Annotated in this window: 60 protein-coding genes and 2 pseudogenes (1 of these 62 cut by a window edge); 23 read left to right on the forward strand and 39 right to left on the reverse strand. The window is 38.8% G+C overall.

Annotation, left to right across the window (positions count from 1 at the left end; translation table 11 throughout):
* Nucleotides 1-158: 158 nt before the first annotated feature.
* From ACG9ZL_RS01950 to ACG9ZL_RS01960, 3 genes are all read right to left on the reverse strand, one after another.
* Complete coding sequence (locus ACG9ZL_RS01950) at nt 159-1,244, reverse strand: DUF6670 family protein (RefSeq protein ID WP_419358891.1); 1,086 nt, start codon at nt 1,242-1,244, stop codon at nt 159-161.
* A gap of 34 nt (nt 1,245-1,278) precedes the next feature.
* A complete protein-coding gene (gene pssA, locus ACG9ZL_RS01955; protein WP_004717950.1) occupies nt 1,279-2,106 on the reverse strand; it encodes a CDP-diacylglycerol--serine O-phosphatidyltransferase in 828 nt (275 codons plus the stop codon).
* A 164-nt stretch (nt 2,107-2,270) separates the two neighbouring features.
* On the reverse strand, nt 2,271-3,128 hold the full coding sequence (locus ACG9ZL_RS01960) for a 23S rRNA (adenine(2030)-N(6))-methyltransferase RlmJ (RefSeq protein ID WP_004717951.1): 858 nt from the start codon (nt 3,126-3,128) through the stop codon (nt 2,271-2,273).
* A gap of 116 nt (nt 3,129-3,244) precedes the next feature.
* Between ACG9ZL_RS01960 and ACG9ZL_RS01965 the strand changes: the two genes are divergently transcribed.
* Nucleotides 3,245-3,847, forward strand: a complete 603-nt coding sequence (locus tag ACG9ZL_RS01965) for a 2OG-Fe(II) oxygenase (RefSeq protein WP_336952146.1) — start codon at nt 3,245-3,247, stop codon at nt 3,845-3,847.
* A 104-nt stretch (nt 3,848-3,951) separates the two neighbouring features.
* Nucleotides 3,952-4,479, forward strand: a complete 528-nt coding sequence (locus tag ACG9ZL_RS01970; protein ID WP_336952147.1) for a hypothetical protein — start codon at nt 3,952-3,954, stop codon at nt 4,477-4,479.
* A gap of 130 nt (nt 4,480-4,609) precedes the next feature.
* Here ACG9ZL_RS01970 and ACG9ZL_RS01975 read toward each other — a convergent pair whose 3' ends face one another.
* The 4 genes from ACG9ZL_RS01975 to ACG9ZL_RS01990 form a co-directional block, all read right to left on the reverse strand.
* On the reverse strand, nt 4,610-4,864 hold the full coding sequence (locus ACG9ZL_RS01975; RefSeq protein WP_336952148.1) for a DUF2789 family protein: 255 nt from the start codon (nt 4,862-4,864) through the stop codon (nt 4,610-4,612).
* A 232-nt stretch (nt 4,865-5,096) separates the two neighbouring features.
* Complete coding sequence (locus ACG9ZL_RS01980; protein ID WP_004717959.1) at nt 5,097-6,083, reverse strand: malate dehydrogenase; 987 nt, start codon at nt 6,081-6,083, stop codon at nt 5,097-5,099.
* Between the two features lie 170 nt (nt 6,084-6,253).
* On the reverse strand, nt 6,254-6,913 hold the full coding sequence (locus tag ACG9ZL_RS01985) for a ribonuclease T2 family protein (RefSeq protein ID WP_419358893.1): 660 nt from the start codon (nt 6,911-6,913) through the stop codon (nt 6,254-6,256).
* A gap of 38 nt (nt 6,914-6,951) precedes the next feature.
* Nucleotides 6,952-8,925, reverse strand: coding sequence for a lytic transglycosylase domain-containing protein (locus tag ACG9ZL_RS01990; RefSeq protein WP_419358894.1), 1,974 nt, complete (start codon nt 8,923-8,925; stop codon nt 6,952-6,954).
* Between the two features lie 289 nt (nt 8,926-9,214).
* Here ACG9ZL_RS01990 and miaB point away from each other — a divergent pair, with 289 nt between their 5' ends.
* From miaB to ybeY, 3 genes are read left to right on the forward strand one after another with little or no spacing between them, the layout of a single operon-like run.
* Complete coding sequence (gene miaB / locus ACG9ZL_RS01995; protein ID WP_004717965.1) at nt 9,215-10,669, forward strand: tRNA (N6-isopentenyl adenosine(37)-C2)-methylthiotransferase MiaB; 1,455 nt, start codon at nt 9,215-9,217, stop codon at nt 10,667-10,669.
* Between the two features lie 37 nt (nt 10,670-10,706).
* A complete protein-coding gene (locus ACG9ZL_RS02000) occupies nt 10,707-11,816 on the forward strand; it encodes a PhoH family protein (protein WP_419358896.1) in 1,110 nt (369 codons plus the stop codon).
* Nucleotides 11,817-11,825: 9 nt separating this feature from the next.
* Nucleotides 11,826-12,311, forward strand: a complete 486-nt coding sequence (ybeY, locus tag ACG9ZL_RS02005) for an rRNA maturation RNase YbeY (protein WP_004818840.1) — start codon at nt 11,826-11,828, stop codon at nt 12,309-12,311.
* A 121-nt stretch (nt 12,312-12,432) separates the two neighbouring features.
* Here the strand turns inward: ybeY and ACG9ZL_RS02010 are convergent, their stop codons facing one another.
* A complete protein-coding gene (locus ACG9ZL_RS02010; RefSeq protein WP_336952149.1) occupies nt 12,433-13,284 on the reverse strand; it encodes a PHP domain-containing protein in 852 nt (283 codons plus the stop codon).
* A 44-nt stretch (nt 13,285-13,328) separates the two neighbouring features.
* On the opposite strand from ACG9ZL_RS02010, the gene ACG9ZL_RS02015 reads away from it, so the two are divergent.
* The 4 genes from ACG9ZL_RS02015 (at nt 13,329) to mnmC (ending at nt 16,826) form a co-directional block, all read left to right on the forward strand.
* Nucleotides 13,329-13,943, forward strand: coding sequence for an inner membrane-spanning protein YciB (locus ACG9ZL_RS02015; protein ID WP_004717972.1), 615 nt, complete (start codon nt 13,329-13,331; stop codon nt 13,941-13,943).
* 26 nt (nt 13,944-13,969) lie between these two features.
* The gene (locus ACG9ZL_RS02020) at nt 13,970-14,272 is read left to right on the forward strand and encodes a YciI family protein (protein WP_004717974.1); all 303 of its coding nucleotides are present in this window, start codon (nt 13,970-13,972) and stop codon (nt 14,270-14,272) included.
* A 4-nt stretch (nt 14,273-14,276) separates the two neighbouring features.
* On the forward strand, nt 14,277-14,798 hold the full coding sequence (locus ACG9ZL_RS02025; RefSeq protein ID WP_336952150.1) for an SH3 domain-containing protein: 522 nt from the start codon (nt 14,277-14,279) through the stop codon (nt 14,796-14,798).
* 99 nt (nt 14,799-14,897) lie between these two features.
* A complete protein-coding gene (gene mnmC, locus ACG9ZL_RS02030) occupies nt 14,898-16,826 on the forward strand; it encodes a bifunctional tRNA (5-methylaminomethyl-2-thiouridine)(34)-methyltransferase MnmC2/FAD-dependent 5-carboxymethylaminomethyl-2-thiouridine(34) oxidoreductase MnmC1 (protein WP_419358899.1) in 1,929 nt (642 codons plus the stop codon).
* Between the two features lie 49 nt (nt 16,827-16,875).
* Here the strand turns inward: mnmC and ACG9ZL_RS02035 are convergent, their stop codons facing one another.
* A complete protein-coding gene (locus ACG9ZL_RS02035) occupies nt 16,876-17,190 on the reverse strand; it encodes a rhodanese-like domain-containing protein (protein WP_336952153.1) in 315 nt (104 codons plus the stop codon).
* Between the two features lie 91 nt (nt 17,191-17,281).
* Here ACG9ZL_RS02035 and ACG9ZL_RS02040 point away from each other — a divergent pair, with 91 nt between their 5' ends.
* The 3 genes from ACG9ZL_RS02040 to ACG9ZL_RS02050 all read left to right on the forward strand — a co-directional run bounded on the left by ACG9ZL_RS02040 (nt 17,282) and on the right by ACG9ZL_RS02050 (nt 18,995).
* The gene (locus ACG9ZL_RS02040) at nt 17,282-17,770 is read left to right on the forward strand and encodes a YajQ family cyclic di-GMP-binding protein (RefSeq protein WP_336952154.1); all 489 of its coding nucleotides are present in this window, start codon (nt 17,282-17,284) and stop codon (nt 17,768-17,770) included.
* Between the two features lie 28 nt (nt 17,771-17,798).
* Nucleotides 17,799-18,302, forward strand: a complete 504-nt coding sequence (locus ACG9ZL_RS02045; RefSeq protein ID WP_004717985.1) for a DUF4442 domain-containing protein — start codon at nt 17,799-17,801, stop codon at nt 18,300-18,302.
* 171 nt (nt 18,303-18,473) lie between these two features.
* A complete protein-coding gene (locus tag ACG9ZL_RS02050; protein ID WP_419358901.1) occupies nt 18,474-18,995 on the forward strand; it encodes a nuclear transport factor 2 family protein in 522 nt (173 codons plus the stop codon).
* A gap of 81 nt (nt 18,996-19,076) precedes the next feature.
* On the opposite strand, the gene ACG9ZL_RS02055 is transcribed toward ACG9ZL_RS02050, so the two are convergent.
* From ACG9ZL_RS02055 to ACG9ZL_RS02065, 3 genes and pseudogenes are all read right to left on the reverse strand, one after another.
* Nucleotides 19,077-19,445 (reverse strand): acyl-CoA thioesterase, encoded by a 369-nt coding sequence (locus ACG9ZL_RS02055; protein ID WP_419327076.1) that lies wholly within the window; start codon nt 19,443-19,445, stop codon nt 19,077-19,079.
* 74 nt (nt 19,446-19,519) lie between these two features.
* Nucleotides 19,520-19,951 (reverse strand): thioredoxin TrxC, encoded by a 432-nt coding sequence (trxC, locus tag ACG9ZL_RS02060; protein ID WP_419358903.1) that lies wholly within the window; start codon nt 19,949-19,951, stop codon nt 19,520-19,522.
* A pseudogene (locus ACG9ZL_RS02065) lies at nt 19,952-20,847 on the reverse strand (alpha/beta hydrolase).
* Between the two features lie 126 nt (nt 20,848-20,973).
* On the opposite strand from ACG9ZL_RS02065, the gene ACG9ZL_RS02070 reads away from it, so the two are divergent.
* A complete protein-coding gene (locus tag ACG9ZL_RS02070; RefSeq protein WP_151956787.1) occupies nt 20,974-21,312 on the forward strand; it encodes a protein tyrosine phosphatase family protein in 339 nt (112 codons plus the stop codon).
* Between the two features lie 252 nt (nt 21,313-21,564).
* Nucleotides 21,565-22,086, forward strand: coding sequence for a peptide-methionine (S)-S-oxide reductase MsrA (msrA, locus tag ACG9ZL_RS02075; RefSeq protein ID WP_419358905.1), 522 nt, complete (start codon nt 21,565-21,567; stop codon nt 22,084-22,086).
* A 431-nt stretch (nt 22,087-22,517) separates the two neighbouring features.
* Here msrA and ACG9ZL_RS02080 read toward each other — a convergent pair whose 3' ends face one another.
* From ACG9ZL_RS02080 to ACG9ZL_RS02100, 5 genes are all read right to left on the reverse strand, one after another.
* A complete protein-coding gene (locus ACG9ZL_RS02080; protein ID WP_004717995.1) occupies nt 22,518-22,922 on the reverse strand; it encodes an ExbD/TolR family protein in 405 nt (134 codons plus the stop codon).
* Nucleotides 22,922-23,545: a MotA/TolQ/ExbB proton channel family protein gene (locus tag ACG9ZL_RS02085; protein WP_004818829.1), complete on the reverse strand. Its 624-nt coding sequence runs from the start codon at nt 23,543-23,545 to the stop codon at nt 22,922-22,924. Before ACG9ZL_RS02085 ends, ACG9ZL_RS02080 begins: the two co-directional genes overlap by 1 nt.
* A gap of 27 nt (nt 23,546-23,572) precedes the next feature.
* A complete protein-coding gene (locus ACG9ZL_RS02090; protein WP_336952160.1) occupies nt 23,573-24,400 on the reverse strand; it encodes an energy transducer TonB family protein in 828 nt (275 codons plus the stop codon).
* A gap of 219 nt (nt 24,401-24,619) precedes the next feature.
* A complete protein-coding gene (gene purU, locus ACG9ZL_RS02095) occupies nt 24,620-25,486 on the reverse strand; it encodes a formyltetrahydrofolate deformylase (RefSeq protein ID WP_336952161.1) in 867 nt (288 codons plus the stop codon).
* A gap of 84 nt (nt 25,487-25,570) precedes the next feature.
* Nucleotides 25,571-26,263: a TetR/AcrR family transcriptional regulator gene (locus ACG9ZL_RS02100; RefSeq protein WP_034611676.1), complete on the reverse strand. Its 693-nt coding sequence runs from the start codon at nt 26,261-26,263 to the stop codon at nt 25,571-25,573.
* Nucleotides 26,264-26,374: 111 nt separating this feature from the next.
* Between ACG9ZL_RS02100 and ACG9ZL_RS02105 the strand changes: the two genes are divergently transcribed.
* The 4 genes from ACG9ZL_RS02105 (at nt 26,375) to ACG9ZL_RS02120 (ending at nt 30,295) form a co-directional block, all read left to right on the forward strand.
* Nucleotides 26,375-27,823 carry a coniferyl aldehyde dehydrogenase gene (locus ACG9ZL_RS02105; protein WP_336952162.1) on the forward strand — a complete coding sequence of 483 codons (1,449 nt, stop codon included), beginning with the start codon at nt 26,375-26,377 and terminating at the stop codon, nt 27,821-27,823.
* A 165-nt stretch (nt 27,824-27,988) separates the two neighbouring features.
* Nucleotides 27,989-28,225, forward strand: coding sequence for a 50S ribosomal protein L28 (gene rpmB / locus ACG9ZL_RS02110; protein ID WP_000048256.1), 237 nt, complete (start codon nt 27,989-27,991; stop codon nt 28,223-28,225).
* A 12-nt stretch (nt 28,226-28,237) separates the two neighbouring features.
* A complete protein-coding gene (gene rpmG, locus ACG9ZL_RS02115) occupies nt 28,238-28,393 on the forward strand; it encodes a 50S ribosomal protein L33 (protein ID WP_003654787.1) in 156 nt (51 codons plus the stop codon).
* Nucleotides 28,394-28,576: 183 nt separating this feature from the next.
* Nucleotides 28,577-30,295 (forward strand): cation:proton antiporter, encoded by a 1,719-nt coding sequence (locus ACG9ZL_RS02120; RefSeq protein WP_336952164.1) that lies wholly within the window; start codon nt 28,577-28,579, stop codon nt 30,293-30,295.
* Between the two features lie 235 nt (nt 30,296-30,530).
* Here ACG9ZL_RS02120 and ACG9ZL_RS02125 read toward each other — a convergent pair whose 3' ends face one another.
* From ACG9ZL_RS02125 to ACG9ZL_RS02145, 5 genes are all read right to left on the reverse strand, one after another.
* Nucleotides 30,531-30,809, reverse strand: coding sequence for a hypothetical protein (locus ACG9ZL_RS02125; RefSeq protein ID WP_336952165.1), 279 nt, complete (start codon nt 30,807-30,809; stop codon nt 30,531-30,533).
* A gap of 108 nt (nt 30,810-30,917) precedes the next feature.
* Entirely contained in the window at nt 30,918-31,421 is a 504-nt protein-coding gene (locus ACG9ZL_RS02130; RefSeq protein WP_004718012.1) for a DUF6586 family protein, read from the reverse strand.
* Between the two features lie 221 nt (nt 31,422-31,642).
* Complete coding sequence (locus tag ACG9ZL_RS02135; RefSeq protein WP_336952167.1) at nt 31,643-31,894, reverse strand: RNA recognition motif domain-containing protein; 252 nt, start codon at nt 31,892-31,894, stop codon at nt 31,643-31,645.
* A gap of 86 nt (nt 31,895-31,980) precedes the next feature.
* Nucleotides 31,981-33,972, reverse strand: coding sequence for an ATP-dependent helicase (locus ACG9ZL_RS02140; protein ID WP_419358906.1), 1,992 nt, complete (start codon nt 33,970-33,972; stop codon nt 31,981-31,983).
* A 187-nt stretch (nt 33,973-34,159) separates the two neighbouring features.
* Nucleotides 34,160-35,296 (reverse strand): glycerate kinase family protein, encoded by a 1,137-nt coding sequence (locus ACG9ZL_RS02145; RefSeq protein ID WP_336952168.1) that lies wholly within the window; start codon nt 35,294-35,296, stop codon nt 34,160-34,162.
* Between the two features lie 99 nt (nt 35,297-35,395).
* Here ACG9ZL_RS02145 and ACG9ZL_RS02150 point away from each other — a divergent pair, with 99 nt between their 5' ends.
* Complete coding sequence (locus ACG9ZL_RS02150; protein ID WP_419359053.1) at nt 35,396-35,845, forward strand: carboxymuconolactone decarboxylase family protein; 450 nt, start codon at nt 35,396-35,398, stop codon at nt 35,843-35,845.
* A 188-nt stretch (nt 35,846-36,033) separates the two neighbouring features.
* Here the strand turns inward: ACG9ZL_RS02150 and ACG9ZL_RS02155 are convergent, their stop codons facing one another.
* The 6 genes from ACG9ZL_RS02155 to ACG9ZL_RS02180 form a co-directional block, all read right to left on the reverse strand.
* The gene (locus ACG9ZL_RS02155; protein WP_336952580.1) at nt 36,034-36,597 is read right to left on the reverse strand and encodes an HdeD family acid-resistance protein; all 564 of its coding nucleotides are present in this window, start codon (nt 36,595-36,597) and stop codon (nt 36,034-36,036) included.
* 136 nt (nt 36,598-36,733) lie between these two features.
* Complete coding sequence (locus tag ACG9ZL_RS02160; protein WP_419358908.1) at nt 36,734-37,492, reverse strand: hypothetical protein; 759 nt, start codon at nt 37,490-37,492, stop codon at nt 36,734-36,736.
* A 27-nt stretch (nt 37,493-37,519) separates the two neighbouring features.
* Nucleotides 37,520-38,497, reverse strand: a complete 978-nt coding sequence (locus ACG9ZL_RS02165; protein WP_419358910.1) for an NYN domain-containing protein — start codon at nt 38,495-38,497, stop codon at nt 37,520-37,522.
* A 109-nt stretch (nt 38,498-38,606) separates the two neighbouring features.
* Nucleotides 38,607-41,249, reverse strand: coding sequence for a type I DNA topoisomerase (gene topA / locus ACG9ZL_RS02170; protein WP_419327063.1), 2,643 nt, complete (start codon nt 41,247-41,249; stop codon nt 38,607-38,609).
* Nucleotides 41,250-41,275: 26 nt separating this feature from the next.
* On the reverse strand, nt 41,276-41,725 hold the full coding sequence (locus tag ACG9ZL_RS02175) for an ammonium transporter (RefSeq protein ID WP_336952172.1): 450 nt from the start codon (nt 41,723-41,725) through the stop codon (nt 41,276-41,278).
* A 106-nt stretch (nt 41,726-41,831) separates the two neighbouring features.
* Complete coding sequence (locus ACG9ZL_RS02180) at nt 41,832-42,167, reverse strand: winged helix-turn-helix transcriptional regulator (protein WP_336952173.1); 336 nt, start codon at nt 42,165-42,167, stop codon at nt 41,832-41,834.
* A gap of 150 nt (nt 42,168-42,317) precedes the next feature.
* Between ACG9ZL_RS02180 and ACG9ZL_RS02185 the strand changes: the two genes are divergently transcribed.
* The gene (locus ACG9ZL_RS02185) at nt 42,318-43,064 is read left to right on the forward strand and encodes an SDR family oxidoreductase (RefSeq protein ID WP_336952175.1); all 747 of its coding nucleotides are present in this window, start codon (nt 42,318-42,320) and stop codon (nt 43,062-43,064) included.
* Between the two features lie 103 nt (nt 43,065-43,167).
* Here the strand turns inward: ACG9ZL_RS02185 and ACG9ZL_RS02190 are convergent, their stop codons facing one another.
* From ACG9ZL_RS02190 to ACG9ZL_RS02225, 8 genes and pseudogenes are all read right to left on the reverse strand, one after another.
* Nucleotides 43,168-44,205 (reverse strand): hypothetical protein, encoded by a 1,038-nt coding sequence (locus ACG9ZL_RS02190; protein ID WP_419327074.1) that lies wholly within the window; start codon nt 44,203-44,205, stop codon nt 43,168-43,170.
* 140 nt (nt 44,206-44,345) lie between these two features.
* Complete coding sequence (locus ACG9ZL_RS02195) at nt 44,346-46,085, reverse strand: acetyl/propionyl/methylcrotonyl-CoA carboxylase subunit alpha (RefSeq protein WP_419358912.1); 1,740 nt, start codon at nt 46,083-46,085, stop codon at nt 44,346-44,348.
* A gap of 1 nt (nt 46,086) precedes the next feature.
* Entirely contained in the window at nt 46,087-47,667 is a 1,581-nt protein-coding gene (locus ACG9ZL_RS02200; protein ID WP_336952177.1) for a 5-oxoprolinase subunit B/C family protein, read from the reverse strand.
* A gap of 19 nt (nt 47,668-47,686) precedes the next feature.
* Nucleotides 47,687-48,493 carry a putative hydro-lyase gene (locus tag ACG9ZL_RS02205; RefSeq protein ID WP_419358914.1) on the reverse strand — a complete coding sequence of 269 codons (807 nt, stop codon included), beginning with the start codon at nt 48,491-48,493 and terminating at the stop codon, nt 47,687-47,689.
* A gap of 19 nt (nt 48,494-48,512) precedes the next feature.
* Nucleotides 48,513-49,271, reverse strand: a complete 759-nt coding sequence (locus ACG9ZL_RS02210; RefSeq protein ID WP_336952179.1) for a LamB/YcsF family protein — start codon at nt 49,269-49,271, stop codon at nt 48,513-48,515.
* Between the two features lie 35 nt (nt 49,272-49,306).
* Nucleotides 49,307-50,558: pseudogene (locus ACG9ZL_RS02215) on the reverse strand (NRAMP family divalent metal transporter).
* 331 nt (nt 50,559-50,889) lie between these two features.
* Entirely contained in the window at nt 50,890-51,798 is a 909-nt protein-coding gene (gene mumR / locus ACG9ZL_RS02220; protein WP_336952181.1) for a LysR family transcriptional regulator MumR, read from the reverse strand.
* 123 nt (nt 51,799-51,921) lie between these two features.
* Nucleotides 51,922-52,167 (reverse strand): SlyX family protein, encoded by a 246-nt coding sequence (locus ACG9ZL_RS02225; RefSeq protein ID WP_004718047.1) that lies wholly within the window; start codon nt 52,165-52,167, stop codon nt 51,922-51,924.
* Nucleotides 52,168-52,202: 35 nt separating this feature from the next.
* On the opposite strand from ACG9ZL_RS02225, the gene ACG9ZL_RS02230 reads away from it, so the two are divergent.
* On the forward strand, nt 52,203-54,113 hold the full coding sequence (locus ACG9ZL_RS02230) for an ATP-binding cassette domain-containing protein (RefSeq protein ID WP_419358916.1): 1,911 nt from the start codon (nt 52,203-52,205) through the stop codon (nt 54,111-54,113).
* 123 nt (nt 54,114-54,236) lie between these two features.
* Here the strand turns inward: ACG9ZL_RS02230 and ACG9ZL_RS02235 are convergent, their stop codons facing one another.
* Nucleotides 54,237-54,686, reverse strand: a complete 450-nt coding sequence (locus tag ACG9ZL_RS02235; protein ID WP_336952184.1) for a GNAT family N-acetyltransferase — start codon at nt 54,684-54,686, stop codon at nt 54,237-54,239.
* A gap of 365 nt (nt 54,687-55,051) precedes the next feature.
* Between ACG9ZL_RS02235 and ACG9ZL_RS02240 the strand changes: the two genes are divergently transcribed.
* A complete protein-coding gene (locus ACG9ZL_RS02240; protein WP_224964682.1) occupies nt 55,052-55,267 on the forward strand; it encodes a hypothetical protein in 216 nt (71 codons plus the stop codon).
* A gap of 127 nt (nt 55,268-55,394) precedes the next feature.
* On the opposite strand, the gene ACG9ZL_RS02245 is transcribed toward ACG9ZL_RS02240, so the two are convergent.
* A complete protein-coding gene (locus ACG9ZL_RS02245) occupies nt 55,395-56,372 on the reverse strand; it encodes an acyltransferase family protein (protein WP_419358918.1) in 978 nt (325 codons plus the stop codon).
* A 37-nt stretch (nt 56,373-56,409) separates the two neighbouring features.
* Nucleotides 56,410-56,961 carry an O-acetyl-ADP-ribose deacetylase gene (locus ACG9ZL_RS02250; protein WP_419358920.1) on the reverse strand — a complete coding sequence of 184 codons (552 nt, stop codon included), beginning with the start codon at nt 56,959-56,961 and terminating at the stop codon, nt 56,410-56,412.
* Nucleotides 56,962-57,078: 117 nt separating this feature from the next.
* Between ACG9ZL_RS02250 and ACG9ZL_RS02255 the strand changes: the two genes are divergently transcribed.
* Nucleotides 57,079-57,346 carry the start of an LpxL/LpxP family acyltransferase gene (locus ACG9ZL_RS02255; RefSeq protein ID WP_336952188.1) on the forward strand. Its footprint extends 668 nt past the window's final position, so 268 of the gene's 936 nt are visible here — the first part of the coding sequence; it begins with the start codon at nt 57,079-57,081; its stop codon lies off the right edge, out of view.

Genomic DNA, 57,346 nt, shown 5'->3' on the forward strand with positions numbered 1-57,346 from the left:
TGCCTGATTTATCAGAAGTTTTATTTAACATCACCGCCGATGGATGTGCATTCTACAGCATTCCATTCCCAACACAACCCCTTTTTTTAATTATTTTTCATTTTTTCTATCACTTGCTTATTTATTATTCTAAATTGATCTTTTTTTTGTTTTTTGAGCTATTTTTTAAGCATTATCAGCACTGGATTGCTCGATTTGTTTGATAACTTATTGTCTTTGTCTATTTCCTGCCATTTTAAAGGACGACAATCTATATATTCACAGTAACCACTCTCACCTTGATAATATTCTTCATTGAGATGTAGTTGATAAAAAAAACTTCCAACATAACCCGCGGCTAAACCAAATTTATAATCCCCACGACTTTGTGCTTGAATATCAATTTTGGTATTTTCATCTTGATATTGCCATTCGAACTCGCGTGGTAAATACATCTCCTGATGATTTACTGTTGTGACTTTAGGGAACACACGGTGAATATTGAAACAGACCTGTCGATCAAGCATTTTTGTTTCATTGTTTTGAATATCTCGAATATAGATACGTGAATGTAAAATATTATTCATCTGATCACGACTATGCATAAAAATAATCTGTAATTCATCATTCACTTGAATCAATTGATATGTATATAGTGCATAAGGTAGATAAGGGAAATTTACTGTTTTCATATATTCAAAAACAGCATTTTGTTCAATTTCATAATTTTGATCTTTGTATTGAATTGTCCCTTTACAGTGCGCAACCAAAGACCAGTGCTGCGCAAATCCAAATTTCAAATGAATAAAATGAGAAATTAAAGGCAATGTCGTAATACTTAAATTCACACTCAATTCGTCATCTAGTCTTTGAAAAGTAAAATGAGGAACTTTTCCAAACACTTTTTCTTTTTGACCAAACGCATAGGTTACATTGCAATTTTCATCGGTGTGAAATTGGCATTCATGCTGAATTGAGTATGAGCTTAGCTGCCCCACCATATGAGGGCTAGAGCTGACCAGCAGGGTTGCTGTATCTAAAGCAGTTGTCGAGATTTCATTGTTATTGCAAAAAACAGGACTATTGGGCTGTCCAATCAAACTAAAAAAATTGAGGTAATGCAATGGTGCAGGTAGATCGGCAAGCACTAATTTTTGATGAATAATTTTATACCTGTCTTGAGGGGGATGACAGCAAAGTTCTATAGGCGTTTGAGCTTGATTCAGCTGTTTAGACTGATCTAAGAAATCTTGAAACAACCGCATATCAAGCCCCCTTACCCTTTTATCTTTTTACACTTTATTCAACAGTATTCTTTCTCGCTAAGAATGTTGTCACAAAACCAGAAATCGCATAGATAATCGAAATGACTAAAATTCCTACAGGAATATTATAAGTGATTGCTGCAAGGATAAAAACTGCTATAGGCAATACAAAGAATGGAACACGTTTGCGGTCTACAGTTTTAAAAGAATAATATTTGATATTTGAAATCATCAACAAACCTACTGCAATGATAACAAATGCATTGGTCGCTTGAATCGCAACATCTTTTAAATCAAAAATATAGGTAAAATCTTGTCCAACCCATACCCATGCAATAATAATAATCGCTGCTAATGGGCTTGCGACACCAATGAAATAACGCTTATCGACCACACCAATTTGTACATTAAAGCGTGCTAAACGAAATGCAGCACATGCGGTATAAACAAAACAAGCAGCCAAGCCAATCCGCCCTAGATCATGCAAACTCCAGCTATACATTAAAATCGCAGGGGCAACACCAAATGCCAACAAATCTGAAAGTGAATCGAATTGTTCACCAAAAGCACTTTGTGCACCAATTGCACGAGCAACACGACCATCCAAACCATCAAATAGTGCTGCAAGGAATATTGCATAAACAGCTTGAGTGAAGTCACCATTCATACTAGCAATAATCGAATAAAAGCCAGATAACAACGCAGAAGTTGTAATCAGGTTTGGCCACAAATAGATTCCGCGACGTTTGACCTTCTGCCCTTCATGGGTATGCTCTTCTTCTTCCACTTCAAAAGTAATGCCATCAAATCCATGGTCTTGATTAGAAGAGTTTGGGCTTTCTGGTTTATTTATATTTGTCATTTTTTGAATCCTATCTATGGCTCTGATAGAGCTGTTGATATCTCACTTAAATATTTTATCACATTCATTTTTAAGTGAAATTGATGTGAATTACTCAATTTATTTCGTCTTAATTTGTAATTCACACCATCGTTCATGTTTCTGTTGATATCCAATCGAATGGATCATTCACCCACTAACCAGCGAACAGCAGCATGTCCACCATTTTCACTCATACGTAAATGTGGGAACAACCATTGCAATGCCTCATCAGCATCGTTAGAGAATTTCCAAGGTGGGTTAATCACCAACAAACCACAACCATTCAACCCAACTGGTGTGTCATCTGGCCAAACACAAACTTCACAGACCAACTGACGGCGAATCCCTGTTTTCATCATTTTCTTTTCAAAACGATCAATCATGGCACGGTCTTTAATTGGATACCAAATTGCAAATACACCTGTTGGCCATTTTTTATGTGCAGTGGCAATCAACTCGACCAGTTGCGGAAAGTCCTTACGTTCTAATTCATAAGGTGGATCGATCATCACCAAACCACGTTTTTCTTTGGGTGGAATAACCCCCAAAAGGCCTTCATAAGCATCACGCTCATGTAAACCCGCGCGTTTATCACGAATATTAAAATACAATTGTTGAAACACATCACGCTGCATTTCAAAAATAGTCGCTTTATCAATATCACGCATGCCTTCAAGCGCAAACCAAGGTGAACCTGGATAAGCACCTTTACCTGAACCTGCACGCATATCTTCAACAATTTTAAGATATTGTTTTACACCTTCAGGCGCATTACGTTTAATCGACTCATCAAGCTTAACCAGACGATGAATACCGGTTAAGAATTCTCCTGATTTTTGTGCTTCAGAAGTAGATAAATCATATTTACCTGCACCACCATGTGTATCTATATAGCGATATGGTTTGTCTTTAGTATTTAGACGTGTCAAAAGTTGCAGCAATAACACATGTTTCATGACATCGGCAAAGTTGCCTGCATGGAAATGGTGACGGTAATTCATGTTTCGATTAATTCCTGAGTTCAATAATCATTTTAACACGAAAAAATATTTCTTCACTGTCCATCGTTTGTTCTAATATAACAACATATCTTTATTGCACTATTTTTTGGTAATTTATGGAAGCCCTGCTACTCCCAAAGTCATGGAATGTTGATCAAATTCTTGATGATTTAGATCAACATGGATTTACCATCATTGATAATGCTTACTCCGCTGAATACGGACTTGAACTGGTTGCAGAATGTACTTCAAATTTAAATCGCTTTCGTGAAGCAGCAATTCAAAATGGTGTGATCAGCAATATTCGAAGCGACCATATCTTGTGGATCAATGAAGAGCTTACGATCGCACAACAACATATTGATGCACTTAAACAACTCTCGCAAATTTTAAACTACTCATTTTATTTAGGCATTCAGGATGTAGAAGCACATTTTGCCTGCTATAACGCAGGGGAATTCTATGCACTTCATCGTGATAATCCACAAGGTAAAAATGGCCGTATGATTTCTACGGTGTATTATTTACACCAAGAATGGCAGGATGACTGGGGTGGAAAGTTACACTTACAGGATAAAAATAATGTGTGGCATATTATAGAACCCCAGCCTAATCGTATTGCTATGTTCCAAAGTGATTTATTACATGAAGTGCTAGAAGCCAAACATCAGCGATTATCAATTACCGCATGGCTAAGAAGTGACAATACAGTGTTGTAATATACTCAGTTTTCAAATTTGCAATGCTGTATCTCTATGCGCCAAGCTTTAAATTATTGAAATAGGCCTCATAATACTCTTCATAAATTCAGAGGATTCAGCACATGTTTGATAATACAAAACAAATCATCTCGCGTATTGGGGAAACAGATCAATTGTATTTGTCAGGCAATACACCTGAACTTGCACTTGAACGTGGGGACTTACGCTTACAGCTGGTCACTAAAAGTCATTCAAAGCAGGAACAAATCCATTTTTTGCAAGAAGCAATTGTGTTGCTTGAAACTGCACGATTTGAATATGAAGAAATGCCAATGTCAGTGTACATTCAGCTTTCTTTGCATTTGGCCAAAGCCTATATGATTTACTTTGAATTGACTAAAGAATCACGTTATGCATTGATTACTCAGCAGATATTAAAACCACTGGCGCAACATCATCATGCTGATATTTACTTTATGTTGGCTTATGCATCTGTGAGTAAAAATGAATTTGCATTGACTCGTCACTGGCTGAGTAAATATATCAAGACTACTGATTTTGATTTAACATTACTGCAACAACATACTGCATTTCGACCTGTTCGCAATGAGACATGGTTTAGTCAAATGATTCAGTCTAAATTGCATTGATCAGCAGTATTATGCCCATTCAAAATGACACTATTTTTTATTGATTTTGATCAATACTAATTTGATCGATGCGAAATAGAAAAGATGGCCATTTGGCCATCTTTTTGTTGCTCTGGGGAAAACTAAATCATTAAGCTGTTAACTTATACGCATCTAGATGCAATTGTTGGTTTAACTCATCAATCCAAATCGCCCAATCATCATCTTGTACCAAATGACTAATTAACAAGTCACGCTGAGATCTATTCCAAAATGGCGCTTCATGTAATGAAAGATTTGCTGGCAATTGATGAGTGCGTACATATAGCTCAATTGCTGCTGGACTATTTGCCAAACCAAGTTGAGAAAATAGTAATTCTAAGGATGGTGTGTTCGTCCTGATCATATTGCCTCCTTATATAAATTTATTTGTCATGTTTTATTCAATTAACTTATAAGAAAATAATTTTAAAAGATAGTCTAGATTTTATTTTTCTTGTTTCAATTTGTGATTAAAAAACAAACAAAAGTTGGCTTAAGTTAAATTATCGATTCTCAGAATGTTTGACTTGAATCTAAAAAAAGCACCCTAAATAGAGTGCTTTTTCAAATTTAATCTTTAAAAGATTAAGTTTTAATTATTTAAGCATATCAGCAATAGCTGCGCGTTCTTCTTCAAGCTCTTGAAGTGTTTTGTCCATACGTTCACGGCTGAATGCATCAATTTCTAAGCCTTCAACACGTGTGTATTCGCCATTTTCACAAATCACAGGAACACCGTACATCACACCTTCAGGAATTCCATAAGATCCATCAGAAGGAATACCCATTGTTACCCACTCGCCATTGGTGCCAAGCGCCCAATCACGCATATGGTCGATCGCAGCATTTGCAGCTGAAGCAGCTGAAGAAAGACCACGCGCTTCAATGATTGCAGCACCACGTTTACCAACAGTTGGAAGGAATACATTTGCGTTCCAATCAGCATCGTTGATTTTGTCTTTTAAGCTTACGCCATTTGCAGTTGCAAAACGGTAGTCCGCATACATTGTTGGAGAGTGGTTACCCCAAACTGTAAGATTTTTGATATCCGCTACAGCAACACCTGCTTTTTGAGCAATTTGAGTCAACGCACGGTTATGGTCAAGACGCAACATTGCTGTGAAGTTCTTCGCTGGAAGATCAGGAGCAGATTTCATTGCGATATAAGCATTTGTATTTGCAGGGTTACCTACAACAAGTACTTTAACGTCACGGCTCGCAACTTCGTTAAGTGCTTGACCTTGACCAATGAAGATTTCACCGTTCACTTTTAACAAGTCAGCACGCTCCATACCAGGACCGCGTGGACGTGAACCAACCAATAACGCGTAGTCAGCATCTTTAAATGCAACTTTTGGATCATCAGTACCGATCATGCCAGCCAATAATGGGAAAGCACAGTCATCTAATTCCATCATTACGCCTTTAAGCGCAGCTTGAGCTTTCTCAAATGGAACTTCTAACAATTGCAAAATAACGGGTTGGTCTTTACCAAGCATTTCACCGCTAGCGATACGGAATAATAAGCTGTAACCGATTTGACCAGCTGCGCCAGTAACGGCAACGCGAACAGGTTGCTTCATGTAATTATCTCCAATGAGGATCGTTAATGTGATTAAACGGTTAAATCCGTTTTAATCGAATTATCATAAACGGCAAAGATTGTACTCCAATCCTTTAACAGTTGCATGTAAAAGAGAATGCTTTTCAACAAAAGTATGATAGGAAATATAAATAAAATACCTCAGAAGAATTAATAAGTCCCTTTGATTGAGAATGTATTTGGGCAGTTTGAAACAATGTGATTTGAACATTGTTTATACTGACCATTGACCCGATAACACACTTGAACCTCGGTTAATACAGGGTTTGATGATGAACTTTGACAAGTAAAACGGATACTATCGTTATTCATTCCCGGGTTTAATCTAACGAATTGAGTTTTTAACGCATTATGTTGTACATTCTTATTTTCAGAGCTGGTTAAATCTGTAGGAATCTTCAAACGATCTGCTAAATTAATCACTGTTCTAAAATATTGACTCGCGTTCATTGGAACACAGCCACCCACACTACGCCACAATTGAATACGCGCATTTTCCTCAGGCATTACCCGTGCAACGACCTTGGCTTGTAGAGGCGTTAAACTTGCAGATGTATTGGTGGTGCAATTTCGCTCTGTCGTTTCAGGCAATAAACCTGTGATTGTTAATGAATAACCTTCGAGACATTTGCGTTGTTTTTGTTTAGAGGAATCTAATGCACATACAGCAGGTGTCATCTGGACTTGCATGACATAGCCTTGTAATTGCGGTGCAGCATGTAACTGCATATTGAGCCCAAAAAATCCCACAAAGCATAAGGTCCATGCTAAGCAAAATTCTTTCAATTTACGCAAAATTTTGAAAATCATTGATTTACCAACAAAGTTTCATCCAAGTCTAAATAGTTTTATTGTGAAACACGGGTTGGAATAACAGGCATACGACTTTCAATCGCTTGAGGCCCTTGTCCCAACAATATTCCATAATGTGCTGCATTGGTCATCACATTTTTTACATAGTCACGTGTTTCATTCAGAGGAATAGATTCCGTATATTGATCAGCTGAAAGATTTTGATAATCTGGCTGCCAACGTTTCGCACGATTTGGCCCAGCATTATATCCTGCTGTTGCCAAGACAGGGTTACTGCTTAATTGACCATGAATCATGGACAGATAGAAAGTACCATAGCGAATATTGGTATTGGCATCACTGAGTGCGGCAGGATTATAAGTTTCACCCATTTGTTTTGCCACCAACTTTGCAGTGCCTGGCATGATTTGCATCAAACCACCTGCACCAACATGTGAGCGAGCAGCAGTCACAAAACGACTTTCTTGGCGCATTAAACCATAGGCCCAAGCTGGATCAATACCCGCATTACGGCTATGACTTACCACCAACGACTGATGAGGTGTGGCATAACGATAAACATAGTTATGTTTTTTCTCAGTACGTTCTGCTGCGTAAATTGCACGATCATACCAACCCATATCAGTTGCACGTTTTGCGGCAGCAAGCAGCAGCCCATCATCATGTTTTAAGTATGCCTGACGTACCGCCCAGTTCCATTCCCTATTGGTATATGTTGCAGGCGCATTAATATTTCGCAAAGTAAATGCACGACGGAAATGAATATCACTATTTAAGCGTTGCTGATCATCAGTTGAAGGCTGTTCTCTGGCAGGGCTATCATTATATTTTTGCCCCAAATGATCTTTGGCAAGCAAATTATGATAATCATCACCCGACATTGCCAATCGTTGATAGATATCTTTGGCGGTTCTTTTAGATTGTGCATCATTGCGTTGTTCTGAAGCACGTGCCAACCAATATTGCCAACGGTCTTCTTGCTTTTGTGTCACACTCATACTGTCTATTGCACGAATTACACTTTCCCAAGCCCCAAATCGAATGGCTTGTCGTGCGTAAACTTCTGCTTCTTCTGCACTGAATGGCACACCATAGCTTGCATCAAAATTTTGCAGTACTTCACGATTAAAATTATTTTTCATAACGGTCGTTCCGCCGATATAACCGACAGTACGATAAATATATTTTTGTACATCCGCTGGTACACCCTGAACCAACTTAGGTACTGACTGCAAAGCGCTGGTTAAATCCGTATCTGCTGCACGACCCAGTGCATAAACCAAATAAGCATAATCTTCTACATTGTTTTTTGGTGCAGACCATAAATAATTTAATGGATTGGCTTGGATTTGGTTCAATTGGGTTAATGATAAATTAACCCCAATCGTTTGTGCGGTAGCGATAGCTAGACCAGACTGCCCTGCTCTCAGTTGTGCATATAATCGTTGTTGACGATCTTGAGCAGTCATGAGTGGGCTGCTAAGCATCATGCGGCCTAAACCATTGCATGATTCAGGTTGAGAATTGGTTGCCAACCAAACATCTTTAAATTCAGCATAGACCAAAACGTCACCAGTTTTCGCACGAACTTGAGCAACGGCACAACGTTCTGCTTGATCTGGATTAGAGACATATTGCAATACAGGCTGCGCACTGGCGTAATCTGCTTGTTTAACCTTTTCTTCGACATAATCCGCAGCTAACTTTTCCGCCATCGCCGATTGAGGATAACGTTGCGCAAAGCTAATGATATTTGCAGAAGGTTGAAAAGCGAGATTTGAATTCAGTGACCAATACTCAGGATAATAGCCCAAAGCATCATTTTGCATTGAATAACGGTATTGTTCTAAAGCGCTTGGATTATTTGCATTACGTAAAGCATCATTAAACTGCTCTTCAGCAGCATGAGCCACTTGCAGGCTTGTACATGCAACTGTTCCTAAAAGGTAAAGTTTTAATTTATTTTGCTTAAGTTGCTGCTTTAACACCGTTTTTCTCTCAACCTGCATGATGTGCCTTTAACATACTGATGCACTTATTTGTGCCTAGTTTAATTATTCTAATCCATTTCTACTGTTGTGTTATGTAACCTTATGATTCATCATTAATATTGTTCTCTATTTTTTCTTCATAATTTTCATTTTCAATGCCCTACAATTCAATAAATGGCAATAGACGCTAAATATTTTCCTGAGTTCACTCTAAATACTATAAAATGGCGCGCCTTTTATGAGTCTGTTAAAATAGCAGGCTTAGTACACATTCAAAACTCCCTTTATTCATAGGAAAGACGCCTCCATGACGGTTCAAACCTTCATTCCCAATGGTGCCAAAGCTGCCTCAGAAAACACTGTAACCCAGCCACAGCACACCCCAGCCGACGGTGCAGTAAAAAAACTGTATATCGAAACGCAAGGGTGTCAGATGAATGAGTATGACAGTCATCGTATGGCAGATCTTTTAGGCGACTCACACGGTTATATTTTAACCAAAGATCCAAGTGACGCAGATATCCTGTTAATGAATACCTGCTCAATTCGAGAAAAAGCCCAAGAAAAAGTATTTTCTGAGTTGGGTCGCTGGCGCAAATTAAAAGAAAAAAATCCTGATCTCGTTATCGGTGTTGGTGGATGTGTTGCTTCTCAAGAAGGCGACAACATTCAAAAACGTGCACCGTATGTCGATATGGTTTTTGGCCCTCAAACATTGCACCGTTTACCACAAATGCTGGATCAGCATGTTGAGCAAATTGAAAAGCCGAAGAAAGATAAAATTAAACTTGTAGATATTTCATTCCCTGATATTGAAAAATTCGACTTTTTACCTGAACCTCGTGTTGAAGGTTACAAAGCGTTTGTTTCAATCATGGAAGGTTGCTCGAAATACTGTTCTTTCTGTGTGGTTCCTTATACTCGTGGTGAAGAAGTTTCTCGTCCTTTGGATGATGTCTTGGCAGAAATCGCCGGTTTAGCTGAAAAAGGCGTTCGCGAAATCAGCCTTTTAGGACAAAATGTAAACGGCTATCGTGGTGAAACTTTTGAAGGTGAAATTTGTACCTTTGCAGATTTATTACGTTTGGTTGCAGAGATTCCAGGAATCGGTCGTTTACGTTATACAACATCACATCCGCTCGAATTTAATGAAGATTTGATTCAATGCTACCGTGACCTACCACAAATGGTTTCACATCTGCATTTACCAGTACAAAGTGGCTCAAATGATGTGTTACAAGCGATGAAGCGTAACCACACCATTGATGTCTATATCGAAAAAATTGCCAAACTGCGTAAAGCTCGTCCAGATATGCATTTATCTTCAGATTTTATTATCGGCTTCCCCGGTGAAACTGATGCACATTTTGAAGAAACCTATCAGTTTATCCAAGATTTAGACTTTGATCATTCTTATAGTTTTGTTTATTCAAAACGTCCTGGCACACCAGCGTCTGAATTACCTGATGACACCTCTGATGCAGTCAAGAAAGAACGTTTAGCCAAAGTTCAACACTGGATTAAGCAATCAAGTATTCGTAAAACCGATGCGATGTTAGGCACCATTCAACGTGTGCTGGTTGAAAATGTTTCTAATAAAGATCCAAATTTATTGGTCGGTACAGCTGACAATACACGTTTAGTAACATTTGTAGGTGACGCCTCTTGGGTCGGACGCTTTGCAGAGATTGAGGTTACAGAGATTAAGACCCTAAATTTAGTTTATGGAGAACTCTTGAATCTTGAGCCTGACGTGGCGTAATGTAAGGGTATAGACTTTACTTTAAAAAGGATATCTCTTGACTGCAGCGATTCGACGTACAGTAGCTTTTCCAGGTATTTCAGTTGAACGTTTAAAAAGCATGTTAGGTGCTTATAACGGTCATCTGAAACAAATCGAACAACGTTTAAATGTCAACATTTCTCATCGCAACGATAACTTCTATATCGATGGTGATTTAGAAGCCGTTGAGAGAGCTGAAGGTTTATTGCAGCGTTTGCATGCAGAAGCTGAACTCTCTCAGCAAATCAGTGCTGATACGATTCATTTGATGATTCAAGGCAGCCAAACTGACCGTGAGTTACAAGACGACCTTTCAGACAATGAGCATACCGGTTTAGATGATGTCTGGTTGCAAACGCGTAAAGGTCGAATTAACCCTCGTGGTGCCAATCAAAAACGTTATGTACAACGTATTCTACAAAGCGATATTTCTTTTGGAATCGGCCCTGCAGGTACAGGTAAAACCTATCTTGCAGTCGCTGCTGCGGTAGATATGCTTGAACGTAATGAAATTCAACGTATCCTTTTGGTTCGCCCTGCTGTTGAAGCTGGGGAAAAACTCGGTTTCTTGCCGGGCGATTTAAGCCAAAAGATCGACCCATATCTACGCCCGCTTTATGATGCATTGTATGAAATGCTGGGCTTCGAAAAAGTTGCAAAACTGATTGAGCGCCAAGTGATTGAAGTTGCACCACTTGCTTATATGCGTGGTCGTACATTAAATCACTCCTTTGTAATTCTCGATGAAGCACAAAACACCACCCCTGAACAGATGAAGATGTTTTTGACCCGTTTAGGTTTTGGTTCTCGTGCAGTGATCACTGGGGATATTACACAAGTCGATTTACCACGCGGGCAACAATCGGGTCTTGCTCACGCATTGCGTATCATCGAAAAGATCAAAGAAATTCACATCACTCGCTTCCATTCCCGAGATGTCGTTCGTCACCAGCTGGTACAAAAAATTGTAGAGGCTTATGAAGGATGGGACAGTGAACAATACCGTTTAAGTGCTGAAGCTCGTGCAGAACGTAAAGCACGTCAAGAAGCCTTAATTTCTGAAAATGATTCTGCCGCAGATGCTCAACATGAAGAGCATTCTGCTGCAAATCAAGAAAATGTTTAAGGACTGTTTTTGAAACTTAGCTTATCGTTACAACAAGCGTTTGAAGCACCAGAATTGGTGCTCAAACGTGTCTATGTAAAAAAAGTCATTGAAACAACACTACGTCATATTGATGTAGACCAAGATTGTGAAATCGGAATTGCTTGTGTTGATGAAGATGAAAGTCACAAATTAAATTTTGAATATCGTGAAAAAGACAAACCCACCAATGTATTGTCTTTTCCAAGTGAGATTCCTGAAGAAGTTCTACCCATGCTTGATGCATTACCCATCGGTGATTTAGTCATTTGCATCCCCGTGGTTTTACAAGAGTCGATTGAACAACAAAAGACACCTATTGAGCATTTCACTCATATGCTGGTTCATGGCACCTTACATTTAATGGGTTATGACCATGAAACTTCTGATGATGATGCTGAAGAAATGGAAGCACTCGAAATTGAAATCTTGAAAAAACTAGGCTTTGAAAACCCTTATACTGTTAAAGAAAGCTGATTTTATAATCAACCCCAAATCCCTCTGCTCTAGAGGGATTTTTTGTTTCATTCAAATGAGATGTCTTTCAAAAACAGATCTCATTCAAAATCTAAGTATTTGAATACATCATCAAGGTGTATTATCTGAAACTCTCCCAAATCCCAACTTGCCCTTCTTTGACACGTGGAATATTGCCTAATTTAATCCAAGGCATATTGTCACCATGGAAATCACTCCCCACAGACACTTTTAAACCGTGTTCAGCAATCATTCGATCAACCATTTGTCGTGTTGAAGCAGGTTCCATTGCTGGTGGAAGCTCAACAGCATCACCACCATATTGTGCAAAGATTTCAATTAAATAACGGGTATTTGTTGCTGATAAATCATAACGTGTTGGGTGTGCCAATACTGCAAAACCTTGACTTTCATGAATCACCTGAATGGTTTCTGCCAAACCTAAACCATCAAATTTTACATAGGCTTTTTTACCTTCCTTAATGTATTTATCAAATGCCTGCTGTGCGCGCTGAACAAAACCCTTTTCTACAAGGGTTTTGGCAATATGCGTCCGAGTAATCCGATCAGGTTCACCATCCACCTTTGCCACAACTTCTGCATAAATATCCTGATGAATCAAAGGAATTAACAAATCACAGATTTGCTTGGCTCGCTCAGCACGAATTTTCTTCTGTTGCATTAAAAGCTGTTGTAATGGTTCAGGATTTTGCATATTGAGTGCAACAATATGCACACCATAACTTTTTTTAGTCTCAGGTCTAGACCATTGACTAGAGATTTCCACACCTGAAATGATTTGAATTGGTTGATTTTTTGCAAATTGTTCAGCTTGTATTAAGCCATCCATGCTATCGTGGTCCGTCAATGCAAGTGTATGTATACTTTTCTCGATGGCAGCTTGAACCAATAACTCTGGAGTCAGAGTTCCATCAGAAATATTACTGTGAGTATGTAAATCTATGCCTTGCATCTTTTATACTATCCCATCAACCTGAACAGACTAGATACTTTAACATGAAAGCACTTTTAGACTTTGTGCCACTCATAATTTTCTTTTATTTATACAAAACGGTTGATCCTAAAAACACCGATCATCCATTATTACAATTGATCGGTTCAGCAGGTGGTGTAAACAACAACAACATCCTTGTTGCAACTACAGGTCTGATTATTTCAATGCTTGTGGTCTATGGTGCGCTATTTATTTTCCAAAAATTCCGTCTGGATAAACAACAATGGTTTGTTTTGTTCATGACCGTCATTTTTGGTGGAATCACCTTGATGTTGAGTGATGATTTTTATATTCGTCTCAAAGCTGCAATTTTGAATTTAGCCTTTGCTGGCGCTTTCTTGCTCTCTCCTTATTTTGGTAAAGAAAAGAAGCCACTCATTCAAAGGTTATTTGGTCCAGTCTTAAACCTGACTGAAAAAGGTTGGAAAAATCTAAACTTTGCATGGGCTGCGATGTTCATTGTCATGTCTTGTTTACATATTTTCTTCGCATTTTTATTTGCAGGTGGAAAATATTGGGGCGAATTTACAGCATTTGGTGACATGATTGTCATGTTTTCCTTTATTATTATCCAGTTTGTTATATTACGAAAACACTTTAAATCTACCGACGAATAAAGTGTTTTAGAAAATCGAGAAATATCATGCCATTATTTGTAATTACTTGTACCGATCAAGCAGGTACAGTAGAAAAACGTCTTGCTGTGCGTCCACAACATTTAGCTCGACTCGAAAAGTTAGATGCTGAAGGCCGTGTCATCGTGGCCGGCGCGATGCCGATTGATCGTGAAAATCCACAAGCAGGTTTTTATGGCAGTACTTTAATTCTCGATTTTGACAGCCGTGAAGCTTTGGATGAATGGTTAAAAGACGAACCTTTCTTAAAAGAAGGAATTTATAGTCATATTGATGTTAAACCATTCAATAAAGCATTGCCTAAGGGATAACATAATGCGCGTTGTCGTCCAAAGCTTACTTAGTCTGACTTTAAGTTCTTTTGTACTTTTATCCCCCCTTGTCTCGGCTGAGCCTACTCAATCTTCAGCGACTCAAGCAACGACGGCAGCGCCTACTCAGGTGGCCCAACCTGTTGCACCGCCAAAACCGAGTATTATTCCTGCTGTAGCAGGTGCAAATTCCAGCATCCAAACGCAGGCTCAAGCGCAAGAAAATAAACCTTTAACGGCTGAACAAATTAGCAAAGAAAAAGCATCTCAAGATGCCAAAGCTAAAGCTTTGGTTAAAGACCAAGCAACACGTTTACAGCAACTTGAAAAGGCCAATTTAGAAGCCCTTTCACAGAACCAAGAATTACAACTCAAAAATGACAATCTGGGTGTACAAGTTCAAGTTCTACAAAGTGAACAAAGTGCGCAAATGTTCTTATATGGTGCTGCGACCATTGCTGTTGGTGTTTTACTTGGCTTTTTAATCGCAAGCTATATCTATACCAAACGTCGTCGTCAGTGGTAAGCCCACTGCTTTGACTTTGTGCTTAGAAAGTTTCACGCTTTAACCTGATACTGCGAAATGTCAGGTTTTTTCATTTTAATTATTAAAAGGTAATCTGCTTTGTCAAATGCCATTCAAACTGCCGATTTAGACTGGCAATGTATTGATGGAATTGAAGTTCCAATTTCCAAACAATTTGGTGATGTCTATTTTTCTAAAGACAACGGGTTACTTGAAACCCGACACGTATTTTTGAATGGTAATGATCTTTCAACACGACTTGCAGATTTAGATGATTTTGAATATTTCTGTGTTGGTGAAACTGGCTTTGGTACAGGATTAAATATTTTGGCATTGTGGCAACTTTGGCACAATGTTCGTCCAAAGAATCACAGCCACTTACATGTAATCAGTGTAGAAAAGTTCCCCTTGTCTAAACAGGATTTAACCCGTGCGTTAAAGGTGTGGACTGAACTTCAACAATTTTCTGATCAGTTGATTCAACACTATCCATTGCCCATCGCAGGTTGTCACCGTTTAAGCTTTCCAGAAGCACGTTTTTCAATTGATCTGTGGTTAGGTGATGCACATGATGTATTTCCAGCAATGGTTAAATCTCAACAAGTGAACGCATGGTTTTTAGATGGATTTGCCCCCTCTTGTAATCCAGACATGTGGGAAGACAAAGTTTTAAACAATATTGTCAGACTGTCAGATTTTGGAACAACTTTTGCCTCATTTAGCGTAGCAGGTGTGCTTAAACGGGGTCTAAAGCAGCATGGAATCACTATTTCACGTCCGCGTGGTTTTGGTCATAAACGTGAAATGCTACAAGCCATTTGGAGTGCGCCTGAACAAGCAGTCGAAGAAAATCAATCGCAGTCAATAGAACTTGTAGCACAAAACATTCAAAAAAAAATATGGAAAACTCAAAACAATTTACATCAACGCCACATTGCCATCATTGGCGCTGGAATTGCAGGTTTAAGCTGCGCATGGGGATTTGCCCAAAGAGGACATCAAGTTACAATTTACGACCAATCAGCGCCTTTAGCAGGTGCTTCTGGTAACCCTCTGGCCTTATTAAATCCGAAACTCTGCCCTATCGAGCAAAGTTCGGAACATTTAATGACCTTGGCTTGGCAACATGCTTTGCAGCATTATCCAAAATTTCAGGCTTTTCGTCCTATTGCCGTTCAACAATTAGCACAAAAAAATACTGAGCATTTATTGGATTTAGCAGCGCAGTATCCCCAAGGTTTACTTAAAAACCAAACATCCGATGATTTAGAGCTAAAAACCACACTAGAGAGTTTACAGCTCACTCAAGCAGGTTCAATTTATCCTCAGCAACTCAAAGACCAAATTCTTGAACATCCACTGATTCAATTTAAACATGCTCACATTCATAGTATTGCTCAATCGAATCACCATCAATTAACACTACAAGATAGCCAACACACAGATCTTGGTGATTTTAATCATGTGATTGTATGTTGTGCCAAAGAAAGCCATGCTTTTTTTGAGCAGTTCCCGATACTCAACCCGATCCGTGGACAAGTCAGTTGGCTCAACAATGTTAAACACCGATTAGATCCGCAATATGCCTACAGTTATGGAGGCTATTGTATGCAGCTTGATGAGCAGCATTTGATTTTAGGTGCTTCTTTTTATCCCAATCGTGATGACACTGAAGTTTTGCTTGAAGACCATGTGCATAACTATGAACTTATCCACAGTGTGTTTCCACAATACGCAGAATCGCTCTGCAAAGTAGATGAATGGCAAGGTCGTGCTTCAGTACGTGCTCAAAGTCTGGACTATTTTCCATTACTGGGAAAAGTTGAAGCTGAGAAAGAGGTTTATACATTTTCTGGGCTGGGCTCTAAAGGTTTTTTATTTGCGCCCTTGTGTAGTGAAATCTTGGTAGCTTTGGTCCTTCATCAAGCTTGCCCGATTTCTCAAAATTTATTGCAAAAATTAAATCCAAACCGCTTTCAAAAGAAAGTAAAAGAGAAAAAACCTTATTTTAAACCGATACAACCATGATTCTTTTTTATTGATTATTTGTAATAAAAAAGCGCCTTTCGGCGCTTTTTTACGAACCCTGTTCTAATGGGAGGCCTGCATCACGTGCTGCACGTGTTCCCCCCATAAGCACAACGTAATCACGAGAACCATCTAAACTCTCTAATTTTTCAGCAGCTCGAGGCGCTTTACTTCCACCACCACATAAAATGTAAATGGACTGATCCGAATTCACTTGAGTTAAGCTCTCAGCACTTAAACCATCTATAGGCTGATTTACAGCACCTTTAACATGGCCTTCGGCAAAGGCTTTTGCATCACGAACATCCCAGATAACGGCATTTTCTGGGAACTCAAATGTTGTAATTTCTAATTTACGGATCATTGTGCACTCCTTTGATGTAAACAACACTTGGCAAATGAAGAAAACATCCCTAGCATCTCAGATATTCTTTCCATTTGTAAAGGTCTAAACTATGCCATCTTTCGATATTGTTTCAGAATTAGAGATTTTTGAAGTAAATCACGCTGTTCAAAACACCCAAAAAGAAATTGCAACACGCTTTGACTTCCGTGGTCAGGACGTTTCAATCGAAATTAATGAAAAAGCCAAAGAAATTAAAATTTCAACTGAAAGTGATTTCCAGTGCGAACAAGTCTATAGCATGCTCGAAAATCATTTCTTTAAACGTAAAGTTGATATTCAAGCCCTTGATCCACAAAAAATGACGGCTTCAGGTAAAAACATTGTTCAAGTGATCAAGCTTAAAGACGGACTTGACTCAGATACTGCAAAAAAAATTAATAAAGCCATTAAAGAAAGTGGTGTCAAAGTGCAATCTTCTATCCAAGGTGACAAGATACGTGTAACTGATAAAAAGCGCGATACATTACAGCAAGTTATGGCATTTTTAAAAGAACAACAATTCGGTGTACCTTTACAATTTAATAACTTCAAAGACTAAGCTCTTTAGCAGCACTATAGGTTAAGACATGACTCAGACCAACCGTTTATCTAAACTTGTGAAAGCGACCTCTAAATTCCCTAAAGGCATTCGTAGTACGCTCTGGAGTAAGGCGTTTGGTCGAGTTGTGCCTATGGTGGGTACAGCCAATATTAAATACCTAGAGGTCAGCCATTCAAAAGTTGTGGTTGAAATTAAAAATCACCGTGCTATGCAAAACCATATTGGACAATTACACGCTGTTGCAATGGCGCTGATTGCTGAAACAGCAACAGGCTTTGTCACAGGTATGAATGTTCCTGATAGTTCAATTGTATTGATCAAAAGCATGCATATTGAATATAAACGACCGTCTAAAGGTGATATGACAGCAACAGCGACATTGAGCAAAGAACAAATTTTAGAAATGCAAAGCTCTGAAAAAGGTGAAACGCTAGTTCCAGTCACCATTATGGATGAGTCTGGAAAAGAGCCTGTCGAATGCCAAATGGTGTGGGCTTGGGTGTCAAAAGAACGCCTGAAAAAGAAATAAGTAAAAATCTGCAAATGTAAATAAAACTTACTGTTTAGTTAGTATAAAATTTACCAAAGTACAAATAATGAGTGACCATTATTCACTATATTCATGCTTACTTCCTCATCAAGATGGTGTTATTTCCACCACCATCTTGAACTATTGAGACTTGAACTATAGAGGATAATCATGCGATCAGCTACGCCAAGAAAATTTATTGTACTCAGCCTAACTCTAAGCCCTATTATATTTCTCACTGCATGTGCCCAAAATCCAAGTCACGTTGCTACTACTACAATGAACAACACATTAGCAGCAAATTCAAGAACCCAACAAGCGCAACAAAATAAAGCTATTGTGACTGATTTTTATGAGGGTGTATTTCAAAAGCATCAAGTCAAAACATATGCAGATCGTTATATTGGTGATCGGTATATTCAACACAATCCACGTGTTCCAGATGGCAAAGCACCTTTTGTAAATCACTTTACTCAGTATTTCCAAAACAATCCAGAAGCAAGAAGTCTAATCAAACGTGCAGTAGCTGAAGGAAATTTAGTGTTTTTACACGTTCATTCAGCTCAAAATCCACATGATCGTGGTGTTGCAATTGTCGATATCTTTAGAGTCGAAAATGGAAAAATTCTTGAACACTGGGATGTACAACAAGCTGTTCCCGAATCAAGCGCTAATAGTAATACCATGTTCTAATAAGATATTTGCATAAACCATTCAAAACACATATTCCATAAAAAAATCCCAAACAATGTTGGGATTTTTTATATCGAGTATTTATGCACTTTGCGAAGCTAAATACTTCTGTTTTACATCTTCAGATATTTGACGTTTATTTCCCGCAACATCTACAGCGACAAAGGTAAATACACCAGCAGTCACTCGTTTGGCAGCACGAGAGCTGTCATGACTATCCCAAACTTCAATCTGCATTTGAATCGATGTATTACCGACCTTTAACAGCTTGGTATAACAGCTGATCACATCCCCCACTTTTACGGGAACAAGAAAAGTCATCTGATTAATCGAAATCGTTGCACAACGCCCTTTACTAAAGCGTTCTGCATGAATTGCGCCAGCCAAATCCATTTGTGAAACAATCCAACCACCAAAAACGTCACCACTCCAGTTTGTATCTGCTGGCATTGCGATGGTTTGTAAAGACAGTGTACCTTCAGGTTTTACATGAGAATCTGACACAATAACTCCGAGCCCCTAAATTACTTATGGGCATTCAATTGTTGATCTAACCATTCTTGTAATTGGCTAGCACGTAATGCACCACTTATTCTAGCAACTTCCGTGGTTTTATTCATTAAAACCAAAGTTGGAATGCTGCGAATATTAAATGCACTACTTAAGCGTGGATTCGCTTCGGTATCAATTTTAGCAAAAACCACATGAGGGTTATTTTTTGCAACCTCAGCAAAATGTGGTGCCATCATTTTACAAGGACCACACCACTCGGCCCATAAGTCAATCATAATTGGCAAATCACTATGACTAACAAAATTACTGAAATTTTGTTCATTTAACTCAATAGGAGCAAGTGCAATCAAATTTTGATGACATTGACCACAAGTGGGTTGAGCATTTAATTTATCTTCGGGAACTCGGTTTTTTGCGCCACATGATGGACATACAATAATCATCTAGCTCACTCCAATATGTTGATGTAAAAACTCTAATTGGGTCAAAATTGATTTTTCCAACCATTTCCCATGATAAATATCAAAATGCGCCATATCCCATTCATGATATTGCACAAAAGGTGCAATATTTGTTGCAGTTTCTCGGCTAGATTCAATAGGGATAAAACTATCTTTTTTAGCCGCAATAAATAGCACAGGAATATTAATACTTCTAACGGTCTGAATGGGTCTAAAGCGAATTAAATTAAAAAATACACGTGCTGGAACTTCACCACTCCAAAAGTAGTCTGGATTTACAATTGACATATAGCCGTTATAACTATCTTTAGTCGGAATAAAGCATAAATCAAAGGGGTGCACCACAGGTAAAGTTCGTGGAAGTATCCCAACTTTTGCCCCCATATAATCTTGACTGGATATTTTTAATGCCTTGGGTAACTGTTGAATTGGAAATAATTTTGCAGTTTCTGCCCCATCCACATAAGGCACTTGCACCATAATGGCTTGGACACTTTTTAGCTCACTTGCAAGACTAAGTACATAGCCGCCACTCAAAGAAGTCCCCCAAAGCACTATTTTTTTTGGATTAATTTTCTTTTGTGTTGCGACATAACTCACCACGGTTTTCCAATCATCCAACTGTTTTGCAATGAAATGAGTTCACGAGGAAAGCCTGTACTTCCTCCCCAAAAACGATAATCAAACAGCACAACCGCGTAGCCTGCCTGTGCAATTTTTTGCGCATAGCTCACCAACTTAAATTGTCTTAAACATGCAAATCCATGAGCCATAATAATAACAGCAGGTTTTTTTAGATTTTTAGGTCGATAAAAATCTGCCGCTATGACTTCTTGTCCAATGGGGATATATAGTGGTTCAACTGTATATGCGTACATACACACTCCATTGCGTTATCTTTTATAGATATTTCTTTTATAAATCTTTTATCGTTCAAACTCAGTTCTGAGCTTAATGCTATTATATATAGCATATTGGATTTTAAATCATATAGGAGTGACGAAATGAGTGAAAATGTTGGTTTTGCTGGTCAAATTGGTCCAGAACATATTGCTCAAGTGGCAGAAAAAGGCTTTAAGTCTGTAATGAATAATCGTCCTGATTTGGAAGGCGGAACTGAACAGCCCACAAGTGCTCAAATTGAAGAAGCTGCACGTGCAGCAGGTTTGGACTATGTATTTCTACCTGTCGTTGCTGGTCAAATCACAGAAGTTGATGTCAGAAGCTTTGCTAACCGCTTTAACGAGCTTCCAAAACCAGTACTTATGTTTTGTCGTACAGGGAATCGTTCAAATAATCTCTATCAAATTGCAAAACAAATGGATTTATTAGACGACGAATAAATTATCATGAGTAAAAGGCATTCTATTGAATGTCTTTTGATTCGACTTAAATATAAAAGTTTAAGTTGTTAACAGCAATTTAAGTAGATTGCTCTTTTAAAATTTTGCAACAATTTAAACAGATCTCTTTAGTGAATCAAACAGGTATTGTACCTATGCTTAAATGGTTATATGACAAACTAAGCAAGTTCACGATATGATCTTTAGTATCGTTTCATCTTTTCTATAATTTAAAAATAAAGGGATCTTCACATGCAACAGGCTCTATTTGGTGGTGGCTGCTTTTGGTGTACCGAAGCCGTATTTTTACAGCTCAAAGGTGTCAATCACGTAGTCAGTGGTTATGCTGGCGGGCATACTCCCAATCCAACTTATGAAGCAATTTGTAATGGGGATACCAATCATGCTGAAGTGATTTTGATTGAATTTAATGAACAGCAAATCAGTTATCAGCAATTACTCACGGTTTTTTTTGCAATTCATGATCCAACCACATTAAACCGCCAAGGTAATGATATTGGAACACAATATCGTTCGGTGATTTATTACTTTAATGAACAGCAAAAACTTGAATCGGAGCAATTTATTGAACAGCTCAAAGCAGATGGCTTAAATATTGTGACTGAACTCAGTTCAGCACCCGCCTTCCATCCTGCCGAAGAATACCATCAAAACTTCTTTGCCCGTAATCCTGCACAAGGTTATTGTAATTTTGCCATTCCGCCAAAATTACTCAAACTCCATAGCCAGTTTCAAGACTTACTCAAAGATTAAGTATTTTAAATACTCAAACTATTAGACTTCTTGTCAAACTAAGTTTTTGAATAATTTCTAGGAGTGGTTAAGCTTTATCAAGCATGAAACTTTTACTATTGCAGAAAGATAAATCTCTAAAGATCAAATTTATAATGCCTTGCTTTACATTTATAGTTTAAATCACTTTTCGTAGTGGGATGGCAAACCTTGCATTGCAAACAAAGCAATACTTTGTTTTTGCTCATGTTGGATGGGGTACGTCTGTACCCTCCTCTAACTTAGCGACATTTATGTCGCCTCACGATAGAAATACCATCTATGTTTTACCAAAATTTAAATGCATATCAATTTTTAATGCTCAATTTTTGGTTCACACAAAAGTCTGTTTTTAAATCAACATAAAAAAACCTCCTTAAAAGGAGGTTTTAAAATATTTGTAATTATTCAAATTAATTATCACTCATAAATGCAAGATCATTTAATCCTGCTTCACTTGCACGAGACATCACTTGTGCAACGGTATCATAGCGAGATTCTTTATCCGCTCTTAACTGAACAGCTGGTTTTACTGGCTTTTGACCTTCTTCATCAAATCGTTTAGCCAATTCATCTAAAGTGATGACTTTATCATTCCAAGCCACATCACCATTCTGATTGATACTGATGGTAATTGCTTCAGGTGGAGGCGCAATCACTTCAGCTGTGGTCTTTGGTAAAGTTAATGGTATCGATGGGTTAGCAACGGTGGCTGTCACCAAGAAGATGATCATCAATACCAACATAATATCGATCAGCGGAATGAGATTCATCTCATTCATGCCAGAATCGTTGTCTTCTCCCAATTGAAAAGCCATTAAGCTTGACCTCCAACTAAACCTTTATTTGTAGATTCAGATTCAACTTTTTGCGTTGAAGAATCTTGTTGTAACATCGTATCAATTAACAAACCATGTGCTTGATCTTGCAACTCATTTGACAATGTCCGATTAAAACGTACGCAAATGTTATATGCCAATACTGCTGGAATCGCAACAGCAAGACCTAAACCCGTCATGATCAGTGCTTCACCAACTGGTGTTGCAACTTGAGCTAAACCGGCTTGACCACTTTTACCTACAGCAACAAGCGCATGGAAGATTCCCCATACTGTACCAAACAAACCTACAAATGGTGCAAGTGAAGCAATCGTTCCTAAAACTGAAACACCTTTTTCTGCATTGGCTTTTTCAGCTGAAATTTGACGTAGTAACGCTTGTTCTGCAACTGCTTTACGTTGATCAAAGCTTAATGGCGCAAGCTTGGCTTTTAAGGCTTTTAAAGCCTGAGCAAGGTGATCCTGAGCAACCTGCTTGAGTTGACGCGTGCCTAGAATACGCAAAATGAACACAGTCCACGTTGCAATAGACATTGCCAATAAAACAAAATACAGTGTCTTACTGACCGCATCAGCATGTTGCCAATAAACTGAAAAGTTCATATGCACATTTCCTAATTCTTAAAAAAATTATTTACCTTTAGAGACCGACAACGCAAAATCTTGCCTAATTTTAAACGGCACACCCGCACCATTTTCTTTATAAGCTTTAAATTTTGCAGATTGAGTCTGCTTAACAACATAACTATCTAAACTTGAATTACCGCTGGATTGAAGAATACGAACATTGGTAATATTTCCGCCCGCATCCGCAGTAATTTCTAGATTTACAACCTTGGTTCCATCTTCTGGAGACATCAGTTTAAGTAATTGCTCTTTTGCGATACGTGGACTACGACTCCAAGACACCTGACCTTCGTTTACATTACGCGGCGTGTTTCTTTGCTCTTGATCACGACGTTGGCGATCGCGCTCATCTTGTTCACGTTTTTGACGGTCACGTTCATCTTGTTCACGTTTCTGCTGTTCCGCACGCTTTTGATCATCTAGACGTTTTTGCTCATCTTGACGTGCCTTATCCTGCTTCTGTTGCTCTTCTAAACGCTTTTGTTCTTCAAGCTTTCTTGCCCGATCATCATTTTCTACAGGTTTTTTCTGCTCAATGATTTTTGGCTTAACCACTGGTTTAGGCTCAACTTTCTTCTCTATAGGTTTTGGTTGAACTTTAGGTTTGATGGGTTCAGATGGAGGAGGTGGCGGCGGTGGAACATCTTCTTTTAACTTTAAAAACTTGATTTTTAAAGGTTCTTTCTTTATTTGAGGCAGTTCAAATGGTTTCATATGACTTACCCCCCACAACACACCTGCGTGCCCGACAACAACTGCTAATACTGCAGCAAGGACTTTTTTCTTCATCGGTGGTGGCGTTTGAAGTGGTGCAATGGAAGACTGACTCATAAGAATCTAAATACCTAAAATTGAGCAAACTACAAAAATATGATTTTATAGATTAAGCTCATCGGATAGAACAATTAAAGTGCAACAATGATAAATGAGAAGTGTTTTCATTTGCAACTGGTTTTTCAATATTTTTAATCGATTTTACAAATTAAAAATAAAAAAAGGATGCATAAAGCATCCTTGTTTTACGACTCATATTAAATGTATATTCATATGCTACTGAAAAACAACAGTCTTATTACCATCGACAATAATACGGTCTTCTAGATGCCATTTTACCGCTCTAGCAAGTACATTACGTTCAACGTCTTGGCCTAATTCACGCAGTTGATCCACAGTAAAATCATGGTTTACTCGCTCTACATCTTGCTCAATGATTGGACCTTGATCCAGATCTGCAGTCACATAATGCGCTGTTGCCCCAATCAATTTAACGCCTTTTTCATACGCCTGTTTATATGGATTTGCCCCCACAAAAGCAGGTAAAAATGAGTGATGAATATTGATCACTTTCATTTCCCATTTTTGTACAAACTCTTCATCAAGAATTTGCATATAACGTGCGAGAACTAATAAATCATTGCCTTGCATCAACTCATCGATCTTTGTATAGGCTTCACGTTTATTTTCTTTATTAACAGGAACCACATAAAAAGGAATACCAAAGTTTTCTACAGATTCACGTAAGTCTTCATGGTTTGATACCACTTGGGTAATTTCACAAGGTAAGCCACCTCGAGAATGACGCCATAACAACTCAAGCAAAGCATGGTCAACTTTAGACACCAAAATACCGACTTTTTTAATGTCACTGACCAAAGCCAAACGCCAATGCATACTATAACGTTCAGCCACATTGCTTGCGAAAGTTTGAATGAGACTCTCTCGACGAGATTGCAAATGATCGAGTTCGAACTCAACACGCATAAAATAACGCCCGCCTTGAGCTTCAGTTGCGTATTGATCAAGCGCAGTAATGTTAGCGCCCTGATGATACAAAAAGCTCGATACAGCTTGCACGATTCCTGGCTTGTCTTCACAAGTAATCAGTAGACGCGCTGTGTTGGCAGTAGTCATGTTCATGTTGATGGATATCACTTATAAGTTAATTTAAAAACAGCCAAATATTTTAACGCTTTTTCATCAGCTTTCAATCTTGATTCAGCCTCAATCACGTTTTACAGCAGATAAACTGGCAAATAATTCCGAAGAACCGAAGCTTTCTAGCAAGCGTTCATAGGTTTCACGACTTTCGCCACGTAAATAAGGGCCTTCCAAAAACACCATCTGGCGCAATGCTTGCCAAATCCATTTTTCATCTAAATGGTTCGAATCACTTAAATGCCCAGACATATAAAGAAAATTTGTCCAGTTGGTCAGCACGATCCAAATATTGATGATGAGTGCTTCAATTTCAGAAGGTGTCATCTGCATAAGTCCCGCCTCAACAAAGGCATGATAAATTTTTTGCCCTTGTTGCATCACCTTGCCAGCGAAGCGAGGGTAAATTTTTCTAAAGTCATCATTATTTTCAATTAAATGATAAACATCACGATGTAGAAAGCGATATTCCCATAGCTGGCTGCTTAAAACTTGGAAATAACGGATTTTATCATTCGCATTGACTCCACGGTCATCGGGTAATGACAGCATATCTAAAGTTTCTTTTTGGTATTGTTCCATCAATTCTTTGATGATTTCTTGTTTGTTTCGAAAATGATAATACAAATTTCCAGGACTGATCCCAAGCTCTGCTGCAATATGATTTGTTGTAACTGCACGTTCGCCGCGCTCATTAAAAAGTTGCAGACTAATCTGCAAAATTCGGTCTTTCGTTTTCAAAGTTTTGGAGCTCGACATCCTATTACCATTTTTAACCGTTAGCACAAGCTAACATAAAGTGACTTGACTATTTAGAGTATTTACTCTAAAAATTATATTATATTAACCTATTCGTAAATGGTGTTTGTCATGAACAGTCATACAAAAACAAATTCAATGACTTCTTACTCACCTGAAGTTCAACGTATGCATGACATTCTTGAACAACAGAAAGTCGCTTATCAACGCTATCCTGTTCCTACAGCAAAGGAACGTATTGAACGTTTAGCTCGCTTAAAGAAAGTTCTCGTAAAATACCAAGATCAATTTGCAGAAGCAATCAATCAAGACTATGGGAATCGTTCGATCAGCGAAACTAAAATTGGTGAACTACTCACATGTTTAGAACAAATTAAATATTATAGCAAGCATTTAACAGCATGGATGAAACCATCTAAGCGCCATGTGTCTATCTTACACCAACCAGCCAAAGCTTGGGTGCAATATCAGCCTTTAGGTGTGATTGGAATTATTGCACCATGGAACTATCCATTGTTACTTTCTGTTGGTCCACTGATTTGTGCATTGGCTGCAGGAAATCACGCAATACTCAAAATTTCAAGTTCATCTTCTAATTTTGGCTTCGTACTTGAAAATGCACTCTCAGAAGCTTTTCCACAAGAATTGGTTGCCGTGGTGAATGGTGGTGGTCAAATTTCAGATGCATTTTCACATTTAGCATTCGATAAAATCATTTTTACTGGCTCTACCAATGTCGGTAAAACCGTCATGTCTGCTGCTGCCGAAAATCTAGTGCCTGTTATTCTTGAGCTTGGTGGTAAATCACCTGTAATCGTACATCCTTCAAGCGATCTCAATCTGGTCGCTGAACGTATTGCTTTTGGTAAATTATGGAACTCTGGTCAAACCTGTGTAGCACCAGACTATATGTTCCTACCTAGAGGAAAAACTGCCGAGTTTATTGAAAGCTTTAAACAAGTTGCAACAACAATGTATCCAACGATTCGTGACAATCAAGATTATACTAGTATTATCAACGATAAGCAGTATAACCGCGTTCAAGGTTATTTAGAGGATGCACGACAGCAAGGTGCTGAGCTGATTGAAATCAATCCTCAAAATGAAGAATTAGCAAGTGTACGTAAAATTGCGCCCACATTCTTAACAAGCGTCCTACCAACAATGGACATTATGAAGAATGAAATCTTTGGCCCAGTTCTTCCTATTATGGAATATGATCAAATTGACGATGTGATTGACTTTATTAATGGCAGACCGCGTCCACTTGCTTTATACTACTTCGACTTTGACAATGCCCGCGCAGAATACGTTTCCCAACGTACCCATTCTGGGCATTTCGGTCAAAATTCCGTAGTTACCCATGTTGCACAAGACGATTTACCATTTGGTGGCGTTGGCGCATCTGGTATGGGCAAATATCATGGCCCAGAAGGTTTCTTTGGTTTATCACATGAGCGTTCGGTAATGTCTATTCCTAAGCTATTTAGCTTAAAATTCATATTAGCGCCTTATGACAAAGCCCTAAATAAGATTTTAGAGAAAACTTTCTTACGTTAACTGATCAAGGCATGATCTATCAAATTGGATCATGTTGCGTTTTGACGAATTCCGCTTGTCTTTTAAGCGGAATTTTGGTATAAAACGCCCCTTGAATGAATTCAATCCGTTTTATTTTGACTGGCCATACAGATTTGCTGTTGGCTAAATCAATGGAGTTACACCATGTCTAAGGTTTGCCAAGTTACCGGCAAGCGTCCAGTCGTTGGTAACAACGTCTCACACGCCAACAACAAAACTAAACGCCGGTTCGAGCCGAACCTGCATCACCACCGTTTCTGGTTAGAAAGCGAAAAACGTTTCGTACGTCTTCGTTTAACCACTAAAGGTATGCGTATTATCGACAAATTGGGCATTGAAAAGGTTGTTGCTGACCTTCGTGCTCAAGGTCAAAAGATCTAAGGAGTCTGAACCATGCGTGATAAAATTCGCTTAGTTTCTACTGCTGGTACAGGTTATTTCTATACCACTACTAAGAACAAACGTACTATGCCGGAAAAAATGGAAATCAAAAAATTTGATCCAAAAATCCGTCAACACGTAATCTTCAAAGAAGCTAAAATTAAATAATTTTAGTTTTCTTAAAAAATACGATCCATTTGGATCGTTTTTTTTTGCCTTTTTTTTCTTCGACTTGTTAAACTCTTTAACGAATTTGGCACTGATTGTGCATTTTATATGGCTTTATACAAAGTCATTACCTTAAGAAATGATTTTTTGAATGATTTCTCCTGAAGATTTAAGGAGTATTTAGTGCCTCATGATGTAGATCTGATTATTTTACTTGCAGTTGGTTTTGGTATAGCACTGATTTTTGGCTATATCGCTGCACGATTACGCCTACCACCTTTGATTGGTTATTTAATTGCGGGAATTATCATCAGCCCCAATACCCCAGGTGTTGTTGCAGATATCGCGCTGGCCAATCAGCTTGCTGAATTAGGTGTCATGTTCTTAATGTTCGGTGTTGGGATGCATTTTTCACTGAATGATTTAATGCAAGTCCGAAAAATTGCCCTGCCTGGTGCGATTTTACAAATTGCAGTTGCCACATTACTCGGTATGGCTGTTTCCATTTTTTGGGGTTGGAGCTTTGGCTCTGCGCTGGTCTTTGGCTTAAGTTTATCTTGTGCAAGTACTGTGGTTTTACTCAAAGCATTAGGCGACAAAGGACTGCTTAACTCGGTGAATGGTAAGATTGCCGTTGGTTGGTTGTTGGTCGAAGATCTGGTCATGGTTTTAGTCCTCGTTCTACTGCCTGCAACAGCAGTACTTTTAGGCGGACACACCATTGCAGGGCATGAATCTGATCAAAATATTTGGTTAACACTCGGTATTACCCTATTAAAAGTGACAGGTTTTATTGCATTTATGCTGATTATTGGGAAACGACTTGTCCCAATGATTATGCAATATGTGGCACGTTTAGGCTCTAGAGAGCTTTTTACATTAACTGTGGTCGCAGCAGCAGTATCCATCGCATATGGCTCATACGCAATCTTCGGTGTTTCTATGGCACTTGGAGCATTCTTTGCCGGGATGGTGGTTAAGGAATCAGATTTTAGCCATCGTGCAGAAGAGGAAACCTTACCTTTACGAGAAATTTTTTCGATCCTATTTTTCGTTTCTGTCGGAATGTTATTTGATCCGCGTATCCTTGTGGAACAGCCTCTGCATATTTTAGCGGTCATCGCCATTATTATGATTGGTAAGACGTTAGCTGCAATGGCATTGGTATTATTTTTCCGTTATCCCATCAACACAGCATTAACAGTGGGTGCCAGTCTGGCACAAATTGGTGAGTTTTCCTTTATTCTCGCAACTTTAGGCTTATCGCTGGGATTGCTTAGTCCTGAAGCACAAAACTTAATCTTAGCGGGTGCTTTATTTTCCATCACGCTCAATTCATTCCTATTTTCTGCGATTGAACCAGTACAAAACTGGATCCGTGAGCGTTCGCATTTAGCACGCTTACTTGAACGTAGTGGTGACCCATTGGCGATGCTTCCAGATGAAGTCGATCAAGCGTATTTACGCGATCAAGTGGTGATTGTTGGTCATGGTGAAGTCGGACGTCGTATAACCAAAACATTGATGGATGATGGCATCAAAGTGGTTATCGCTGAAGAGAACCGCGAGATTGTAGAGAATTTGCGTGAAAAAGGCATTGCTGCGGTTTCTGGTCGAGCAACTGAACCCAGTGTATTGATTCAAGCCCATATCCAACATGCACGACTATTGGTGATTTCACCGATGGATATTGTAGATATTCATAAAATTGTCGATACGGCCAAGCTACTTAATCCAGAAATTCAAGTGTTAGTCTGTGCTGAAAATAAAGAAGAAGCTGAAGTGATCCGTAAAGACAATGTTGGTGAAGTGTATTATGCAAAAGAAGAAATGGCGAAAAACATGAGTAATCATATTTTAAACCAAATCCAAATTGCTCATCATCATGAACCCACACATTGAAATAGGGCTATCGTCAAAACTCACTTAAAGCAACTGAACATTTATTTGTGAAAGTTTGCTTATTCGTGGTGTTTACCTCCAATAGTGGCATGAATGCCACTATTGGACAAAGATATAGCTTTTATAATTTGATATCTTCTTTTGATATCCTCTATGAATATCATGCTATTGACATACAAAGAAAAACGCACTCGAAAGTGCGTTTATTGTATTTATTCTAGAATAAATGAAATCACTAGCTCATAAATTTTGGTTGTTCATCTACAACTTCAGCGTGCCATTCATCTGCCTGTTTTTCAAGTAACGCAAATAATGCAGCTTGAATCATCTGTTGCGCAATCGCTGGCGTTTGATCACCCAGTAGTGCTTTCACTTCTTCATTAAATTGAATAGTGACCAATGGCTCTTTTTCAGAACCTGCATTACGCAGTGCCAGCTCCCCACCTTCGAGCTGTACCAACTCCAAAATAGCTTCCTGATTTCCAAATAACTCTTTTAACTGTTCGATAGACATAAATCCTCCATGCTCAACATGGGGCAAGGTGCTGAATGCACTTTGCATCTTGTAGATATTTTATATAGTCATTTAAAACAAAATTTCAAGTATATCTGATCAAAAAGATCAGAATTCAACCATTTCATTACGAAAACCATCAATAAGCTGCGATAAATCTCGGTGCCACTCTCTTAGAATCTTTGTATCAGGCAACCAAGCTTGTGGTGTTTGAGTCACTTTGATAATTAAGTTTGATGATGTTTCATCTTCTGGTTCTGGTGCACTTGGCTCAGGTGCATACTGACAAAGTCGATATGCTCTTTTGAGTTCGGCAATAAATCCTTCTTTGGCTAATTTTTGCATCACTAAAACTTCTGGTGATACTTGTCCTTTAGCCGCCATATTTTCTTCGATTGACTTTAAGGTTGGGGAAAAATCATTTAAACGGTAATAACGTACCAACTCTTGCAGAAAGGCTAAAACCGCACCATGTAAATGAAATACTGCTGCTTCACGATGTGCTTGAGCTTGTTGAACATTTTCAGTTTGTTCTCCTTGCATACATGCAAGACGAGCAAAGTAAAGTTTTTGATTGGTACGGTCTGCATGAAAGCGAGCTACACGTGACATGGAAGTTCCCTAAGATTTTGGCATTCTTTACAGTCTTAGCTTAATCTTTATTGAACAAAAATCACAATGAATTTTATCCATGTTGTATGTCAATAAAATAGATAGCGCTCGTTTTTACAAAAATATCAGTTTAAGTTTTTATTTTTATCATGATTTGGCGAGATCATTTAAATACTAAAATAAAAAAAGGAGCAATAAATGCTCCTTAGAATATCTGCCAATTATGCTTCTGGCTTATCTTCCGCTGCTTTTACACGAATTCCATGACCATGTAAGCGCAAAGTATTCAAAGCTTTAATCGCTTTGACTGCTTCTCTACCATGTGGCATTTCAACAAAAGCAAAACCTTTCGATTTTCCTGTTGCCGTATCAAGCACTAAAGTACAAGTATCTACTGTACCATATTGCTTAAATAACTCTAACAATTCAGCTTCAGTTACAGTACGTTCTAAATTACGAACTAAAATTTTCATCTCACAACCTTAAAATATAAACGAGGCAAAAAACATCAAAAAGCACTCGCCTACCTACTTTTTGAATGAAAAACGATTGCTATAGTTTAATCTAGATCTATACCAAAATCTAAATTAATCGCCCGACGTTCGATTAAGGCACTTTTTACAGTTTGCTCTCGCTGTCTGTAGTGGGTTTCTGTAGTACATAAATTTCGAGTTAAGTCATTGAGAAAATAACTTTCAATCTTACGACCTTGTTCATCCGTTTGCGTATGGGCCCAAAAACTTAAATTTTGTTTGGTTAAAATAAGTTCATTTTGGGCGCGTGTTAAAGCCACATAAAGCACACGACGCTCTTCCTCAACTTCATCGAAATTTCCTTGAGCACGTGCATTAGGATATTGCCCCGCAGAGACATTTGCCACATAGCAAACCTTTTGTTCTGTACCTTTCGCAGAATGGATCGTAATTAAAGTCACCACATCATCTTGCGACTGACGTTCAATTTCACTGATTGAAACAGGATCAAGCACATATTCTTCTAAGAACTCGCTCAGTTGGGTATGTTTAGATGCCAATTGCTTAACCAAATCAAAATCACCCACCCGTTTATGCCAATCTTTTTTGGCATAATTTTCTTCAAGTTGATTGAGAATAGCCTCTACACCGAGTTTTACACAGGCTTCAACTTCAGTTTTCAATACACTCATTTGCTTCATAATCAGCAATGTATTGTCAGGAATGCGTCCAAACTTTTCTAATTTTTCTGTGATTTTCTCAATATCTGCATCAAGTAACAGTTGTTGCGCCAGCTTACTCGCACCGACATCGCCCACGCCATTCCACAAGGTTAAAAACCGCATCCATGCAATATCATCCAATGGATTGGCAATAACACGCAATAAGCTCAGTAAGTCTTTAACATGCGCTGTTTCAAGTAACTTCATCCCACCAATAAATCGGTAAGGAACATTGGCTTGGATAAAAGCAGCCTCAATATGTCTTGCCGCAAAGGCTGAGCGCACCAACACCATGTGGTCATGCCAAGCTGAACCTTCTAATAAATGTCGCTCTTTGATGTCGATCGCGATCCATTTTGCTTCATCAAACTCGTTTGGAAAAACATGCATTCGCGGTTTAATGCCTTCACCACGATAAGCTTCAAGTTTTTTATCGTAATGAATATCGCTTTGATCAAGCAACCAGTTTGAAAAATCTAAAATTTCTTGAGTAGAGCGATAATTTTTTTCTAATTTAAAAATCTCTGCATCTGGTACACGTTCTTTAAAATGGTGGATATTTTCAAAATCCGCACCACGAAAACCATAAATTGACTGTGCATCATCCCCCACACAGAACAATGATGTTTTGTCTTTTAATGGTTCAAGAATCGCCCATTGCAAAGGATTGGTATCCTGCATTTCATCAACTAGCATGTACTGACATAAGCCCGCGACATAATCTGCTAAGCCATCCGACTGAGCCAAAGCAGAAGCAACCACGGCGAGAATATCGTCGTAATCTAGAAAACTACGTGCCCGCTTTCGGGTTTCGTACTCTTTCATGATTTCAGCAATTTGGTCTTTATCATCTAAAAACTCAGGCAATTGCTTTTCTAAAGCCAAACTTAGTTTTTGTCGGGTATTACGCGCAAAGGAATATAAATCACAAAGCTGTTGTGGTTTGGGTAAAGCGTTGGGATTCTTTTTATCGTCTTTTCCACGAATCAAACGAAACAGCATCAATTGATCATCACGATCTATAATCGAAAATTGATCTAATCCAAAAGCTTTTGGCACGCGTCTGAGTAAATACATGCAGAAGGTATGAAATGTAGATGCTCGTAACCCTTTGGCCTGATCACCTAAAGCAAGTTCTACTCGCGCCACAATCTCGCTGGCAGAACGGCGGGTAAATGTCAGAATTTGGATTTGATTGGCAGGAATGCCCTGATCAATGAGATATGCAGCTCGTGCCACAATGGTTTTGGTTTTGCCACAACCTGCCCCAGCAAGAACTAGACTATGTTTTTTTTCAGTCGTAGCAGCTTGTTTTTGTTGAGGGTTTAATTCATTAATCAGGTTGGCTAAACTCATTTTCACTCATCATTTTATGGATGGCTGCTAGTTTAGCAGAGCTATAGTGAAATTATGCATTTTAACCCAAGAATCAAGTCGTGAATTGACGCTTAAATCAGGACATAAAAATGAAGAAAAACTCAAGACAATAAAATTCCCCTATCTTTTGGAGAGATTAAAGAAAGGCTTCAACAATAAAAACAGCTTATAACCTTAACAACCGTGTCACATTTTCACTACAGCGTTCTAAATTTTGCTCACCGTGCTTTAATGCCGTGGCTAAATCACATGCACCATCAACAATACCAAAAATTGCGCTAAAGCCTTCTGCATAAAGCTCCTCGGCGCCTTCACCGATATGCCCTGCAAAAGCAATCACAGGTTTATTCAACTGCTTAGCAACTTGTGCTACCCCAAAAGGTGTTTTGCCAAACTTAGTTTGAAAATCAATCCCGCCCTCACCAGTAAACACATAATCTGCTTGGGCAATTTTTTCCTCAAGTTGGGTTTCTTTAATCACGATTTCTATACCAGAGCGTATTTTTGCTCCTGTAAAAGCCATAAGTCCGAAACCCAAACCGCCTGCAGCACCAGCACCCTGAATATTTGCCACATCCACATGCAATTGTTGTTTCACCAACATAGCAAAATGATCAAGATTTTGATCTAAGATCCCAACCATCTCAGCAGTTGCTCCTTTCTGTGGTGCAAAAATAAAAGAAGCACCATTTGGACCACATAATGGATTGTTTACATCACTGGCAATAATAATCTCAGTCGCTTTTAAACGCACATCGAGTTGTGAAAGATCAATGCTTTTGATCTGTTGAAGCTGCCCACCACCCACATCTACAGGATGGTTGTTTTCATCTAAAAATTTTGCCCCTAAAGCCTGTGCCATCCCAGCACCAGCATCATTGGTGACGCTCCCACCTAGACCAATAATGATTTTATCAACACCCAAATCTAAAGCGGCTTTAATCATTTCCCCTGTACCCAGAGTTGATGTCACCAAAGGATTACGTTGGGATTTTTCGATCAAATGAATACCATTTGCCATCGCCATTTCTATAACAGCCGTTTGACCGCCATCAATTAATCCCCAATAGGTAGATATTCGTTGCTGAACCAATGGACCAGTGACCTCAATATATACTTTACGACCACTTCGTGCAGCGACCAAAGCATCGACTGTTCCCTCACCACCATCTGCCATAGGTACATGAATAAACTGTGCATCAGCAATGACTTTTTCAATGCCACGTTGCATTGCAAAACAAGCTTGTTCGGCTGTCATACTTTCTTTAAATGAGTCAGGCGCAAGAACAAAAACTTTAGACATGAGCAAATGCATTTTGATGAGATTCAAAAATTAACATAACGATTTTTCGAGTATAGATAAACTAATAAATTCATAATTAAGACTAAAGAAATGACAACTATGCAACGTGTAAACCTTGGGAAGACCGCCCCAGAACTATATAAAACGGTCATCGAGCTTGAAAATTTATCTATGCAAAAAGTTCAGCAAGCTGGGCTTGATGTTGGATTCTCTCATTTGCTCAAATTAAGAGCCTCGCAAATTAACCAATGTGCTTTCTGTGTTCGTATGCATACCCAAGATGCAATTAAAGCGGGCGAGTCAACCGATCGTATTGCCTTGATTAGTGCTTGGCGTGAGAGTGAATACTTTACTGAAAAAGAACGTGCGGCCTTAGTTTTAATTGAAGAGATTACTTTAATTGCCAATCAACATTTTCCAGATAACGCTTATGAGCAAGCTGCACAGCATTTATCTAGTGATGAAATTACAGCGATTGAATGGATTGCGATTGTGATCAATACATGGAACCGTATCGCCATTTCTAGCCAGTATAAAGTTGCAAAGTAAGCTGCGTTTTAGCACTTTAATCAATTTATCTAGGCAACACTTCGCTTTTCAAGCGTGTTAATTAAGATAAGATTTAACTGAATACTGCTCTAGTTGCATAAATATTTACGCCAAAATGCAAAATGCCTGATGTCATTCATCAGGCATTTTATTAAAAGCGTATACGATTTCAAATATCAAGTGAAACCTTAATGACTCGCTGGAGGGATGTGTTTAATTGCTGCTGCGAAGGTAAGATAGTTCACTCCTTGGAATAAAATATCCACACCTAAAAATAATCCGAGTACCCAAAAAGGAGAATCAGGTGATGCCAAAATAATTGCGCCTGTTGCCAATGTTAAAAGCCCTGAAAATAATGTCCAACCCCATCCAGACATTGGTTTCAACATAAAAGCATTAAAAATACGAATAAAACCGCCAATCAATAAAGCAATTGCCAGTAAATTGGTTAATACCACTGCAGTGGTAATCGGAGATTTAAAGGCATAATAACCCGCTGCGATATACAACACACCAAACAACGCCCAAAGCCAACGGAAACCGCCATCAAAAATTTTAAATGCTGCAATCAGGTGTAAAGCCCCACCGATCATCATTAAAGCACCAAACAATGCAACAACTGTCAATGTTGCCATACTCAGTGAAGCCAATAGCACTAATCCAAAAATCACCAATAAAGCTCCAAGCAGAAGATACCATTTACGGTTTTCATGGAGTTGATGACGAACTAAATCATTTCCTACAGTACGCATATTCTTCTCTTGGTTGTTATTCATTGATTTTATTGTTGATCTAATTCAGTTGTTTGTCTGTATAAAATCTGCATCTATACGAAAATAAAGCTTTATTTGAGCAGAATCTTAGCGATAAATTGCACAGGTCTATATGCTACTTCACCCATCCCATTTCTTGTGCAGTGAGTCGACTGATCATAGTATCTGCTAGTTCTTCAGGTGTTTTGCTTTTACTTTCTGAAAGCGGAATATATCCACCCATGATTTCTGCACGTGGTTGCGGGTAGCGTGGTTGTTGCTCAGGATTTGCATAGCCTGTTGGATAGAGTGGCTGCCCTGTTTTAAAATCATATTTATCTTTGGCGCCAAAGGTATGTAACAACTCATGTACAAGAACAACCTTATTACTCGAACTTTGCTTTCGCGATGCAAATAGATTCACCGAGCCAATACGTCCACGTTCCAATGCAGTGGAGTGCTTCAATACTTTCAGCAACTTCGGATCATAATAATTTAAATACAGGGTCACCGATGGTGAGCCATCTTCTCCTTGATGCTGTTTCCATGCATAAAATCTAAATTTTAAGCTCCACAGAACTGTATCCAATATACGGCCTGATTCTGGAAACTTAGGTGGCAAAGTATCTAATTCACGTCCAAGTTGAAAATGGAACGAAATCGGTTGTCCACGAAATACTTGAGACTGCAAACTTAAATAATGTTTAATTTCTTCAAGATCATCTGTTGAAATTTGCTGAATATAGACTGATGTGGAGCGTTGACCATCTGCATTAATTGGATGTAATAAAACAAAGATGGGCTTGCTCCAATCTTGGTTCATATCACGCCAAGCATTCACTGCAACAATCAGCAGAATGACCAGTAGAATACCAACTCGAATCTTTTTCCACATTAACTACATTTCCTTTTTATAATTAATTCAAGGCATCACTTTAGTAATTTTAATTAGTTTATGATTTTTCTCTTTCTTAATTTCAACCCATCCATTATGGATAGACTCAATTGCTTCCTCATAATTTCTTATATTTAAATCAGATTTTTTTAGAGTATCAATGACATCTTGCACTTTTGCCCAATGACTTTCATTCGCATATTCTTTAATAGTTTTTTGAACTAATTTAATAAATACACTAAAACTACCCTTTCTCAAAAACATCTGGCTTCCTTCTATTTTTGTTTCAAATACTCCCACCGCTTTTATCAATCCTGATAGCTTCGTATAGCCATAATCACGAGTATCAAAATCAGGCTTTACTGTACTTAAATAAGTACCGATTGAGCCTAAGTATGCCCAACCATTATCATCAGAGTTATCTTTTACAGCCTTATAGATTAGATTTAACGTTGCTTTATCAATTGGTGGTTTGACCTCTTCCTTTTCCTTCTCAACAGAAGGAGTCTTTTTTATATCTTCAATATTTTTAACATCAATATTCTGTTTTTCTTCTTCTTTTTCTTCAGTGATTAAATTTTCTATTGAAATAAATTTATCGCATGCTTTTTTAAAAGGCTCTGGTGTTTTTTTACGCCCAAATCCATAAACGATTAAACCACTTTCTCTAATTCTTGAAGCTAAAGGGGTAAAGTCACTATCGCTAGATACGATACAAAATCCATCTAATGCACCGCCATATAATAAGTCCATCGCATCAATAATCAGAATCATATCTGTTGCATCTTTACCACTTGTGTAAGCAAATTGTTGTACAGGAGTAATGGCATGTGGCAAAAGTACTTCTCTCCATTTTTTTAAAGAGTCGCTACTCCAATCCCCATAAACACGCTTTACACTCGCAATTCCATATTTAGCCACTTCTTCCAATACAGAAGAAATCGAATTGACAGATGAATTATCTGCATCAATTAAAACCGCAAATTTTTTAACTGTATTTTCCACAAAATCCCCATTTTTAATTTTTTATCAATCAATTCATCATAACGTTTTCAATAAAAATTGATATAAAAAATGCCCACCTATGTGAGCATTTTATTGATTATTTCAAAGCTTAAGCTTCTACCCATTTCCCATCTTGGTAGACCAAAGACCATTTGGTTTGTTTACCTTCTGGGGTTTCTGAACCAATATATTGCGCTTGGTTTTTACGGCTAAACTTAACCAATGTTGGATTACCATCTGGATCTTGATCAGGTGCTTGCAAGATAAACTGATACTTAGGATCAAGTTGATCTGCAACTGAACGTAACTCCGCAACCTTCGGTGCACGTGTTTCACGTACTTTAGGGAATTTGCTTGCCGCCAAGAATAAACCCGCTGCTCCATCACGTAGAACAAAGTAATCATCATGTTTAACTGAACGTAAATGTTCCATTTTGATTGGGTCGACACGAGGTGGCGCTGGCTGACCATTTTTCAAAACTTTACGGGTATTGTCACAACTCATACAAGCGAAATATGGACCAAAACGACCCGTTTTTAACTGCATCTCGCCATCACATTTATCACATGGAATGGTTGGACCATCATAACCCTTGATTTTGAACTCGCCTTCTTCCAGCTCGTAACCATCACAATCCGGGTTATTACCACAAATATGTAACTTGCGACCACCATCAATCACATAGCTATCCATTGCCGTACCACATATTGGACAACGTTTTTTCGACATTAAGTCAGCAGTTTCAGCACTGTCATCATCAGAAAGTATAGCCAACGACTCAACTGGTGTTAAATTCAACGTCCCTTTACAGCGTTCTTTTGGTGGCAAGTTGTAGCCAGAACAACCAAGGAAGACACCCGTTGTACCAGTACGAATCTGCATCGGACGTTCACATTCTTTACAGTGAACAGCTTCAACTTCTACAGGTTGATTACGACGCATACCGTTTTCACCCTGTGCTGTAGTTAAACGCTTTTTAAAATCACCGTAGAAACTATCTAACAGCTCTTTCCAATTACGTTCACCATCTGCAACTTTATCCAATTGACCTTCCAAATCTGCAGTAAATGCATAATTCATCAGGTTATTAAAATTCTCGTCTAGACGATCGGTAACAATTTCTCCCATCTTCTCTGCAAAAAGACGCCGATTGTCGAGTTTGACATAGCCACGATCTTGAATCGTAGAAATAATCGCAGCATAGGTAGATGGACGACCAATACCACGTTTTTCTAATTCTTTAACTAAAGATGCTTCAGTAAAACGTGCAGGGGGTTTAGTGAAATGTTGAGAAGGATCAAGTTTCTCAAGTTTTAGAATTTCACCCACTTTGACTGCTGGTAATAAAACATCATCATCAGACTTGTTCTGACCACGCACTTTGGTAAAACCATCAAAAACTAAAGTACGACCTTTGGCCTTGAGTTCTACACCATTGGCATCAACCAAAATCGTTGAGGATAAATACTCTGCTGGAGTCATTTGACATGCAACAAATTGACGCCAGATCAAATCATATAAACGTTGTGCATCACGCTCAACACCCGCCAAACTATCGCCTTTTAAGGCAACATTGGAAGGACGAATCGCTTCATGGGCTTCTTGCGCATTGGCTTTATTCCCATAACGATTTGCTTTAGCAGGTAAGTACTTTGCACCAAATTCAGTTTCAATATGATTACGCACCATACTGACAGCATCATCACTCAAGAATGTTGAGTCAGTACGCATATAAGTAATAAAACCAGCTTCATATAAGCGCTGTGCCAGCATCATGGTTTTCTTCACTGAGAAACCTAAGCGAGTACTAGCAGCTTGTTGCAAAGTTGACGTTATATAAGGCGCACTTGGATTGACCTTAGTTGGCTTATCTTCGCGTGTTGCAACTTTATATTCAGCATTTTTTAAAATTTTCAATAAAGCATCAGTTTGCGCTTTATTTTGTAATTTTAATGTTTTGCCAGCTTGCTTGACTGCTTCTAAACGAATTTCATCTTTTGCAGATTGGGTATCTGCAAAAACTTGCCAGTATTCTTCAGGAATAAAGGCACGAATCTCACGTTCACGCTCGACCACCAATTTTACCGCAACCGACTGTACACGCCCTGCAGAGAGGCCACGCGCAATCTTTTCCCACAGTAGTGGTGAAACCATAAAGCCAACCACGCGGTCGAGAAAGCGACGAGCCTGTTGCGCATTCACACGGTTTAAATCTAGTCGTGTAGGTTGCTTAAATGCTTCTTGAATGGCATTTTTGGTAATCTCGTTAAAGACCACACGATGGTAACGGCTATCATCACCACCAATCACTTCTCTTAAATGCCAAGCAATCGCTTCCCCTTCTCTATCCAAATCCGTTGCGAGATAGATTTCATCTGCATCTTTGGCCAGTTTTTTCAGTTCAGCGACGACATGTTCTTTGCCTGGAAGCACTTCATATTTAGCTTTCCAGCCATGCTCAGGATCAACCCCCATACGATTGACTAAAGCGGATTGTGCCTTTTCAGCCTTCTGTTCATCCGTCAATTTGGTACGTGTTGCTGGTTTTTTTTCTGTCGATTTACTTGAACCACCTGTAGGCAAGTCACGGACATGACCTACCGAAGACTTCACAATGTAATTTGAGCCTAAATATTTATTAATCGTTTTCGCTTTTGCAGGCGACTCCACAATCACTAGTGCACGTTTTTTCCCAGCATCAGGAGAATTTGCTGTTGTGCTTTTGGATGTGGACCGAGGAGCGTTCGCCATAATAAACCACTGTTCCTATTATTAAGTTAAATTTCAGCCAATTTAAGTAAATATGCCTTCATATCATCAAGCTGTGTTGCTCTGAGGTCAGATTCTTCATCCCAATAAAGCCCTACACAGTTGGCCTGCATATCAATAGCATAAATCCCTTTTAATGCAATGGGAAAATCTTTAAATTTCTCATCACCGAGGACCACTTGAAGCTTTTGCTCTGCTACACGGGCGCGCATCAAAGCTAAGCGTGCATCTGGAATAAGTACACTATAATAAGCCACCATACTCGCACGAGACTCTGTTGCCATTGGGATTTTCGTCCACTCTGGTGCAGCCACTAAACGTGGGTGTAAGCCCATCTTACGTGCTTTCTCTCGCATTAAACCTAATGCTTTTTCTCTAGGGCTTACGCGTAAGCCAAAAATCGAGCCCAATACAAAAACAATAATAACGAGCGCAACCCAAAGACCAGTGTGTTCCATAGTTCACCTTTTAATTCCTATATTAGAGTTGCATAAGCTGAATATAAAACGCAAGTTTAAAATTAAAATTACCTGCAATTACTCATTTTGAGGTCAGTTTAATCTCTTATTTTTCATTCATATTTTTTTCATAAAACTCCATCCAGATTCCCAATGACTGAATAGAGTTTTCCAACGTTTGTCCCAATTCGGTGATTTGATATTCCACTCTAGGTGGTACTTCTGGGTAAATCTGCTTTGTTATAAGTTGGTATCGCTCAAGCAATTTTAAATGTTTCGATAGCTCTTTTTGTGGAATAGGCGCTAAAGCCTTTTGTAATTGGCTAAACCGAACAGGATGTTTTGCTTCAATAAGATGATAGACAATCGGCAACACCCATTTTCCTGAAAATAATGCAACAAATCGCATAATCGAACAATTTTGCTCATATTGCAGTGTCATTATTTTTCACCTTACATAAAGCTACATTTTATAGTATATGAGTTTAGTCTATTTCAAACCAGACAACGACTAAGTCACCAGTTGGTAAGTACTTACTTTCGCAAATAAATTTCCACAATATAAGAGTCTTTAGACAATTTAGTGAACAATATGCGATTAAAGAATAAAACGGTTTTAATTACAGGTGCAACCAGTGGAATCGGTTTTGCAGCCGCACAACGAGCAATAGAAGAAGGTGCTTTTGTTGTATTTACAGGCAGAAATCAAGACCAAATTTTGCAAACACAAAATCAACTCGGTACGCAAAGCTTGGGCATCTCATGTGATCATTCCAATTTAGCATCTCAAGATAATTTCACTCAAAAAATACAAGAATTATCAATTAAATTCGATGTAATTTATATCAATGCTGGTAATGTCACACATGAGGCATTTGGTCAATGGACAACTGAACAATTCGATGTGATTTTCAACACCAATGTAAAAGGCCCATTTTTTCTTATTCAAAATTTGCTTTCAATGATCAATCCCCATGCCTCAGTCATTTTATGTGGTTCGACCAGTATTCATATTGCCTTAGAGAAAAGTAGCGTTTACGCCGCATCTAAAATCGCTTTACGCTCTTTAGCCAAAACATTATCTAGAGAGCTTTTAGCGCATCAAATACGTTTTAACTTACTCTCCCCAGGACCAACTTTAACACCAGCCCTTAACAAAGTCGCCAATACCCCCGCTGAGACCGAACAACTTAAAGTCAGTATTGAAAATCTGGTACCAATTAAAAGATTGGCAGATCCTATAGAAATCGCCAATGCCTTTATTTATCTTGCTTCAGATGAAGCTAAATTTATAGTGGGTAGCGAACTATTAATAGATGGAGGTGTCGCAAATTTATAAGAACGTACAGACTTATCAAAACAGGATCTATAACTCAATAAAAAAGCGTTTAACATTAAATCTAATCGCTTTTTTGTTTTGCTCTGATAACTTCAAGTTTGGTCTAATTTAAGTACATTTCATGACTATAAACAACTTCATGACCATTCCAGTAAATATAGCCTTTTTCAATCAACTCTTTAAGCAATAAACGAATATCTGACTTTGGAAACATTTGTTCCAATAAATCTCGTAACGCATAAATATCTTTAGGTTTATCTGTTTTTAGATCATTCAATTTATGGATGACTTCGATTTGTACAGGATCTATTTTTTCAAAGTTTTTAAATAAAACATTGTGTACCAAACTCACCGAATCTTGCTGATCAACTTCTTGTAAAACTCGATCCGAGTCCGCACATAATTTTTCTAAAAATTGATCAATTTTTTCAATTTTAATATTAGCTTGTGCTACGGATTCTGTCTCAGTTAGGTTTACTAAAACAGGAGATTCAATATCAAGAGCTGTCCATTGCTTCAACACTTTTTTACGGTAAGCAACTTGATCATCAAAGCGTTTGACAATTTTCAAATTGATTAACATTCCAACAAGATGTTGAGCTTTTTCTGGAACAATTTGCAAAATATTAACAATAGAATTTTTCAATTTCTCAATCGTATTTGGTTTGCCAGTCATTTCTCCCAAAGCATCACAATACTTCTTCACCATGATTAAATATGGCTTATTTTTAATCGCTTGTAGACTTGGTATTGAGTATTTGTTGCGTTGACGCTCTAGCGTCGACTGAACTTGAATAAAACTGCAATCAAGATCAGCACTACGCATTAGATCTAACAATAAGCGACAGCTTGGCACTGCAGAAATTACGTCAATCTTAATTTCAGGTTCTAATAATGCCAATAGTTGTCCCACCACAACTGCATATTCATATTCTTTTTCAGATGCATTCGGTACCTCTAAAATCACCACCTGGCCACTGCTCACCCAGCCTGAAAACTCAGTTAAGTCTTCTAGAGAGTACTGAAATTGCCCTGTGCAATTGAAAAGATAGAGTGTCGGGTAATGTTCAATAATCTCCCTCAGGATATTGGCTGTAGGCATATTATTTTCAAGATCGAGAAGAACAGCTTTATTCGGCATGGTCAAAAATTTTGCGACTGAACAGTGCCAAGCATTACAACTAGCTTTCAACAAAAGGTCAAATAAAATTGGAAATTTAATCCTAAACTCCCAATTCCACCTGATTTAAATTTATAAGTTTTAAATTTTAAAGATAAATATCATTGGATTGTTGCAATCACTTGATCTGCATAACAGGTTGCACCTACCTCTTTAAGCAATTGAATTAGACCATCTTGATGAGCCAAAACTTGAACTTCCATTTTCATCGCTTCCATAATTGCTACAACCTGCCCAGCACTTACGTGCTCGCCAGCTTGGACTTTCCAAGAAATGATTGCCCCATTAATGGGTGCTTGTACATCTTCAGGTTTAAGCGCTAACTCTGGTGTTTGCGTCTGTTGTAGATCAGCCTGAACTGCACCTTGAGCAAACATCCCTGCAGGTAACCCTAGACGATGTAATTTTCCATCTATTTCAATATAACTCAAAATCATAGGCTGTTGATGCTGAGGAATCGCACGTCGAGTTGATTTTAAGTCTTGTTTAAAGTCATTTTCAATCCAACGCGTATGTACTTTAAATTCGTCGATAAAATCAGGCTCATTCAGCACGGCTCGATGAAAATCTAAAACTGAAGCCACACCCTCAATTTTAAACTGCTTTAAAGCACGTTTTGCGCGGCGTATTGCGATTTCACGCGTTTCCCCCGTCACAATCAGCTTTGCCATTAAAGAATCGAAATGGCTGGAAACCAGAGAGCCTGTGCGCACGCCAGTATCGACACGCACACCATGACCAAAAGGTGCTTCAAATAAACTTAGTGTACCAAATGCTGGAATAAAACCACGGCTAGGGTCTTCTGCATTGATACGAAACTCAATGGCATGACCTTGTGCTTTAGGGGTTTCTTTGATCGATAACTCTTCGCCCAAAGCCACCTGAATTTGCTCAACCACCAAATCAACGCGCGCTGTTTCCTCCGTCACAGGATGTTCAACTTGCAACCGCGTATTGACTTCTAAAAATGATAGCGTCCCGTTTTGACTCAATAAATACTCGACTGTCCCTGCTCCAACATACTGAGCAGCCTGACAAATATTTTTTGCTGAAGTTAAAATCTCTTGGTAAATCTTGTCACTGATAAATGGTGCTGGAGATTCCTCAACTAATTTTTGATTACGACGCTGTAAAGAACAATCACGTGTGCCTAAAACCACCACATTTCCATGTAAATCAGCAATAACTTGCGCTTCAACATGACGTGGATTATCTAAGTATTGCTCAACAAAACATTCACCTCGACCAAATGCAGCTTGTGCTTCACGTACAGCAGAGTCATAAAGTTCTTTCACTTCTTCAAGTTTCCAAACCACTTTTAAGCCACGTCCACCACCACCAAAGGCTGCTTTAATTGCAATTGGCAATCCATATTGTTTTGCAAAAGCTAAAGCCTCATCTGCATTGTTCAAAGGGTCTTGTGTGCCTTGTACCAATGGAGCACCTACTGAAGCAGCGATTTTACGTGCTTCAATTTTGTCACCCAACTTGGTAATTGCTTCAGGAGATGGACCCACCCACTTCAATCCTGCGTCAATCACGGCTTGTGCAAACTCAGCCCGTTCTGACAAAAAACCATAACCCGGATGCACCATCGTGGCTTTTGATTTTTTAGCAATATCAATAATGGCATCAATATTTAAATAGGTTTCTTTTGCAGTTGCCCCAACCAAACCCCACGCTTCATCTGCAAGTTCGACATGCAAACTGCCAATATCGTCATCTGCATACATCGCCACTGAAGCAATGTCCATATCCCGACAAGCATGGATAATACGCACAGCAATTTCACCACGATTGGCAATCAATAATTTTTCATTTACATATTTTTGCTGGTTCATCTTAGTTCTCGATATCTACAAATTCGGCGATTTTTCTAAATTTGATATGGCAATCCGCAGGTATTTGTGCCACCAAATCCCAATGATGCTTGGCAACCGAAGCAATCACAGGATAACCACCTGTTAATGGGTGATCATTCATAAACAATACAGGTTGACCATTGGGTGGAATCTGCAAAGCACCAATACATGTGCCTTCGCTTTCCAATTCATGGTGAATCTTACGTGTTAAGGGTGCTTTCCCAGATAAACGTAATCCCACTCGATTACTTTCATGAGTCACTAACCATGCTTGATTGCACAGTTTTTCAATACTGCTTTGCTCAAACCAATCCGTTCGAGGTCCCATCACAATATCAAGTTCAATCGTATCGCCAAGGGACGGGAGATTGGATTTTGGCACTTCGTTGATGCTGATATTGGATGGGACAACTTGACCTTGGTAAATGACATCACCCGTTTTTAAAGGGGCTGGACCAAGAATGGCTAAACTGTCAAAAGAACAGCTATTTAAAATGGGTTGAATATCCAAACCACCACGAACCGCAAGGTAATTGCGTAACCCTGCACTCGGCGTTTGAATTTGAAATTCATCTCCCTCATCCAGTGCAATCGCTTGATAACTGTCAAAATCTACTTTTTGACCATCTGCAAATTTCACATGGATATTGGAAATTGCACCTGCCACGCTAATGACAGCTGAATTTTGCATGACTGCTTTTAAACCACCATTGAGTACCTCAATCACAGGCGTATCCGTTGGATTCCCCACGATTCGATTGGCACAATGCATCGAAACCACATCCATCGCACCTGCTGTCCCCACACCGATATTGCTGTGCTGAAAACGGCCTTCATCTTGAATCGAAACTTGCAAGCCAGATGCCGTGATTTTAAATAAGGGGTGTTTTAAAGTTAAATCTTGTCGTGGCGTGATTTGCTTGGGCACATCCACAGATACAGGCCGATGAGTTATATCCTCAAAATGCACCCGCATCCCTGGTCGTAAAAGCGCAGGATTTTGACGCTCCAAATCCCACATTTTTTCTGACGTTGTTCCAATCAATTGCCAACCACCTGGACTATCTTTTGGGTAGATACCCGAGTATTGCCCAGCAAGTCCAAGTGAACCTGATGGAATTTTTTTACGCGGTGTCTTTAGACGAGGAACGTCTGTAAAGGGCAGATCAAGGCTACTCATATAAGCAAAACCTGGAGCAAAGCCAATAAAGGCAACGTCCCAAGTACTTTGATGATGTTTTAATATCAGATCGGCTATAGAGAGGCCTTGCAGTTCCGCCACTTGTACTAAATCTTCGCCATCGTAACGAATCGGAATAATCACTTCCTGCGTATTGCGATCAAAACCTGAATCAAGGTTTAACGTACCAATCAAAACACTCAAGGTTTTAAAGTCAGTCTTGATTTCGTTAAAACAAATTAAAATTGTTTTTGCAGCAGGAATTAAATCTTTGATTCCATTCAAGTGTAAATTTTGCAATTTACTGTATAACGCCAAAGTTTCTTCTAAACTAGAAAGCTCAATCAAGAAACTGTCGGAATTTACCGATAAAAATCGCATTTACTGATCCTTTCTTGTCTTAACGCATCCACGCACGATCAGGTATGTCTGTAATCAACATATGTCCTGGTGCATGGCTAATGGCAAATGGGATTTTCGAGTTCATGATTGCCGCTTGAGGTGTTACACCACATGCCCAAAATACTGGAATTTCACCCTGTTCAATACGTGAGGCATCACCAAAATCTGGCTGATTGATGTCGCGTATTCCTAAACTTTCAGGATGACCAATATGTACGGGAGCACCATGAACACTCGGCATACGCGCCGTAATTTTTACCGCCTCAGCTATTTGATTGGCAGGAATGGGGCGCATAGAAACCACCATATTCCCTGAAATACGTCCAGCAGAAAGGCATTCGATATTACTCAAATACATCGGTACATTGGTCTTGTCATGGATATGACGCACTTCAATCCCTGCGTCTTGTAAAGCTGTTTCAAAGGAGAAACTACAGCCAATTAAAAAGGTCACTAAATCAGGATGCGCGTTATAAAGCTCACTCGCATCAGTGAGCTCATCAACCATTTCACCGTCTTTCCAAACACGATATCGTGGAAAATCAGTGCGAATGTCTGTGTCAGCAGCCAATCGAGAGTGGTATACGCCTTCTTCCAAAACATCTAACACAGGGCAACTTTGTGGGTTACGCTGGGCATACAACAAGAAATCATATGCCCAGTCTTTGGGTACAGAAATCATATTCACTTGTGTCATTCCAGCAGCCATTCCTGCTGTGGGTTGATCAAAACCCGCACGAATTTGTTGTCGCGCATCCAATGCAGCTTTTAGTTGAACTGGATCGACTTTAATCTCTTTAAACATGTGTCTTGTCCTTATTGTTTTATGCACAAAATGAGCGAACTTGAATGTCGTTTTTTAACAGCTCAGCTTTAATCGCTGCGGACATTTCTAATGCGCCAGCAGTATCACCATGTAAACAAATCGTATCGGCTTGAATTGGGGTAAAGATGCCATCAATTGACTCAACCCCGCCATTTTTTAACATCGCAACCACACGTTTTGCCACAAACTCTGCATCATGCAAAACAGCACCCTCCAAACGGCGTGAAACCAGTGAACCATCACGGTTATAAGCACGATCAGCAAAGGCTTCTGAAACCACTTTTAGACCTGCCTGACGTGCTTGTGCAACCAAATTTGACCCAGCCAAAGCAACCAGTACCAATGCTGGGTTATACATTTTAATGGCTTCAATCACGGCTTCGGCTTGTACGGGATCTTTGGCTACGGTGTTATACAATGCCCCATGCGGCTTGACATATTGCACTTTGGAGCCAGCAACTTTTGCCAAACCATCAAGTGCCGAAATTTGATAGAGCACATCTGCAATCAGCTCGTCTTGAGACAGATCCATATTACGGCGACCAAAACCAACCAAATCTGGGTAGGAAACATGCGCACCAATCGTGACATCTAATCGCACTGCTTGTTGAAGCGTTTTCAATATTCCCAACGGATCACCTGCATGGAAGCCACAGGCAATATTAGCACTACTGACAACAGGTAAAATTTGCTCATCATTGCCCATTTTCCATGAGCCAAAACTTTCACCCAAGTCACTATTTAAATCGACATACATTGTGATCATTCCTTTTCAATTGAGTGTGAAGTTGATTAAAGCTTGGTGAGGTAATTAAATACCGTCGTGAATGACATATAACCCATCCACCATGTGAGTAAGCAGGTTAATACACCCAAAACCAGCAACCATTTTGGATAATTATAATTGCCCATCATGTCTTTACGACATGCCGCAACATAGACAAAAATCGTTAAACCAATTGGTAATACCAAACCATTAAAACCACCCACAAAGATCAATAAGCCCGCTGGTGTTGCACCTAGAATCACGTAAAGCAACAGGGCTAAAGAGATAAAGCTAATCGTGAGGTAATTGGTATGTTTGGTGGTTAAGTTCTTTTTAAATGCGGACATAAACGAAACAGAGGTATAAGCTGCACCAATTGTGCTACTGATTCCCGCTGCCCAAAAAATCAAGCCAAACAGTTTAAAACCAAATGTACCCGCAGCATATTGGAATGCTTGCGCAGCTGGATTGGCATCGTGACTTGCTAAATCGATATTTGCGCCGCTGACCACAACCCCTAAGAATGCCAAGAACAATACATAACGCATGATCCCGACCACCACAATACCTTTGGTTGCGGCTCTGGCAACTTCATCAATATTTTCTGGTCCTACAGCACCTTTGTCCAATAAGCGATGCGCGCCTGCGTAGCAAATATAACCGCCCACTGTACCGCCAACAATGGTTGTAATGATGGCGAAATCAATTTGATCAGGTGCAAAAGTTTGTTGAACGGCTTGCCCCACAGGTGGCATGACAATAAATGCAACGATCACGATCAAAACAATTTTGAGTAAACCCAAAATAATCATGCTCTTGTCCATCGCCAGTGTGGCTTTTCTGGAGGCAAAAATCAGAATTGCCAAAGCACCGCTCAGCACGCCGCCGACCTTGGTATCCAACCCAAAGAGTGCATTTAAGCCCAGTGCAGCACCTGCAATGTTACCGATACTAAAGAAAAATCCACCTAAAATAACCAGAAATGCGAGTAAGTAACCACTCCCCGGTAAAGCTTTATTGGCAATATCAGAAGCGCGCATTTGCGTTAAGGTAACTACACGCCAAATGTTTTGCTGAACAACGTAATCAATAATGATCGAAACTAGGATTGCAAAGCCAAATGCAGCACCTAATTTCACTGTGAATACAGCGGTTTGGGTTAGAAAACCTGGCCCCATCGCCGATGTTGCCATCATAAATATAGATGCAACAATTGCCCATTGGCGGTCAGATAAAAAAGAAGATTTCAATAAAGACATGTAGGCGTTCCTCATCCATTTGAGCTTAATCAACGCTATTTCAAGTGAAACAAAGAACATCTATTTTTCTAAAATATGAAATTCTTTAATCCTTTAAACTTTTAAGATTTTTTGGTTATGCTGAACCAAATCTGTATTTCAAATAAAAGCATAGGCGAAGGTGAGTCACAATAAGACTTTATTTAAAATTTATTAAACGTAAGATATTGAATTCATATGTTTTTATTATTTTTAAAATCATTTAATAATGAATATTTATCACTTTCTATAAGTTCTCATTATCAATATTTCATATTTTTGCAATTTTTAAATCAAAACCAAAGCCGAATAAAATGCCGTTTTATTCTTCACTATCTAATTTTATTATTCAGCTTTTTCATGGCATTTTCCGAAGTTAAAACCGCTAAATCGGTCAACTTTTCTTTTAATGCGGTGTTATTGCCTTGTGTATAGATTGCGGTAAAGTGGAATGTCTTTAATTGGATTGGCGTATCCAAAATTTCCAATCGCCCATCTAAAATTTCTTTGATTGCCGTTAGTTTAGGTACCACTGCAATCCCTAAACCTTGTTCAGCTAAACGTAATAATGTGACCAATGAATAACTTGTAATGGATAGTGGTTCATCTATCTTTTGTTCTTTCATTTTTGCTTTGAGCTCTTTATAAGGATAGGTAATTCTTGGATAGGTTAAAATGGTATGCGACATCAATGCCCGCAATGACATCTGCCCGATTCCACCTTTAAATGAAGGTGATGCCAGAAAGCTTAATTCAAAATCACACAATGAACGTTCTATACATTCAAAAGGCAAAGTTGGCCCCAGTAAAAACGCCATATCCAAATCACCAGTGCGTACACCTTCTTGTAAATCTGGAGTTAAATTCACCACGATTTCAATGGAAACTTTTGGAAACTCTTGCTGGACTTGCTCCATATATTCCACTAGCCAAGTATGGACAATCGTTTCGGAAACCCCTAAACGAATCGTTCCTGTTAAATACTGACTTTCTGTGAGTTCAGCCACTAAGTCTGTTTCCAGTCGCATAAACTTTTCAGCATATTTAAATAAGGTCATGCCCTTATGCGTGGCTTTGATTTGACGAGAACGGCGATCAAGCACTTTAAAACCGAGATCATTCTCAATCGCAGTAATTTTTTGAGAAATTGCAGGCTGAGTCGTTTGAAGCTTTGTTGCGGCTTTATTAAAACTGTTTAAGGTCACCACCCAATAAAATGCTTCGAGGTTTTTTAAGTTCATAATCCATCTTAACCCACAAATTTAGCGCTTGCGTTATGCAAATCCTTTGCCAATACCATTGCTATGTGTGAATTTACTCTTGATTCAGCACACCTCAGCCACTCATATTTCACTTTCGTTAGATCAATAATGCGGAGGACGATTGGTCATTGGGTCAAATGCTGCAATACCTTCTGACAAATCAGCAGATTCTATACGTTGGTAAATTAACTGCATTTGTTTTTTTAAATCAGCGATTTCCAAGCTTTGTTGCGCTACTTGATCATTTAATTGTTCGACTAAATCATCTAAAAATGCAATTCGGACTTGCAAATCTTCTATGGGTGCGGAAAATGACGCCTGATCATCAATATTTTTATGTTTAGTCATTTTTAGTCCTCAGTGTGGGATGTTTAGGAAACCGTATGGCCTATATTACTATAAGGGATGTCCAACTTGCGTTTGGTGGACCTGCCCTGCTCGATGGCGCAAACTTCAATTTAGAACGAGGCGAACGAGTCTGTCTGATTGGTCGTAACGGTGAAGGTAAGTCTACTTTACTCAAACTGATTGAGGGAAGTTTATTGCCTGATCAAGGTGAAATTGCATTACAAAATGGTATTACGATTTCTATGCTTGCTCAGGATGTACCGATGGATTCGGGCAAAGTTGCAGATATTGTTGCCGAAGGTGCAGGAGAAGCCGCGCTCGTCCTAAAAGAATACCACGAAGCCAGCGATGCTTGTGTATTAGGTGATATGGAAGCTTGTGATCGTATGGGCAACCTACAACATAAGCTGGATTTGCTCGATGGTTGGGCATTAGAAACCAAAGTAAATTCTATCTTGAGCAAAATGGGCTTAGATCCTGAAGCGGATTTAGCTGATTTATCAGGAGGGCGTAAACGCCGTGTACTTTTAGCACGTGCATTGTTGACGCAACCTGACGTTTTATTACTTGACGAACCAACCAACCATTTGGATGTAGAAAGTATTGAATGGTTAGAGAAATTCTTACTCGATCAAAACAATCTGACCCTGTTATTTATTTCCCATGACCGTGCTTTTGTTGACAGTATTGCGACTCGTATTGTGGAATTGGATCGTGGTATTTTACGTAGTTATGAAGGTAACTACTCACGCTACCTCGACTTAAAAGCACAACAAATGGAAGCTGAAGAAAAGCAGAATGCGCTGTTTGATAAACGCTTGGCTGAAGAAGAGACTTGGATTCGTCAAGGCATCAAAGCACGTCGTACCCGTAACGAAGGTCGTGTACGTGCATTAAAAGATTTACGTGAACAATCTAAAGCACGTCGCTCACAACAAGGTAAAGTGAGCATGGCAACTCAAGAGGCAAATCGTTCAGGTAAATTGGTGTTCGATATTGAACACTTAAGTGTGGCTTTTGGTGATAATGCACCAATTATTAAAGATTTCTCTGCATTAGTACTACGTGGCGACCGTATTGGTTTAGTGGGTGACAATGGTGTAGGTAAGACCACCTTGATCAAAGCAATTTTAGGTGCACTTGAACATGGTGGTTCGGTAAAAACAGGTACACAACTTGAAGTGGCTTATTTTGACCAATTACGTAATGCGCTAGATCTTGAAAAATCAGTAATGGCCAACGTGTCTGAAGGCTCAGACTTTGTCGATGTTAATGGTGGTCGCCGTCATATCTACAGCTATTTACAAGACTTTTTATTCTCGCCTGAGCGCGCACGTACTCCTGTCAAAGCACTTTCAGGTGGTGAGCGTAATCGTATCCTTTTGGCGAAGTTATTGCTTAAACCGTCTAATCTTATCGTAATGGATGAGCCAACCAACGACTTAGACATGGTGACTTTAGAATTACTTGAAGAAATGTTGAGTGATTATAAAGGGACTTTGTTATTGATCTCTCATGACCGTGCATTTATGGACAATGTTGTGACATCAACTTGGGTATTTGATGGTAAAGGCAATATTGATGAATACATTGGTGGCTATCAAGACTATCTAGAACAACGTCCAGATCAGCGTGTTGTCGATCAGAAAAGTGATGTAAAAAAGGCCATTGCTAAAGCGGAAGCTGCTGCGACGCTTGCTGAACCAGCTGTTAAAAAAGTGAAGTTGAGTTATAAAGATCAACGTGCTTTAGAACAGTTACCCGCAGAAATTGAAGCTTTAGAAAAAGAACAAACTGAACTAACTGCAAAACTTGCAGATGGTTCTTGGTTTGTGACTGATGCAGATGCAGCCACCAAAGCGTCGCAACGACTTGGCGAGATTGATGAACTGCTGCTTGAAAAAATGGAGCGTTGGGATGCATTAGAAGAAATGACCAAAGGTTAATTCTTATAAAATCTTTCAATAAAAAACTCCGCAAATATGCGGAGTTTTTTATTGAGCCTGCCGACATTGAAACCAACAACATTGATCAATCATCTTATAGATATACAACACATATTTTCAGCTTTATGTATTAACCAGATTTAAGGACATTGGAACATAACGTAACCCATGATTTTCAATGGTTTCATCTTTCACCACAAAGCCAAATCGTTCATAAACAGGTTGTGCATTACAGCTTGAATTTACCGTAAATACTGAAACACCAGACTTTTTCACCTCCTGCAAAATAAAGTCCCACATTGTTCGGCCAATTCCCTGAGCTTGCTTCTCTTTCGATATAAAGAAATGAACCAAATGGGCCGGATTCTTATACGCAATAACACCGATCATCTGCTGATGATCGCTATAAACAAAATAGTGAATTTCAGGATTCTCAAGCATTTTTTCAATCATACTTGCGGAAAACAGTTGTCGCCCACTGTCATTAATTGCAAACTCATCAATAAAAGGCGCAATCAATTGGGTAATTGCAATTAAGTCCTTTATGGTTGCTCTTCTGATTGTCTTATTCATGTGAGGGGCATTCCAATAGTGGAGTAGCAGTAAAAGATCAAAATGCTCAATTTAAGTCTGTAATCAGAATTTCGTTATCTAAATAATACTTGAAATGATATATAACAAACTCCTTCATTTTTAAAAATAAACGCACTTATTTAAATGGCTTAGTTCAAGTTAAAATGACGGCAATACTTTACTAATTAAAATTAAATAAAACTTAAAAAATCAAAGCACTTACCATTCCCCACTCATCTTACCAATGATCATTTCATTTATACTGAATTTCGCTACAAGCACTTCATGATGTTTCCATACAAATCCACCAAGATATGATTATCGAATCTAGTTCAGATCTCGAATTATTTAGTGAGAATATGATCATGAAAAAAGTTACATCATTACTTGTTGCAGCATTCACCACAGCAATTTTCGCAGGTTCTGCAATGGCAGCAACTCCAGCACAGCATTCGACTCAAGCGGTTAAAACCCATCAAATGCAAAAACAACATAAAGCTGGCCATAGCCAAAAACACCATGCCGCTGCACAAAAATCAGCAACAGCAAAAAAAGTAGAGGGTAAAGCAGCAACCAAATAATCCACTTTAAAACGTTGTTTTAAAACTGTCGCTTTATAAAATTATGATCCTCATGCTTAAAAGCTACACCAACAGTGTAGCTTTTAAATTTTTAGCGAATGCTCTGGATCGCTTCAAATCCATTCAGCTACTTTAAACCAAACTTCTCAGCAGGCTTGATTAACCATAAGGATAATTTTCTTAATAAAACATCAAAAAATTGCTGTTGTAACATCCAGCAAGTCAATACAGATAAACCAATACAAATCCCAATTTCCACAAAAATATGAAAATCCAGTTGCCAATAACGTGCAATCAACATCACCACAAAACCATGTAGCAAATACACCGCCAAAGTGTTTTCCCCAAGTTGCACACAGCCAATATTCAATAATTTTGTCCATGCAAACATCGCGAAAATGCCCAAACTCGACATCAATAGACAGCCTATTCTGATCCACGTACCATCCCACATACTTACCTTAAGCTGCTGATAACTTAAACTGCCATATAACCAAAATGGGTTGATTTGGGTGAAATATACCAAGCTTGCAATGCCCATCACGATAAATCCAGCTAAAACTTGAGTGAATTTAAATTGCTGAATTTTCTCGACAATGGTTTTGCCATAAAGCGCACCCACAATAAAAAATGGAAAGAAGCTAAAAATTCTTCCGATAGAGTATTGGTAATTGTTCCAAGGGCTTAAACCGATACATAAAGCAAGAATCAGTGCAATCGGCAGTGCAAATTTTGTTTTTATCAAAAAATGGGTAAGCGTTGTCCATACCATCATGCCCAACAGATACCATAAGATCCAATAAGCTCGTTCAAAAAAATTCCAATTAAGTTGAAATTTACCTGACCAGATGGCATCAAATGCAGGAAATAGAATTTGAAAGGGCAAATAGAGCGAGACAAAAAATAAAATATTCTTAAACCACTTACTGTCTTTAAACAACATGCCTGAAATAAAGATAAAAGCAGGCATATGTACAAAATAAATCGTACCTAATAAGACATGATCAAGCGGATCTTTCCAACCGATCATGCGTTCTAGAAAATGCCCGAGCACCACAAGAAATATCAGTGTTGCCTTACAACTGTCTAAGTAGGTATTTCTCATCGCAAGGTTGTCTAGAATAATCAGTGAATAACTGTAATTATATACCTAAAACATGTACGTGCTTTTGGTCAATCTCAGCAAGATGCTGGCGATAGATTTTAAAATTTTCCAAATCAAAACACACGAAACTGACTTCCTCTAAATTGGTCGTCTGGGTTAAAAACTTAGTCACGCTGTTTATGGCAATAAATGCTGCCTCTGATTTGGGAAAACGATAAATGCCTGTTGAAATATTCGGAAATGCCAGTGTTTTTAGCTGATATTGCTCAGCGAGTCTTAAACTGTTCAGATAGGCTTTTGCAAGAAGTTCATTTTCAGCATGCTGTCCATCTTGCCAAGTGGGGCCCACGGTATGAATCACATAATTACAGAGCAACACCCCCGCTGTGGTAATCACTGCTTCACCAATTGCACACCCCCCCTGTCTGGCCCGAATCTTTTGACAATCCTCCAAAACAGCTACCCCACCTTTACGATGAATCGCACCATCCACACCACCACCGCCAAGTAACGAGCTATTGGCAGCATTCACAATTGCATCCACCTTTTGAACTGTAATATCACCTTGAATTAACCGAATTATTTTCACGTCATGCTTCCTTGCTTATCCTCAATGAGAGTGAATGACATCTTGAATTTTCTTCTTTAAACCGCTTCATGCTACACTCCTTTCAGTTTTAACTGCCCCAAAATTTACAAAACTGCTATGAGTAAAAAGCATCAATACGAGCCTGGAAAATTTTATTGGGCATTTTTACATCCGAAATATTGGGGAATCTGGATTGCGATTGTATTTTTGATGATGCTCGCAATTTTGCCTTGGGCAATTCAGTATCGCTTAGCAACACTGTTGGGCAATATTGCCTTTGACCGACTGAAATCGCGTCGTGAAACAACAACGCGTAATTTAGAAGTCTGCTTTCCAGAATGGTCGCCTGAACAAGTCATCGACAATTCAAGACAAGTCTTTGTTG

It is taken from the genome of Acinetobacter legionensis, from assembly GCF_048551735.1.
Classification (GTDB): Bacteria; Pseudomonadota; Gammaproteobacteria; order Pseudomonadales; family Moraxellaceae; genus Acinetobacter.

Excerpts from the sequence above, each read along its gene's own strand:
- ACG9ZL_RS02200 (WP_336952177.1), bottom strand. The coding sequence starts at position 47,667 with ATGCGATTTTTATCGGTAAATTCCGACAGTTTCTTGATTGAGCTTTCT.
- ACG9ZL_RS02125 (WP_336952165.1), bottom strand. The coding sequence starts at position 30,809 with ATGTCTATCGAACAGTTAAAAGAGTTATTTGGAAATCAGGAAGCTATT.
- ACG9ZL_RS02230 (WP_419358916.1), top strand. The coding sequence starts at position 52,203 with ATGGCCTATATTACTATAAGGGATGTCCAACTTGCGTTTGGTGGACCT.
- ACG9ZL_RS02015 (WP_004717972.1), top strand. The coding sequence starts at position 13,329 with ATGAAAGCACTTTTAGACTTTGTGCCACTCATAATTTTCTTTTATTTA.
- ACG9ZL_RS02185 (WP_336952175.1), top strand. The coding sequence starts at position 42,318 with ATGCGATTAAAGAATAAAACGGTTTTAATTACAGGTGCAACCAGTGGA.
- ACG9ZL_RS02190 (WP_419327074.1), bottom strand. The coding sequence starts at position 44,205 with ATGCCGAATAAAGCTGTTCTTCTCGATCTTGAAAATAATATGCCTACA.
- ACG9ZL_RS02175 (WP_336952172.1), bottom strand. The coding sequence starts at position 41,725 with ATGGAACACACTGGTCTTTGGGTTGCGCTCGTTATTATTGTTTTTGTA.
- ACG9ZL_RS02085 (WP_004818829.1), bottom strand. The coding sequence starts at position 23,545 with ATGAACTTTTCAGTTTATTGGCAACATGCTGATGCGGTCAGTAAGACA.
- ACG9ZL_RS02140 (WP_419358906.1), bottom strand. The coding sequence starts at position 33,972 with ATGAGTTTAGCCAACCTGATTAATGAATTAAACCCTCAACAAAAACAA.
- ACG9ZL_RS02090 (WP_336952160.1), bottom strand. The coding sequence starts at position 24,400 with ATGAGTCAGTCTTCCATTGCACCACTTCAAACGCCACCACCGATGAAG.
- ACG9ZL_RS02100 (WP_034611676.1), bottom strand. The coding sequence starts at position 26,263 with ATGTCGAGCTCCAAAACTTTGAAAACGAAAGACCGAATTTTGCAGATT.
- ACG9ZL_RS02040 (WP_336952154.1), top strand. The coding sequence starts at position 17,282 with ATGCCATCTTTCGATATTGTTTCAGAATTAGAGATTTTTGAAGTAAAT.
- ACG9ZL_RS02145 (WP_336952168.1), bottom strand. The coding sequence starts at position 35,296 with ATGTCTAAAGTTTTTGTTCTTGCGCCTGACTCATTTAAAGAAAGTATG.
- ACG9ZL_RS02080 (WP_004717995.1), bottom strand. The coding sequence starts at position 22,922 with ATGGCTTTTCAATTGGGAGAAGACAACGATTCTGGCATGAATGAGATG.
- ACG9ZL_RS02225 (WP_004718047.1), bottom strand. The coding sequence starts at position 52,167 with ATGACTAAACATAAAAATATTGATGATCAGGCGTCATTTTCCGCACCC.
- ACG9ZL_RS01985 (WP_419358893.1), bottom strand. The coding sequence starts at position 6,913 with ATGATTTTCAAAATTTTGCGTAAATTGAAAGAATTTTGCTTAGCATGG.
- ACG9ZL_RS02180 (WP_336952173.1), bottom strand. The coding sequence starts at position 42,167 with ATGACACTGCAATATGAGCAAAATTGTTCGATTATGCGATTTGTTGCA.
- ACG9ZL_RS02050 (WP_419358901.1), top strand. The coding sequence starts at position 18,474 with ATGCGATCAGCTACGCCAAGAAAATTTATTGTACTCAGCCTAACTCTA.
- ACG9ZL_RS02045 (WP_004717985.1), top strand. The coding sequence starts at position 17,799 with ATGACTCAGACCAACCGTTTATCTAAACTTGTGAAAGCGACCTCTAAA.
- ACG9ZL_RS02240 (WP_224964682.1), top strand. The coding sequence starts at position 55,052 with ATGAAAAAAGTTACATCATTACTTGTTGCAGCATTCACCACAGCAATT.
- ACG9ZL_RS02160 (WP_419358908.1), bottom strand. The coding sequence starts at position 37,492 with ATGTGGAAAAAGATTCGAGTTGGTATTCTACTGGTCATTCTGCTGATT.
- ACG9ZL_RS02105 (WP_336952162.1), top strand. The coding sequence starts at position 26,375 with ATGAACAGTCATACAAAAACAAATTCAATGACTTCTTACTCACCTGAA.
- miaB (WP_004717965.1), top strand. The coding sequence starts at position 9,215 with ATGACGGTTCAAACCTTCATTCCCAATGGTGCCAAAGCTGCCTCAGAA.
- ACG9ZL_RS02235 (WP_336952184.1), bottom strand. The coding sequence starts at position 54,686 with ATGAATAAGACAATCAGAAGAGCAACCATAAAGGACTTAATTGCAATT.
- rpmG (WP_003654787.1), top strand. The coding sequence starts at position 28,238 with ATGCGTGATAAAATTCGCTTAGTTTCTACTGCTGGTACAGGTTATTTC.
- msrA (WP_419358905.1), top strand. The coding sequence starts at position 21,565 with ATGCAACAGGCTCTATTTGGTGGTGGCTGCTTTTGGTGTACCGAAGCC.
- ACG9ZL_RS02210 (WP_336952179.1), bottom strand. The coding sequence starts at position 49,271 with ATGTATGTCGATTTAAATAGTGACTTGGGTGAAAGTTTTGGCTCATGG.
- ACG9ZL_RS01975 (WP_336952148.1), bottom strand. The coding sequence starts at position 4,864 with ATGATCAGGACGAACACACCATCCTTAGAATTACTATTTTCTCAACTT.
- ACG9ZL_RS02155 (WP_336952580.1), bottom strand. The coding sequence starts at position 36,597 with ATGCGTACTGTAGGAAATGATTTAGTTCGTCATCAACTCCATGAAAAC.
- ACG9ZL_RS01970 (WP_336952147.1), top strand. The coding sequence starts at position 3,952 with ATGTTTGATAATACAAAACAAATCATCTCGCGTATTGGGGAAACAGAT.
- ACG9ZL_RS02205 (WP_419358914.1), bottom strand. The coding sequence starts at position 48,493 with ATGTTTAAAGAGATTAAAGTCGATCCAGTTCAACTAAAAGCTGCATTG.
- ACG9ZL_RS01980 (WP_004717959.1), bottom strand. The coding sequence starts at position 6,083 with ATGAAGCAACCTGTTCGCGTTGCCGTTACTGGCGCAGCTGGTCAAATC.
- ACG9ZL_RS02135 (WP_336952167.1), bottom strand. The coding sequence starts at position 31,894 with ATGAAAATTTTAGTTCGTAATTTAGAACGTACTGTAACTGAAGCTGAA.
- mumR (WP_336952181.1), bottom strand. The coding sequence starts at position 51,798 with ATGAACTTAAAAAACCTCGAAGCATTTTATTGGGTGGTGACCTTAAAC.
- ACG9ZL_RS02025 (WP_336952150.1), top strand. The coding sequence starts at position 14,277 with ATGCGCGTTGTCGTCCAAAGCTTACTTAGTCTGACTTTAAGTTCTTTT.
- topA (WP_419327063.1), bottom strand. The coding sequence starts at position 41,249 with ATGGCGAACGCTCCTCGGTCCACATCCAAAAGCACAACAGCAAATTCT.
- ACG9ZL_RS02070 (WP_151956787.1), top strand. The coding sequence starts at position 20,974 with ATGAGTGAAAATGTTGGTTTTGCTGGTCAAATTGGTCCAGAACATATT.
- trxC (WP_419358903.1), bottom strand. The coding sequence starts at position 19,951 with ATGATTATTGTATGTCCATCATGTGGCGCAAAAAACCGAGTTCCCGAA.
- ACG9ZL_RS01960 (WP_004717951.1), bottom strand. The coding sequence starts at position 3,128 with ATGAATTACCGTCACCATTTCCATGCAGGCAACTTTGCCGATGTCATG.
- ACG9ZL_RS02055 (WP_419327076.1), bottom strand. The coding sequence starts at position 19,445 with ATGCCAGCAGATACAAACTGGAGTGGTGACGTTTTTGGTGGTTGGATT.
- ACG9ZL_RS02195 (WP_419358912.1), bottom strand. The coding sequence starts at position 46,085 with ATGAACCAGCAAAAATATGTAAATGAAAAATTATTGATTGCCAATCGT.
- ACG9ZL_RS02010 (WP_336952149.1), bottom strand. The coding sequence starts at position 13,284 with ATGCAAGGCATAGATTTACATACTCACAGTAATATTTCTGATGGAACT.
- ACG9ZL_RS01950 (WP_419358891.1), bottom strand. The coding sequence starts at position 1,244 with ATGCGGTTGTTTCAAGATTTCTTAGATCAGTCTAAACAGCTGAATCAA.
- purU (WP_336952161.1), bottom strand. The coding sequence starts at position 25,486 with ATGAACATGACTACTGCCAACACAGCGCGTCTACTGATTACTTGTGAA.
- ACG9ZL_RS02035 (WP_336952153.1), bottom strand. The coding sequence starts at position 17,190 with ATGATCCGTAAATTAGAAATTACAACATTTGAGTTCCCAGAAAATGCC.
- ACG9ZL_RS02245 (WP_419358918.1), bottom strand. The coding sequence starts at position 56,372 with ATGAGAAATACCTACTTAGACAGTTGTAAGGCAACACTGATATTTCTT.
- pssA (WP_004717950.1), bottom strand. The coding sequence starts at position 2,106 with ATGACAAATATAAATAAACCAGAAAGCCCAAACTCTTCTAATCAAGAC.
- rpmB (WP_000048256.1), top strand. The coding sequence starts at position 27,989 with ATGTCTAAGGTTTGCCAAGTTACCGGCAAGCGTCCAGTCGTTGGTAAC.
- ACG9ZL_RS01990 (WP_419358894.1), bottom strand. The coding sequence starts at position 8,925 with ATGCAGGTTGAGAGAAAAACGGTGTTAAAGCAGCAACTTAAGCAAAAT.
- ACG9ZL_RS01965 (WP_336952146.1), top strand. The coding sequence starts at position 3,245 with ATGGAAGCCCTGCTACTCCCAAAGTCATGGAATGTTGATCAAATTCTT.
- ACG9ZL_RS02150 (WP_419359053.1), top strand. The coding sequence starts at position 35,396 with ATGCAACGTGTAAACCTTGGGAAGACCGCCCCAGAACTATATAAAACG.
- ACG9ZL_RS02020 (WP_004717974.1), top strand. The coding sequence starts at position 13,970 with ATGCCATTATTTGTAATTACTTGTACCGATCAAGCAGGTACAGTAGAA.
- ACG9ZL_RS02130 (WP_004718012.1), bottom strand. The coding sequence starts at position 31,421 with ATGTCACGTGTAGCTCGCTTTCATGCAGACCGTACCAATCAAAAACTT.